This is a genomic window from Streptomyces sp. NPDC048353 (assembly GCF_055587165.1).
Window position 1 is genome coordinate 112,437 of the sequence record NZ_JBVJGU010000011.1, and the last position, 57,671, is coordinate 170,107.

The following is a 57,671-nucleotide window of genomic DNA, read 5'->3' on the forward strand; positions in this document are numbered from 1 at the left end:
CGCCTCCGTGCCGGGCGCCTCCGCCGTGTCCCCCGGGCGAGCCCGCTCGATCACGTACGACGCGGGCAGCGCGGTCTCCAGGGACAGGACGGCGAGGTCGCCGGAGTTGGTCGCCGCGTTGTAGGACGGGTTGACCCAGGTGCCGGAGATCCTGACCTCGTGCCCGTCGCGGCCCCGCAGGGAGCTCCGCCCCGCGATCACCTTGAAGTCGGCGAGCTCCGACGGCTTGCCCCCGAGGACGTCCCTGCCGAGGCAGTGGGCCGCCGTGAGGACCCGGGTGGGCGCCACGACGACTCCCCCGCAGAACTGCCCGGCGCGTGTTCCTCCGAACCGGTCACGGCTGGAGAGCGCCACGACCCACGGCGCGTCGGCGATCCGGGTGAGCTGGCCGCCGACCACGACGCTGTCGGCGGTCGCCGGGGCGGCGAGGGCGAACGGCCCCGCGGTTGCCACGGTCAGACCCAGGGCCGCGGCCACTGCTCGGACGATGGAGCGACGCATAGAGCCTCCTGACTCTCCGGTGATGCCCGTTCACTCAGAGTCGGTCACGCGCGCCCGTCCCGCACCCGCGCACACGCCGAAGGGCCCGGCCCCCTTTTCGGGAACCGGGCCCTTCGGCCGTCTGCCGCCGTGTCCCGCCGGGGCGGGACGCGGGGGGAGGCGGTGACTAGTCGAGGTAGTCGCGCAGGACCTGCGAGCGCGACGGGTGGCGCAGCTTCGACATCGTCTTGGACTCGATCTGGCGGATGCGCTCACGCGTCACGCCGTAGACCTTGCCGATCTCGTCCAGCGTCTTCGGCTGGCCGTCGGTGAGGCCGAAGCGCATGGAGACCACGCCGGCCTCGCGCTCGGAGAGCGTGTCGAGGACGGAGTGCAGCTGCTCCTGGAGGAGCGTGAAGCTGACCGCGTCGGCCGGGACGACCGCCTCGGAGTCCTCGATCAGGTCGCCGAACTCGCTGTCGCCGTCCTCACCCAGCGGGGTGTGGAGGGAGATCGGCTCACGGCCGTACTTCTGGACCTCGATGACCTTCTCGGGGGTCATGTCGAGTTCCTTGGCCAGCTCCTCCGGGGTGGGCTCGCGGCCCAGGTCCTGGAGCATCTGGCGCTGCACGCGCGCGAGCTTGTTGATGACCTCGACCATGTGCACCGGGATACGGATGGTGCGGGCCTGGTCGGCCATCGCGCGGGTGATCGCCTGACGGATCCACCAGGTGGCGTACGTGGAGAACTTGTAGCCCTTGGTGTAGTCGAACTTCTCGACGGCGCGGATCAGACCCAGGTTGCCCTCCTGGATCAGGTCCAGGAAGAGCATGCCTCGGCCGGTGTAGCGCTTGGCCAGCGAGACCACGAGGCGGAGGTTGGCCTCCAGCAGGTGGTTCTTGGCGCGGCGGCCGTCCTCGGCGATGATCTCCAGCTCGCGCTTGAGCTTGGGCGCCAGCTTGTCGGAGTTCGCCAGCTTGTCCTCGGCGAACAGACCGGCCTCGATGCGCTTGGCGAGCTCGACCTCCTGCTCGGCGTTGAGCAGCGGGACCTTGCCGATCTGCTTCAGGTAGTCCTTGACCGGGTCCGCGGTGGCACCGGCGACGGCGACCTGCTGGGCCGGAGCGTCGTCCTCGTCCTCGTCGGACAGGACGAAGCCCTTGTTCTCGCCCTCGGCCTCTTCGTCCTCGCCCTTGCCGGGCGCGACGTCCTCGAGGAGCTCCTCGCCCTCGACGACCTCGTCGGCGTCCTTCTTGGCGGTGGTCTTCTTGGCCGCCGTCTTCTTGGCGGCGGTCTTCTTCGCCACCGTCTTCTTGGCGGTGGTCTTCTTCGCGGCCGCCTTCTTGGCCGGCGTGCCGGCCTCGTCGGCCGGGTCCGCGCCCTCTGCCGCCGGCGCCGCCGCGGCCGCGACGGACTTCGTCACGGTCGTCTTGGCGGTGACGGTCTTGGTGGCGGTGCGCTTGGCCGGGCTCTTCGCTGCGACGCTCTTGCGGGCGCGCTTCGGCGACTCCGCTGCACTGACCATCAGCGTCACACCCTCTTCCTCGAGGATCTGGTTGAGGCTGCGCAGAACATTCTTCCACTGGGTTGGCGGAATCTGGTCAGCCTCGAAGGCCCGACGCACGTCATCGCCGGCGATCTGCCCATCAGCCTTTCCCCGCTCGATGAGCGCCATCACAGACTCGGACTCGGCGATCTCCGGCGGGAGCGTACGGGATGTGCTGGCCGACACGAACAACCTCTCGGAACGATGGAAAACGGCTTCCGGCCCCGCCCGTGATCGGGCCGGAGCCGACGACCGTCAGCGGGGAATGTGCCGACGGCGCGGGCTGGACCGGGGAACTGCACAGCGCCTCGTGCGGCGGCTGTATTCCTTCCTCGGCTGTCACCTCTTAGGTCATCGCACGGCTCCGAGGAGTGTTACGCCCAATCCGCGTGGCCCGAGTCACACCCCATGAGCGACGAAACGGCCGGAAGGAGTACAGATCGTACGTTTGTGCCGCCAGGCCCCCGCGATCCCCGGAGATCGGCCGTGATCCCCGGGGTCCGCGCGAGTCGGGCGACACGCGATGCGCACGTCCCCGTACTCCTGGCCACGGCCCGCGCGCGTCAGTGCTCGCGCGGCGCGGGCACCACACGCTCCACCTCGGGGTGGACCGTCAGGAGCTGGCGCATGGCGGTCTCGGCGGCGTAGGCGTCTCCGGCGGCGAGGGCGTCGACGATGCGCGCGTGGTGGACGATGCAGTTCTCGCCGGGACGGTCACAGCCGGTGGCCGGGCCGCCGGAGACCTGGAGCGCTGCGGCGACGATGCCGGAGAGGTGCTCCAGCATCCGGTTGCCGGCGAGCTGGATCAGCAGCGAGTGGAACTCGGTGTCGGCGCGCGAGTAGGTGATGCCGTCGCCCTGGGCGTAGGCGTGGCTCATGATCTCGACCATGTCGGCGAGCCGCTGCTGAACGTCCTCGCGGCCGTGTCCGGCGGCGAGGCGGGCGGCCAGGGGCTCGATCGTCCACCGCAGCTCGTTCAGCTCGCGGCGCTGGTCGTCGCGCTGCGGGCCGAAGGCGCGCCATTCGATGATGTCGGGGTCCAGCAGGTTCCAGTCGCTGACCGGCCGGACCCGGGTGCCGACGTTGGGGCGGGCGCTGACCAGACCCTTCGCCTCCAGGACGCGCAGCGACTCGCGCACGACGGTCCGGGAGACCTCGAAGCGCTGGCCGATCTCCTCGGGGACCAGCGGCCGGTCGGCGCCGAGGTCACCGGAGACGATCATCTGGCCGAGCTGCTGGACGAGTTGGCCGTGCAGGCCGCGTCCGCGACTGCCGGCGGTGCGCCTGCCGACCCGGCCCAGATCATTCTCCACCCCCTCCCAGGCAGGCGGGCCGACACGATCGGCGCCGGGGGCCTCCGCGTAGGGGTAACGGTCGAGATCGCCCGGGGCGCCGAGGCCGGAGTCGACGGAACGGGCGGCGGTCATCATGGTGTGCGCAAGGGTACTCACGCATCCTTTGTCGGCGTTGCTCCCGAGACCCTTGAGGTCTTTGGTGAAAAGCACACGAAAGGGTGATCGGCACCCCCTACACAATTGACGATTAATCGGACATTCTTAGGCATTTCAAAGGTAGTTGCCTACGACCCGGACGTTCTCGGTCCGCATGCGATCACCAACGCGCCTTACGGCGAAGCCCGGTGAACAGATAGGCGCAGAGCAGGCCGGTCAACGCCAGGGTCATCGCCACCCCCACGGGCTGGGCGAGCACCCTGATCCCGCCCATGAGCCAGTGGTCGGCCGCGGAAGGCCACGCCGCTACCGCGTACGCGCGGAGCCGGGCCGGAAGGCCCGCGATCGAACGCCCGGAGGGCCCGGCGATCGCGTTGTTCAGCAGGGGTACGAGCACGATCGGCACCGACAGCACCGCCGCCACCCCGGCCGCGGCGACCCGGAAGACACCCGCCCCCAGGACGCCCGCCCAGGCGCAGCCGGCGATCAGACCGAGCCAACTGGCACACAAGGTCGGCCAGTTCTCCGGTACGGGAATCAAGTCGCCGCCGTAGACCAGACGCAGGGCCTCCAGGTCGACCACCACCACGAGGACGGCGAGAAGGACCGCGACGACGGCCGCCACCGCGAGCTTGGCGAGCAGCAGACCCAGGCGCCGGGGAACGGTGCCGCGGCCGGTGGTGAGGGCGGGGTAGCGGTACTCGTCCGCGAAGGAGAAGGCGCCGAGCAACCCCGCCCCGAGCGCCGCCGGGGGTAGCGGGGAGAGGGCGGGCCAGCCCGCGATCGCGGTGGGGACCGGGGTTCCTCCCCCGCGGGCGAGGAGGACCGCGATCAGGACGGAGGCGGCGAGGGTCGCGACGGCCACCAGCGGGGTGCTCGGAACGCCGAGGAGGCGGCGGATCTCGTACCGCAGGGGGCGTAGCGGCGCCCGTGGCGGCCGGCGGGCCGCCAGGGCCTGCTCCGGGCCCCTCCGGGCAGCGGCGCCGTCGGTTCCGGCCGCGGTCGCGACGGCGGGGTCGGGGGGCGGTTCCGGATCGCGGCGGGCGGGCGGGCGCTCACCGCCGGGGTTCGTCTCGCCCACCTCGTCGGCGAGGCGGTGGATGAGCACACCGTGCCGGAAGGCGGTCTCTCCGATGGTGGCGCAGTCGCTGCCGTAGACGGAGAGGCTGTTGCCGTTCTCGGCGACCACCTCCACGGAGCGGCGGGCGGCCCGCGCCTCCTGCGTGACGAGTACGGCGAGCCGTGCGGCGTGCGGGGTTCGGACGGCGACGCGCGGCCGCAGTCGGGTACGGGCGAACTCGGCGACGTCCTGGTCGGCGAGGAGGCGGCCCGACGCCAGGCTGACGACCCGGTCGGCATGGCGCGCCGCCTCCCTGGCGTCCGCCGTGGTGAAGAGAACGGTCCCGCCGTCCTGGGCGTGGGCGCGCAGGAGTTCGTACAGCCAGGCGTTCTCCCGCGCGGACAGCCCCGCTCCCGGTTCGTCGAGCAGCAGCGCGTGCGGGTCCCCCAACAGGGCGGCCGCGAGCCCGAGTCGGCGGTCCATGCCCCGGGAGAGGGCACCGACGCGCTGGTCGTGGAGCCCGGCGAGTCCGACGGTGTGGAGCATCTCGTCCGCCCTGGCCCCTGGAACGCCGGTGGCCGCGCAGAGCATCCGGAGCTGGCTGCGCAGGGTGCGCGAGGGGTGGCCGGCGACATCGCCGAGCAGGACGCCGACCTCCCCCGGCGGGTGGGCGATGCGGTGGAGGGGCCGGCCGCGGAAGTAGGTGACACCGCGCCCCGGCTCGAGTTCGAGCATCAGCCGCAGGGCGGTGGTCTTCCCCGAACCGGCCGGACCGTGCAGGGCGGTGACGAGGCCCGGCCGGGCGTCGAAGGTGAGGTCGTCCACGGCGGGCGCAAGGTCGCGGCGGGGGGTGCTGGTGAGTCCGATGGCCTGGAGCATCGCTTCTCTCGCGGTAGGTGACACCGCTCCGCGGCAGGGCGGCTACCGAAGCAAGATAACGCTACATTTCGGACTTTCGGTGCAGGGTTGGGCTCGGGGTCGTCGCGCAGCGCACCCGGACCGCGGAAGGCGCCCGGTCGGACGTCGGGCCTCGGGCCTCGGGTCGTCAGACCTCGGGGCGCAGCATGGGCGGGTTGAGCAGGGTCGCGCCACCCGCCCTGAACAGCTGCGCGGGCCGCCCTCCCTGACGCGTGGTCGTGCCGCCGGCCGGGACCAGGAAGCCGGGCGTGCCGGTCACCTTGCGGTGGAAGTTACGTGGGTCCAGGGCGACCCCCCACACCGCTTCGTACACCCTCCTCAGCTCGCCGACGGTGAACTCCGGCGGGCAGAACGCGGTGGCCAGCGAGGAGTACTCGATCTTGGAGCGGGCCCTTTCCACCCCGTCGGCGAGGATCCTGGCGTGATCGAAGGCGAGCGGCCCCGCCTTCTCCTCCGCGTGCTCCCCGTCACCGTCCCGGCCGAGCAGCTCCTCGACCGGGGACCAGCGGGCGCTGTTGGCGTCGCCACCGGCACGCGGAGCGGGGAGGTCGGGGGCGAGCGCCAGATGGGCGACGCTGACCACCCTCATCCGCGGGTCGCGCTCCGGGTCCCCGTAGGTCGCCAGCTGTTCGAGGTGGGCGCCGTTGCCAAGTGCGGGCGGCGGCGCGGCGGGGTCGTGGGCGCAGAGGCCGGTCTCCTCGACCAGTTCCCGTGCGGCGGCCGCACCGAGGTCCTCGTCCGCCCGAACGAACCCACCGGGCAGCGCCCACCGGCCCTGGAACGGCTGTTCTCCCCGTCGCACGACCAAGGCGCACAGGGCGGGGCCCCGCACCGTGAGCACGACCAGATCGACGGTGACGGCGAAGGGCGGAAAGGCCGACGGGTCGTAGGGAGACATGCCGCGATCATAGTCGTCTCCCTGACGATAAACACTCCCCTCGGGTGGATCACCGATGACTTCTTCTCCCTCCCGCGGTGCTTCCGGCACGTTCGCGATCCGCATCCCGGTCAGCCTCCGAGCTGGAGGCCGTCGGCGGCCTCCTCGACCATGCCGAGCCCGAGTCGGCTGACCCGGGCGGCGAACGGTTCCCCCGCCACGAGCAGCCCGGACAGCCGCAGGGCGCCCAGCGGGGCCGACCGTACCGGGTGGAGGGCGACCGTCCCGCCCGGCGCGTCCGGCCTGATGCCGACGAGCGTCGTCAGGACCAGGACGCCGGCCGCGGCCGCCACCGCCGCGGGCCGGCAGGCGGCCGGGTGCGGCACGGGGGCGCCCCCGGCCGTGCGCTGCGCTCCGGCGTACATCTCCGGCAGCCGGTAGCCGAAGTACTCGGCCGCGTCGAGGAGTCCGCGCAGCAGGGACTCCGCCTCCTTGTCGTGGCCCGCCGCGGCGAGCCCCGCCACGGCCACCGCCGTCTCGTGCACCCGTACCGCGCCGGTCCGGTGCCCGAAGGGGTTGTGACCCGGTTCCTTGGCCCCGAGGCCGCGCAGCCCCCAGCCGGAGTCCAGCAGGGGCGCTCCGAGCAAGCGGGCCAGCTGCTCGGTGTCCGTCCTGTCGAGCAGCCCGGGGGCATGCCGGCCGCCGCCGAGGAGGCCGGTGTCCAGGAGGTGCGCCGCCCAGCCGCCCAGCTGGTGCCACGACCGGCCGTCCGGTGCGCGGGCCACGGCGGGTCTGCCGCCCGAGCGGTCGGACACCCAGAACTCCTTGCGGAACCGTCGGCGCAGCCCGTCCGCCCAGTCCCGCCACGCCTCCGCGCCGGGCCGGCCGTAGGCATCGAGCAGGTCTGCGCCGAGGACGGCGGCCCGGTGGGCATGGGCCTGGGTCTCGGCCCGCCACGGCCCGGCGGGCCCCGGGTCCGGGACGAAGCCGTGCGGGTCCGCGGCTTCCCGGAGCCATCCCAGACAGCGTTCCGCGGTGGGCAGCAGCTCGGCGAGCTCCTGCTCGGGCAGCCCCCAGCGTCGGGCCTCGGCCAGGACCACCGGAAAGGCGAGCGTCGCCTCGGTCCCGGTACAGCGGGGCGGGAGGAAGGGGCCGGCGTCCCGGAGAGGGCCGGGGATCCACCCCGCCTCGGCTCCCGACCCACCGCTCTGGGTGCGGGCCAGGGCTCGGAGGGTCGAGAAGGCCAGCCGGGTGCCGAGCGGCAGCGCCATGCGCGCCGCCCAAAGGCTCTCGACGCCGACGGGGCCACAGCGCCAGGGCACGCCGGCCGCGAGATGGACGTCGGCGGGCCGTGCGGGATCGCGCTGCAGCAGCGCCCTGAGATCGTCGACGGCGGTGTGCAGCAGCTCTCCCGCGCGCGGGTCGTCCCCCTCCGCCCGGGCCTCGGCGAGGACATGCCCTCCAGGACGCGCGGCGGGCGATCCCCCGCCGCCGAGCGTCCGTCCGCCGCCCGAGGGCGTGGCGTCGAACGGGGGGCCGCCGAAGGTGGCGGCGCTTGGTCCGGAGCCCCCGGGCCCGGGGACACTGGAGAGCCTCGGTGCCCGGTCGCCGCGGACGCGGAGTTCGATCGTGCGGGCGGCTCCCGGTGGCAGCTCGACGTCCCAGCGGAGGATTCCGGCCGCGGCCAGCGCGTCCATCGGCGGCGGGTCGGCGGTGACGGCCGCGCTCCGTCCGTCGGCTGCCGTCCAGCGCATCCCCGTGCCGTGGACGCTCGCGGAGAGCTCGGGACCGGGCCGGCCGGCCGCGACCCCCGCCAGGTCCGCGAGATCCGTCCCCAGAGCGATCTCCACCGGGAGTCGCAGCGGTCTGCCGGCGGAGCTGCGCAGGGTGATCCGCTCGGTTCCGTCCGCGCCTCGTGAACGTTCGACGAGGAGTCCGGGGTCAGGTCCGGTGTCTCCGGGTGTCCGCACGACGCCGAGGAACCCGGCGCGGTCGGCGGCGGCCAGTCGCCCCTGGAGCGCGAGGGGTTCGCGGCCGGCCACCCGCAGGACGCAGCGGGAGAGGAGCCGCCGTCCGGCGAGATAGACCCCTTCGAGGCCGTGGCCGGTGAGCTGGCCGTGTGCGGCGCAGACGACCAGGGCGGGCAGGGCGACGCAGAGGAGAGCGTCGTGGACGGAGGGCAGTTCACCCGGCCGCGCGAGGCCCGGGTGGGTGATCCCGGCGGGTGGGTGGCCGGTCGTGTGAGCGGCGGGGGGCGGGTGCCCGGACGGGGGTCCGGAGGCCGGGACGGGGCTAGGGGCCATGGGTCGTGTGCTGCGCTCTCTGTGCGATCCGGACAGCCGCTGGGGTGACGGCGGCACGGGCCGTACGGCTCCGCCACAGAGCTGAACGCCGCCGCGGGCGGGCGAGTCACGGCCGTCACCGCCCGCTCCTCGTGGCGGGACGCCTTCCGCGGCGGACCGCGCCGCCCTTCAGGGGCTTGGCCGGCAGCCGGGCGGGCGGGGCGCCGGCGGTCCGCCTCGTCTTCCCGACCGCCCGAGGCCGCGGCCTGGGGCGGGTGCGCGGCCGGGCCTCACCGGTCCGCCCGTGCGTCGTCCCGGCACCCTCGCCCGCGCTCTCCCCGCCTTCCCGGCCCGGGGTCTCCGCAGTGGTCCTCGCCTGCCGCTCCTCGCGCAGGCAGCTGCGCAGCGACTCGGGGTCGAGCCCCTCGTTGCAGGCCTGGTGCAGCAGACGGGCGAAGACGTACTCGGGGTCGGCCTCCAGCGCCAGGCCGAGCGCGACGCGGGCGGCCGGCTCGTCGCCCGTGGACCAGGCCGTCCAGCCCGCGAGGGTGAGCGGCGCGGCCGCGTGCTCCGAATAGGGGGCGACGCAGCGCCTGGACAGGGCCCGCCAGAGCCGCACGGCGGCGGTGCCCTCCGGGCCTTCCATCCATTCGGCGGCCTGGTCCCGGGTCTCCCGGTCCTGCAGGCCGAGGATCAGCTCGGCGGCTTCGTCGCAGGTGATGAGGGCGTCGTCGGCGGCGTCCAGCTCCGCCGCTCCCCTGGCCCAGGTCCGGCCCGTGAGCGTTTCGCCCGCGAGCCTGACGGTCGTCGTCCGCGCCTGCGGCGGCGGGCAGACGGGCTCCGCCGCCTCCGCCGTACCGTCCTCGATCGGTGCGCCGAACCGCCGCAGGAGCTGTCGGACGAGGGCGTTCGTGGTCTCCCTGACCTCCTTCTTTCCGCCCGTGCGGTCCTCGAGGAGCTTCGGCACGAGCCGCGCGGCGGCGGCGTTCAGCGCCTGCCGCTGCTCCTCGTCGGCGGAGGGCGCGCTGCCGCCCAGCGCGCCGCCGCCCGGGAGGCCGCCCACGGCTTCCCTCGGCTTGAGCCGGGCCTGCATCTCCCGAAGCGTTCCGCGGACCTGGATTCCGGCGTAGGCGGCGGCCGCGGCCATCACCGACGTGCCGGTCAGCGCGAGGGGGGTGCCGTCCGGCGGGCAGCAGCGGGCGTCCGGGCAGCAGTAGGAGAAGTACAGACCGTCGGAAATGCAGAGGGCCTCGCCGACCGGGATGTCGAGCTCCCCGCAGGCCGTGCGCAGGCGGTGTGCGAAGGGCCGCAGTCGCTCCACCACCTGGCGGGCCGTCTCCCCGGGCTCGGGGTCCTGGCAGAGGAAGACCACGATGCTCTCGGGGCGCGAACCGCCCCGGCCGCAGCCCTCGACCAGGCACTCCGCGAGGTGCTCGGCCGTCGAGGGCCACTCCGCCGGTGTCTTCGGAATGCCGAGCCTGACCCGGCCGCCGAAGCGTCCGCGCTCCCCGTGCAGTCCGACGAGAACGACCGAATCGGTCGGATGGAAGCCGAGCATGAAGGGCAGGGCGTCGGCCAGTTCAGCCGGGCTGCGCAGCGTGATCTGCTGCGATCCGGAGGGCGTGCTGTCGGATGCGTGTGGGTTCGTGTTCATGGTCACGACGGTCCCGCGACCACCCTCGATCGCGAAAGCCCTGTGTATAACTCTCGCGGCGGCGCCGCCGGAGTTGTCCACAGGTCTCGCGGCTCGTTCGCGGTTTGTCGTACCCATCGGGTTGCATGGGGGCATGACCAACGCAGACCGCCTCGAAGACCGCGTGGCCCTCCGTGCCACCGCCGATGCCGTACTCGCCCGTCTCGTCGGCGACCCGACGGGTCAGGCGAGGCTGCGGGAGGACCAGTGGCGCGCCATCGAGGCGCTCGTCGCCGACCGGCGGCGGGCGCTGGTCGTGCAGCGGACCGGCTGGGGCAAGTCGGCGGTGTACTTCGTGGCGACGTCGCTGCTGCGCGAGCTCGGCAGCGGGCCCACCGTGATCGTGTCGCCCCTGCTCGCGCTGATGCGCAATCAGGTCGAGGCCGCTGCCCGGGCGGGTATCCGCGCCCGCACGATCAACTCGTCGAACCCCGAGGAGTGGGAGACGGTCCAGCAGGAGGTGGCGGCGGGCGAGGTCGACGTGCTGCTCGTCAGCCCCGAACGGCTCAACAACCCCGACTTCCGTGACGAGGTGCTCCCCCGGCTCGCCGCGGCGACGGGCCTCCTCGTCGTCGACGAGGCGCACTGCATCTCCGACTGGGGTCACGACTTCCGCCCCGACTACCGCCGTCTGCGCACGATGCTGGCAGATCTGCCCGCCGGCGTGCCGGTGCTCGCCACCACGGCGACGGCCAACGCCCGGGTGACGGCCGATGTGGCCGAGCAGCTCGGTACGGGTGCCGGGACGGACGCGCTGGTGCTGCGGGGGCCCCTGGACCGGGAGAGCCTCAGCCTCGGTGTGGTCCGGCTGCCCGACGCCGCGCATCGGCTGGCCTGGCTGGCCGATCACCTGCACGAACTGCCCGGTTCCGGAATCATCTACACCCTGACCGTCGCGGCCGCCGAGGAGGTGACGGCCCATCTGCGCACCTGCGGCTACACGGTGTCCTCGTACACGGGCCGCACGGAGAACGCCGACCGGCAGCAGGCGGAGGAGGACCTGCTCGCCAACCGGGTGAAGGCGCTGGTGGCGACCTCGGCGCTGGGGATGGGGTTCGACAAGCCGGACCTCGGCTTCGTGGTGCACCTCGGATCACCGTCCTCCCCCATCGCGTACTACCAGCAGGTGGGCCGCGCCGGGCGTGGGGTCGCGCACGCGGAGGTGCTCCTGCTGCCGGGCAAGGAGGACGAGGCGATCTGGCAGTACTTCGCTTCGGTCGCCTTCCCGCCTGAGGAGCAGGTGCGCCGCACGCTCGACGTGCTGGCGGCGGCGGAGCGCCCGCTGTCGCTGCCTGCGCTGGAGCCGCTGGTGGAGCTGCGGCGGACCCGGCTGGAGACGATGCTCAAGGTTCTGGACGTGGACGGCGCGGTGCACCGGGTGAAGGGCGGCTGGACCAGCACCGGCCGGCCGTGGGTCTACGACTCCGAGCGGTACGCCTGGGTGGCGCGCCAGCGGTCGGCGGAGCAGCAGGCGATGCGCGAGTACGCGTCGACGACGGGCTGCCGGATGGAGTTCCTTCGGCGTCAGTTGGACGACGAGGAGGCGGCGCCGTGCGGGCGCTGTGACAACTGCTCGGGGTCCCGGTTCGACCCCAAGGTGACCGACGCCGCGCTCGACGCGGCCAAGGGCGAGCTGGGGCGTCCGGGGGTGGACGTCGAGCCTCGCAAGATGTGGCCGACGGGGCTGACGGCGGTCGGTGTCGACCTGAAGGGGCGGATTCCGGCGGGCGAGCAGTCGTTCGGCGGCCGGGCGCTGGGCCGGCTCTCCGACATCGGCTGGGGCAACCGGCTGCGTCCGTTGCTGTCGGAGCAGGCCCCGGACGGCGAGGTTCCGGACGATGTCGTCCAGGCGGTGGTGCGGGTGCTGGCCGATTGGGCGAAGGGGCCGGGGGGTTGGGCGTCCGGAGCGCCTGACGCTCCGTCGCGTCCCGCCGGTGTGGTCACCGTCGCCTCGCGGAGCAGGCCGCGCCTGGTGGGCTCGCTCGGGCAGCGCATCGCGGAGATCGGCAGGATGCCACTGCTCGGTTCGGTCGAGTACGTGCCGGAGGCCGAGGACCTGCGGATCTCGCGAACGAACAGTGCTCAGCGGGTGATCGGGCTCCATCAGGCCCTGACGGTTCCGCCGGCGCTGGCCGAGCGGCTGGCCTCGGCGTCCGGGCCGGTTCTGCTGGTGGACGACCTCTCGGACAGCGGCTGGACCCTGGCGGTGGCGGCGCGGCAGCTGCGCCGTGCGGGAGCGGAGGGGGTGTTCCCGCTCGTGCTCGCCGTCCAGGGGTGAACGGGGAGTGAACAGTGGGTGGCTGGGCAGGGATATGAGTGTCATACCGGCCGATTCCAGTCAGCGGTCTCAATTGCTCGTTGCCGCCCGCGCAGCGGCCCGCAAGAATTGGAAATACGCCCCGCACAGCAGTTACGCGGTCCGGAAGGACTGTGCTGCGGCGCGCCCTCACTCCACTTCGCCCGCTCGACGGGCGCGTATCCGAAGGGAGGACCGTGACCTTCGGATTCGCTCCGTCCGCAGCCACCTCGATCAGCTCGTCGTCCGAGTCCGCCAGCCGCCTCGCTCGGATGCTCGAACCATCGGAGTGGGCGGCCGCCGGAATTCCGCTTCTGCGCAACCCGCGTGAGGTCGTCAGCGGGCTGCACGCCCGCCACCGGCCTTCACCGTCGACGGCCGTCATCGCGGTCCTGGACCATGAGGAACGGCTCGCCGCCAGCGCCTCGTTCGCCCGCCGGGCCATACCCGCGGACGGCTGGGAGTTCCGGAACGCGCTCCTCGCCCATCTGCGCCGGGTCATCCCGCACGACCTCCGGCGCAGGTCCCCGGTGCGGACCGCCGTCTTGCTCTACTGCCGGGACGGGGACGAGCGTTGGACGGAGGAGGACGGCGCCTGGATGTGGGGGCTGCGGGACGCCTGCACCTTGCACGGACTGCGCTGCGGGGCGTACATCACCCTGACCCGCGGGGGCTGGCAGGTGCTGGGCGAGGGCCGAGGCGGGCGGCAGCCCGGTTCGGAGTCCCGCCCGACCGAGCTCGGAGACGTCGGCTCCGAGCTCGGGGCCCTCTCGCCGCGCACGGCGAGTGGAGCGGCCGAGCCGCTGCGCCGCACGGCCGCCCGCTGAACGACGTCCGCACCGGGACACGACCGTGACCCGGCCGCCCTCAGGGGCGGCCGGGTCGGGACGGCGGACGAGTGGTGCGGCTCAGACGCCCGCGCCGAGCGCGGCGTCGATACCGGCGGGGTCACCGCAGACGATGAGCAGCGCGGTCGCGCGGCCCTTCGCCAGGGGCAGGGCGCGGGCGGTGGCGTCGGCTGCGCCGCCGTTGACCGCCACGACCACGACGGGGCGGGCCGAGGCCCGCTCCACGGCGGAGGCGTCCGCGAAGAACACGTCGTCGTGGGCGTCTTGCTGGGTCCAGTAGGCGGCGTCGCCGAAGGACAGCTCGTGCGCCGCCCACGGGTGCTGCTCACCGGTGGTGAGGACGAGGACGTCGCCGGGGGCGCGGCCGGTCTCCAGGAGGAGGTCCACGGCTTCCTCGGCGGCGTCGAGCGCGCCGTCGGGCGAAGCGGGGATCACCTGGATCTGCGGGCCGGACCGCTGCTCGGAACGATTCTCCGAACGGGGCGACGGGGACGGGCCGGCACCGGGGTGCGGGCGCTGTACCGGCGGTCCGGGCCTGGCCGGTCCGGGGCCGGGACGCCCGGGACGCGGCGAGGCCGCTGAACGCGGACCGGGTACGGGACGGGGGGTCGGCGCGGGGTGTCCGGCGGCCGTAGCGGCGCGGGGACCCTGGGCACTCTCGTGAATCTGAGGCTCCTCGGGGATGAGAGGCATGAGTGGATGTCTATCAAACGCCGGTGCGCGAGTCATCGGCGGGTGGGCACACAGGTGCGCCCCGGCTGCTGAGGGCGGCTCTGCGGGAGAGTCATGGAGAGTTCAGGAGCCGGAAGTTCAGAAGTCGAAGCCGAGTTGGCCCCCGCTTTCCAGTGCGGCCGCCTCGGCGGAGATGCGGACCTTCTTCAGGTGCTGCCACCGCGGCAGCGCGTCGAGATACGCCCACGAGAGGCGGTGGTACGGCGTCGGTCCGCGGTCCGCCAAGGCGGCCTTGTGGACCGGCGAGGGGTAGCCCGCGTTGGCGCCGAAGTCGAAGCCGGAGCACTCCACCGCGCCGGTGCCGAGTTCGGCCATCATCGCGTCGCGCCGGACCTTGGCGATGACCGAGGCGGCCGCCACGGCGATGCAGGACTGGTCGCCCTTGATCACCGTACGGACCTTCCAGGGGGTGCCCAGATAGTCGTGCTTGCCGTCGAGGATCACCGCGTCCGGTCGCACGGGCAGGGCGTCGAGGGCCCGCACGGCGGCGAGCCGGAGCGCGGCGGTCATGCCGAGGTCGTCGATCTCCTCCGGGGAGGCGTGCCCCAGCGCATAGGCGGTGACCCACTTCTCCAGCTCCGCGGCGAGGGCCGTGCGGCGCTTGGGAGTGATCAGCTTGGAGTCGGTGAGCCCCTCGGGAGGCCGGCGCAGGCCCGTGACGGCCGCGCACACCGTGACGGGTCCGGCCCACGCTCCGCGTCCGACTTCGTCGACCCCGGCGACGACCTTGGCGCCGGTGGTGGCTCGGAGCGATCGCTCGACGGTGTGGGTGGGTGGTTCATACGGCATGGCGCCAGACAGGTTACGCCGATAGGGGCCGCCCGCGATACCCGGTTTCCCGTCGGCCGTCCCGACCCGGCCCGAAACGCCCCTCCGCCGTGGCGGGGAGGAGGGGCGAGGCCGGCCGTCCGGCCGCGGTTCCGGGCAGCTCGGCCGGGCGGACGGGGGCGACGAAAGAGGCGTGACGGGCTCAGGGAGCGCTGTACGGATCGTCGTCCGCGTAGGGGTCGTACTCCCCTTCACGGCTGGGCATCCGGCACGCTTCCGCCGATCGGGTGACCGCGCGCTCCGCCAGGATGTCGCGGGCCCTCGTCTGCGACCAGCTGGTGGCGTACCAACCGCCGTCGGCCTCGCGGAGCCGGGCGTCGATCGCATGCAGCGCGCAGGAACGCTGGGGCTCGGGCAACCGGTCGAGAGCGGGCACCGCGTCCGCCGAGAGCCCTTGGAGGTAATTCAGGTCGATGTCGCCGAATTCGGCATACCGCTCGACGTTGCGTTCGGCGACCAGCGCGTCGGGGGAGACCAGGCCGAAGACGAGGACCGCGGTGGCGGCACTGGCGGCCAGCGCCCGGGGCAGCAGGCGGGCGCCGAAGATACCGGCGGCCATGATCAGGAGGATGACCACGCCCAACCAGATCTCCATGGCCGCGACGGAGATCCGGAGGCGGGTGAGGCCGTAGGCGTCGACGTACAGATCCATCCTGCGCAGCGCGGAGACGACCACGACCAGGGTCAGCGCGCACAGGGTGCCGAGCACGGCACGGACGAGCGTCCGGTCGCGGGCATTCGAGCGCGGCGCCCAGCGCAGGGCGAGGCCGATCACGGCGAGGGTGAGCAGGGTGGCCGTGAGCAGCTGCCAGAAGCCCTGGCGGGCGTACTGGGAGTAGTCAGGATCCGGTTCGCTGAGGAACTGGCCGTACCCGCCGAGGAGGACGGTGAGTTGGACCGCGTTGAAGGCCGCGAAGAGCAGGTTGAGAACGATCAGCGGCAGCGCCCACTCCAGCCGGCCGCGGGCCCGGCCCGGCGCGAAGACCACCCGGTCCCAGCGCAGGGGCGCGGCGGCGGTGCGGGCGAGGGAGATGGCACCGAACAGGCCGAGCAGCAGAAAGGAGAACCGCCAGGGCGCCTGGGAGACCGAGATGTCGGGGATCAGCGAGCCGAGCAGATCGGCGAAGGCGGCGTCGGCGCCGGCGAAGAGCGCGCCGAAGACGACGAGCAGCAGAACCGCCACCCCGACGGTGCGCAGGACCGGTCCGGCCCGCCCGCGGGTACCGTCGGCGCGCTCCCGCAGCCCGCGCCAGACCCAGAGGAAGCCCGGGCCGAGGGAGTCGAGCAGACCGGCGGGGCCGAAGAGCACACTGGGCCAGCCCCGGCCGCCGTGCAGCGCGAGGGCGGTCAACACCAGCGCCGACACGATCGCCAGAAAGGTCGGCCAGCCCGCGTCGAGCAGCGCGGGTACGGCGAGGAGGGCGAAACCTCCGACGGCCCAGACCAGGGTCCACGGGCGGGGTCGCCGGCCGGCGGCGCGGGCGGCGAAGGAGGCGGCGAGGACGGCGGGCACTGCCACGATCATCAGGTTCAAGCCGATGCCGTCACCGAGCAGCAGGGCGCTGAGCAGGGCGGTGACGGCGATCGCCCCGAGCGTCGGGAGGGTCACTCCCGCCGGCGGGTCGGGGCGCAGCCGGTCGAACCGGCTCTCCCGCACGGGCACCGGCACCCGCCAGTCGGGGTGCGGAGGCCGCGCCCCCGCCCGGCCCGTCGCCCGCGGCTGCGCCGCACCGACCGGTGCGCCCCCACCGGAGGACCGCTGCGCGGGTCGCTGTACGGAGGGGCCTGCACCGGCGGGCGGCTGTTGCGGCTGCGGTACGGCCGGGTCAGTACCGGAGGACGGCTGTGCGGGCCGCGGTACGGCTGGGCCGGCACCGGCGGGTGGCTGCGGGCGGCGCTGCGCGGAGGCGGCGGGCGCCGCGGCCTCGCTCGTGCGGGGCGGCTCCGGCTCCACACGGTGCGGCGGGGAGACCCCCGGCCCGGCTTCCATGCCGCGGGGCGGCTCCGGTTCGGCCGGTGTTCCGCTCTGCGGTGCTTGCTCGGGCGTGTCGGACACGGGACCCCCTCCCGACCCGGCCCGCTCACGGCCAGGAGGCGGAAGTCTGCGGTCCGGGTGTCTCGTCTGCGCATGCTCTTGTCATGATCAGCGCTTTGAAGTGGCCGACTCTAACCGCGCTCCGGCCGCTCGCCCCTGGCGGGACGGCGCTGTGGCAGGACCGTGACACTCGCCCGTGGACAAGCGGGACGTACCGGCCCGCCCTCCGGCCGGGGCGACCGGGTCAGGGGTGGGCGCCGGCCGGAAGCCAGTCCGGCAGCGCCTCCGTCTGTTCCAGCCATGCGGCGGGCGGCGCCCCCGCCGTCCCGGAGGCGACCACTCCACCGGCGATCGCGCAGGTGGTGTCGACGTCGCCGCCGACCTGCGCGGTCGTCCAGAACATCCGCTCGTAGTCCCCGAGGGCTCGGGCGGCGGACCAGAGCGCGAAGGGCACGGTGTCGTGGGCGCTGGTGCGGCGTCCGCTGCCGAGGACGGCCGCCACCGTGCCCGCGTCGCCGTAGTCGAGCATGTCGCGGGCTCGGCGCAGGCCGGCGCCGACGGCACTGCGCGGCACGAGGGCGACGACTCCGTCGAGCAGGTCGGTAGGTGTCGGCGGGCCGGCGGGGTCCGCGACGAGCGCCGCGGCGGCGGCCACGGCCATGGCGCCGACGACGGCCTCGCGGTGCTGGTGGGTGGTGTAGGCGGAGATCTCGGCCTGGTGGGTCGCCTGCTCCGGGTCGTCGGCGTACCAGGCTCCGAGGGGGGCGATCCGCATGGCGGCGCCGTTGCCCCACGAGCCCTGTCCCTTGAAGAGCGCGGAGGCGAGCTCGCGCCAGTCGCCGCCCTCCCTGATGAGCCGGAGCATCCGGTTGACCGCGGGGCCGTAGCCCCGGTCGAAGTCGTGGTGCTCGGCGAACGACTGGGCGAGCGCGTCCTGGTCGATACGGCCGTGCAGGGCGAGCACGGCCAGGACCGAGCAGGCCATCTCGGTGTCGTCGGTCCACTGCCAGGGCCCGGCCGGGACCTCGCGTCGTTTCAGCAGGGGGTAGTTGACGGGGACGAAGTACTGGGAGCCCAGGGCGTCTCCCACGGACAGCCCACGGAGGCTGGCCAGGGCGCGGTCGAAGCGCCGGTCGAGAGAGAAGTCAGCGGTCATCGCTCTGCCACTCTATCCGGTGGGGCCGTACGGTTCCGGGGTACGCCAGCGTTCGAAGGGCCGGTCCAGGGTGTACCGGCCGTCCTCGCCGAGCAGCAGCATCCTCGACTCGCCGTTGCCCGGGTTGGCCAGCGACTCGAAGTCGGCGACCGTCCAGTGGAACCAGCGCATGCAGAACAGCCGCATGGTCAGTCCGTGCGTGACGAGCAGGACGTTCGGCGGGTGGTCCGGCGCCTCGAAGCTGCGGTAGAGGCTTTCCAGGAACGCGCCGACCCGGTCGTACACGTCGGCTCCGGACTCGCCCTGGGCGAAGCGGTAGAAGAAGTGGCCGTAGGCGTCGCGGTAGGCCTTCTGGAGGCGCACGTCCTCCCGGTCCTGCCAGTTCCCCCAGTCCTGCTCCCGCAGCCGCGGCTCCTCGCGCACCCGGACCTGCCGGGGGTCGAGCCGGAAAGCCTGGAAGGTGTCGTGGGTCCGGCGGTACGGCGAGACGTAGACGCTGATCCGCTCCTCCCCGAACAGGGCCCGGAGCCGTTCCCCGGTCTCCTCGGCCTGGCGCAGACCGGTGTCCGTGAGCCTGAGCGCATGGTCGGGCTCACGTTCGTACACGGTGTCGTCGGCATTGCCCTCCGACTCTCCGTGCCGTACGAGAACGATGCGCCGCGGTCGTGCCATGCCCCGACCCTAGAGGGGCCGGTCCGGCGGGGCTCAGTCGGCCAGGTGTCCGGAGTCCATCCGGCGTATCCGCCCCGTGAAGCGTTCGCGCAGCCGTCGGTCGTGGGAGACGACGACCAGCGCTCCGGTCCACCGCTCCAGCGCCTCCTCCAGCTCTTCGACGAGGCCGAGGGCCAGGTGGTTGGCCGGTTCGTCAAGGAGCAGCAGGTCGGCGGGGCGGGCCAGCAGTCGGGCGAGGGCCAGGCGCCGGCGCTGCCCGGCGGAGAGGCTGCCGACGGCGACCCGGAGCTCCGCCCGGCGGAACAGTCCGTACGTCAGCAACAGCTCCTCGCGCTCGTCCTCGGTGAGGGCGAGCCCTCGCCCGAAGGCGTCGAGCAGCCGCTCCGACGGGCGGTCGACCGGTATCTCCTGGGCCAGGAAGCCGATCCGTCCCGTGCGGCGGACCTCTCCGGAATCCGGGGCGACCAGGCCCGCGAGGACGCGCAGCAGGGTGGACTTGCCCGCGCCGTTGCCGCCGTGGACCAGCAGCTTCTCGCCGGCCCTGATGGTCAGGGCGTCGACGGTCAGCCGGTCGGCGACCCGGACACCGGCCAGAGTCACCAGGTCCCCTTTGGCTTCGCCGGCGACCGGTCGCGCGGCGAAGGCCAGGGGGCGCGGGGGCCGGGGAACGGGTTCGGCGTGCAGTCGACGCAGCCGCTCCTGCGCGTTCCGCACCCGCCCGGCAACCGATGCCTGGACCCGCCCACCGGCCCGGTCGTACGCCATCTTGTTGTTGTCCTTGATGGAGCGGCCGGCGGCGACACCGTGAGCGGTGGTCGCGGCGAAGACCTCCAGCCGTGCGGTCTCCTCCCGCCACTCTTCGTACGCCTGCTCCCAGCGCCGCCGGGCGGCGGCCCGCTCGGCGCGGAATCCGGCGTACCCGTCGCCGTACCGGACGACGGTGCGGCGGTCGGCATCGACCTCCAGGACGACGGTGGCCACCCGCTCCAGGAAGGTCCGGTCGTGGGAGACGGCGACGACCGTGCCGCGGTAGGCGAGGAGGGCCTCCTCCAGCCAGTCGAGCGCCTGTGTGTCGAGGTGGTTGGTCGGCTCGTCCAAGAGGAGGACCTCGGGCGCGGCGGCGATAGCGCAGGCGATGCCGAGGCGGGCCTGCTCGCCGCCGGAGAGGCTGCCGAGCGTCCGCTCCCGTCCCGTGCCCGCGAGGCCGAGTCCGTGCATCGCCTTGTCGACACGGGCGTCCGCCTCATAGCCGCCGCGCAGCTCGTACGCGGTGAGCAGGTCGCCGTACTCGGCGAGTACGCGGCCGCCCGCCGTGGCGAGCTCTCCTTCGAGCAGGCGGAGCCGGCGCCCCATGGCGCGGAGGTCGGCGAGAGCGTCGTCGATCGCTTCGGCGACGGTGCTCGTGGGTGGCAGCCTGGGCGTCTGCGCGAGCATGCCCGTGCCGCCGTCGGCCAGTGAGACGACCTCGCCCTCGTCGGGGGCGTCGAGTCCGCCCAGTATCCGGAGCAGCGTGGATTTGCCGGCGCCGTTCTCGCCGACCACGCCGATCCGCTCACCGGGGCGCACAGTGAGGGAGACGTGGTCGAGGAGCAGACGGTCACCTCGGGAGACGGTCACATCGCGGAGGGAGAGCTGAGTGGGCAAGGCGCCTCCATAGGCGTGGACGGCTCGGGCAGTTCGGATAAGGAGGGCGGCTCCGACCCACCCCCCACCTAAAAGCAACTCTGGTTGCGTTACGTCGAGTGTGGCACACTCGAACTCACTAACGCAACGGGAGTAGCAATTGAGCGATGAGATGGTGGGCGGTGCGACGCCCGCGCCCGGCAGCCGACGCCCCGGCGGCCGTACCGCGAGAACCCGGGCGGCGGTTCGCGACGCCGTACTGACCGGCCTGTCCGAGCACGGCTATCCGGCCCTCACCGTCGAGTACGTGGCGGAGCACTCCGGGGTGCACAAGACGACGCTCTACCGCCGCTGGGGCGACCTTGAGGGGCTTGTCGCGGACGCCCTGGACCTGGCGGGCGAGGACGACTGGACGCCGCCGGACACCGGCAGTCTCGGCGGTGACCTGCGCGCCCTGGCCCGGGAGGTGGCGGACTCGTTCGCCGACCCGGCGGCCGCCTCCGCGCCGACCGCGTTCGTCGCCGCCGCCTTCCAGTCGGAGCGGGCCGCCGACGCGCTGCGCGCCTTCTACGCCGAGCGCTTCGGCCGCTGCGAGAGCGTCGTCGCGCGGGCCGTGGCCCGCGGAGAGGCGCCCGCGGGGACCGACGCCGGCGCGGTCGTCCGGGCCGTCTCGGCACCGCTGTTCCTGCGCTTGTTCGTGACGCGCGAGCCGGTCGACCGGGCTGTCGCGGACCAGGCGGCCCGATCGGCACTGGCGGCGGTCACGGCCGGAGCGTTTGCCGCCGAGTGAGGGCAGTAGGGCGCCGCTCGCGGCACACGGACGCATCGCCGACCGGCCGGACCACTCGGATCACTCCGGTCGACGCGCCGCCAACCGCTCAAGTCGATCCCGCCGCCCCACCGTCGACCGTGCGGCCCGCGGACCGCTCCAGACCGCTGCGACCGCTCAGACCGTCCAGGACGGCTCGAGCTGCACCACGTCCCCCGCCAGCGCCGCCACGTCGGTCTCCGTCTGGGCGCGCAGCCCGAGTCGCTCGACGCGTTCGGCGCGGTACTTCCCGTGCTCCGCCGCGGAGCGCCACAGCGACAGCACGAGGAATTCGTTCCCCGGCGCCTCGCCGAAGACCCCGCGCAGCATCCCGGGGGAACCGGCCATCGCCGGGTTCCACACCTTCTCCTGCATCAGTGCGAAGTGCTCCACCCTGCCGTCGTGGATGCGGCAGTGGGCGACCCGTGCCACGTCCGCGTCGGTGAAGCGCGGCTCGAAGCCGGTCTTCACGTCGAAACGGTGGTCGAAGAGTTTGACCTGGGCGTTCCTGAACGTGCCGGTCTGCGCGGCCGCGAGACGGTCGTGGGACCTGGCCATGAAGGAGTCGTAGAACGCCCGGCTCTCCCAGAACGCGAAGACGTGGGCGACACCGGGCCTCCCCCGGCTCCATCCCCCGCCCTGCCCTCGGAAGCCCGGCTCACCCAGCAGCCCCGCCCATTTCCGCTGCCCCCGCTCGAACCCTCGACGGTCCACCACGGTGCAGCGAATCCACTTGACCAGCACCGCGCCATCCTAGGGGGCCGAACGGGCCCGCGGTCAGAGTACGGAGGAGTGCATGCGCACCAGTCCGGCCGGAGCGAATGATCACCGTGCAGAGCCTCGCCACCGACCGCCGTTGGCGGCGGGGGCCCCGTCCCGCCAGGTCGCCGCCCTCGCGCGGCGCGCATGACACCATGAACAAGGTGCCCGCGACCACGGGCAGTTGACCGGATCGGCAAGGCGACGCGTACGCGAGCGCGGAGAGGGGATTCACGGTGAGCGGTCTCAACAAGGGGGTCGGCAAGGTCGAGGTGACGCTCAAATGGGATCCCGCCCCGATCGGCGCCCCGGCGCACGACCTGGACCTGATCGCGGGCGTCTACACGGCGGACGATCCGTTCGGCACGCCCGACTACCTGGTGCACTTCGACAGCCGCTCCCCCGACGGCACGATCACGCTCAACCGTGACAGCCGTACGGGGCAGGGCTTCGGCTACGACGAGGCGATGACCCTCGAACTGGAGCGCCTCGCGCCCCGCTACGCGCGCGTGGTGGTGGGCGTGGCCATACAGCAGGGCGGCGGGCGCCTGACGTTCGGCGACATCGCCAACACGGGCGTACGGGTCCGCGAGGGTTACACGGACCTGGCCGAGCACGACTTCGCGACGGTGGCCGACGCCACCGCGGCGATCATCGTGGAGTTCAGCCGCGACGGAGGCACCGACTGGTCGTACCACTCGACCCCGCGCGGCTTCGACACCGACCCGGAGACCTTCACGGCCCTGATGGGCGCCCGCCACCCCTGACCCGCTCCGTGCCCACCGACGCCATGCCGACGTGACGACACCCGAGCCCGGCGCTACAGACCCGGGCTCGCGTGTCGTCGCTCGCGATCGCGGAAGGCACGCAGCCTCAGCTGAGGCGCCCCGTGCTCGGCGAGCCACTCCATCCGGTGGTCGCCCGACGCGAGACCGGCGCGGGCGGTCGCGGTCCACTCCTCCCGGTCGAGCACCGAGAGGTACGTCGCCCGGATCGCCGCCCACTGTTCCGGGTCACACCCCCCGGCCTCGGGAGACTTCTCGGTCAGGTACGCGGCGAGCAACGCGACCGTGCAGTAGCGCGCGAGGGATGGACGGAGCGAACCCACATGCCGGCCATAAGCCTCCAGGACGGCTCGCGCATGGGGGTAGCAGTCGAGGGTGAGCCCCATCCCGCCAGAGCCACTCATCACGTAGAGCAGCCGACCGGTGTGGTCGACCATCTCCCGATCGGTGCCGAGGTCCGCAAGCGACTCGTGGAGTCGGCCGGCGGTGGCGACCTGACCGGCGAAGTACCCGTTGAGGCCGTCGCCGTCGCACGCTCTGCGAAGCAACCATGGGCGGGCCACTGGGTCGTCGAGTCTGCAAAGGGCTTCGACGACATAGACCCGTCCCCAGCCGGTGACGCGCTCGCCGAGCCAGAGCAGCGCCTCGACTCCTCCTGGCCGACTCTCCAGACCATGGGCCGCCAGTGGCCCGAATTGCAGGGAGAGAAGCCCGATCGTGCGCATCAGAGGGATGTCCTCGGCCGTTCCTACGGCCGCCAGCAAGGCAAGCCCCACGGTGACGGCGCAACGATCAGTGCCGTAGCGGACCAACCAGCGGCCCGTTCGAAGGACGCGCTCCCTGTCCGCTCGCTCAGCCGCGGCGGCGATGTGCTCGTTGTAGTGGATCGGGATGTAGACGTCGTGGAAGGCGTCGGCCACCGCGCGCGGGGAGCTGGAGGATCGCGCGAAGTGCGCGTCCAGGAGGCGCGCCGCATCCCGGCCGGCCGAGCGCCGGTCCTCAGGTGCCTCGGGGCCACGCCGGCCCCGATGCGACGTGTCGTCGGGGTAGGGCTCTCCCCGGTGTGGAAGCGGTTGTTCCGGAGCGAGCCGGTGCAGCCGGAGCGCATGCTCGAACAGAGGTGTCGGTGATACGGGCACTCCTGCCCGGGTCGTCTCGCTCATCGGCGGACGGAGGACTCGATTCTCTTGATCATGCCCTGAGCATGCCATCGCGTCGCTCGCCGCGACAACGCCTTTCGGCCGGAGACGACGGAGAGGGAGCCGCCCGGAAGGCGGCTCCCTCTCTCATGCGCGGGTCGAACGACCCCCGCGAGGAACACCCGTCATCCGACGCGACGTGGATCCCGCGTCGCGTCGGATGCCGTTCCGTTCGTCGTCAGCTGCAGCCGCTGGTCGAGCCGCAGCCCTCGCAGATGTAGCAGGAGCCCGCCCGCTGCATCTTCGTACCGCACGAGAAGCAGAGCGGCGCGTCCGCGCTGATGCCCAGCTGCATCTCGACGAGCTCCGCCGAGGTGTGCGCCTGCTTGGGGGCCGGGGCCTCCGCCTGGGCGGTCGGGGCGGCGACGGCCTTCAGGGTCTCGGTCTGGCGCGGGGCGGACTGGGCCAGGCCCTCGACGTCGACCTCGTCGTCGGTCGGCTCGTAGGAGCCGGTCTCCAGGTGCCGCTGACGCTCCTCGGCCGAGTGGATGCCGAGCGCGGAGCGGGTCTCGAAGGGCAGGAAGTCCAGCGCCAGGCGGCGGAAGATGTAGTCGACGATCGACTGCGCCATCCGCACGTCCGGGTCGTCCGTCATGCCGGCCGGCTCGAAGCGCATGTTGGTGAACTTCGAGACGTAGGTCTCCAGCGGCACGCCGTACTGCAGACCGACGGAGACGGCGATGGAGAAGGCGTCCATCATGCCGGCGAGGGTCGAACCCTGCTTGGACATCTTCAGGAAGACCTCGCCGAGACCGTCGTCCGGGTAGGAGTTGGCGGTCATGTAGCCCTCGGCGCCACCGACCGTGAAGGAGGTGGTGATCCCCGGACGGCCCTTGGGGAGGCGCTTGCGGACCGGACGGTACTCGACGACCTTCTCGACGGCCTCGCGGATCGTCGCCTCGGACTTCGCGGTGACCTCGGCCTTCTCCGCCTCCTTCTTCTTGGCGGAGAGCGGCTGGCCGACCTTGCAGTTGTCGCGGTAGATGGCGAGCGCCTTGACGCCCATCTTCCACGCCTCGAAGTAGACCTCCTCGACGTCCTCGACCGTCGCCGTCTCCGGCAGGTTCACGGTCTTGGACAGCGCGCCGGAGATCCACGGCTGGATGGCGGCCATCATGCGGACGTGGCCCATCGCGGAGATGGAACGCTCGCCCATGGCGCAGTCGAAGACCTCGTAGTGCGCGGTCTTCAGGCCGGGGGCGTCGATCACATTGCCGTGCTCGGCGATGTGGGCGACGATCGCCTCGATCTGCTCCTCCTGGTAGCCCAGGCGGCGCAGGGCCTGCGGGACGGTGCCGTTGACGATCTGCATCGAGCCGCCGCCGACGAGCTTCTTGAACTTGACCAGGGCGAGGTCGGGCTCGAGGCCGGTGGTGTCGCAGGACATCGCGAGACCGATGGTGCCGGTGGGGGCGATGACCGAGGCCTGGGCGTTGCGGAAGCCGTTCTTGGCGCCGAGGCGGATCACGTCCTGCCAGGCTTCCGTGGCGGCGGCCCAGACCGGCGAGTCGAGGTCGTCCATGCGGATGGCCGTGGTGTTGGCGTCGGCGTGCTGCTTCATGACGCGCTGGTGCGGCTCGGCGTTGCGGGCGTAGCCGTCGTACGGACCGACGACCGCGGCCAGCTCGGCGGAGCGCTTGTACGACGTGCCCGTCATCAGCGAGGTGATGGCGCCGGCCAGGGCGCGGCCGCCGTCGGAGTCGTACGCGTGGCCCGTGGCCATCAGGAGGGCGCCGAGGTTGGCGTAGCCGATGCCCAGCTGGCGGAAGGCGCGGGTGTTCTCGCCGATCTTCTGGGTGGGGAAGTCGGCGAAGCAGATGGAGATGTCCATCGCCGTGATGACCAGCTCGACGACCTTGGCGAAGCGCTCGGACTCGAAGGACTGGTTGCCCTTGCCGTCGTCCTTGAGGAACTTCATGAGGTTCAGCGAGGCGAGGTTGCAGGACGTGTTGTCCAGGTGCATGTACTCGCTGCACGGGTTCGAGCCGTTGATGCGGCCGGACTCCGGGCACGTGTGCCAGCGGTTGATCGTGTCGTCGTACTGGATGCCCGGGTCGGCGCAGGCCCAGGCGGCCTCGGCCATCTTGCGGAACAGCTCCTTGGCCTCGACCTCCTCGATGACCTCGCCGGTCATGCGGGACGTCAGGCCGAACTTCCCGCCGGCCTCGACGGCCTTCATGAAGGTGTCGTTGACGCGGACCGAGTTGTTGGCGTTCTGGTACTGGACGGACGTGATGTCGTCGCCGCCCAGGTCCATGTCGAAGCCCGCGTCGCGCAGGGCGCGGATCTTCTCCTCTTCCTTGACCTTGGTCTGGATGAAGTCCTCGATGTCGGGGTGGTCGACGTCGAGGATGACCATCTTGGCGGCGCGGCGGGTGGCGCCACCCGACTTGATCGTTCCTGCGGAGGCGTCGGCGCCGCGCATGAAGGAGACCGGGCCGGAGGCGTTGCCGCCGGAGGAGAGGAGCTCCTTGGAGGAGCGGATGCGGGAGAGGTTCAGGCCGGCGCCGGAGCCGCCCTTGAAGATCATGCCCTCTTCCTTGTACCAGTCGAGGATCGACTCCATGGAGTCGTCGACGGACAGGATGAAGCAGGCGGAGACCTGCTGGGGCTGCGGGGTGCCGACGTTGAACCAGACCGGCGAGTTGAAGCTGAAGACCTGGTGCAGGAGGGCGTAGGCCAGCTCGTGCTCGAAGATCTCGGCGTCGGCGGGCGAGGCGAAGTAGCCGTGCTCCCCGCCGGCCTTCGTGTAGGTCTTCACGATCCGGTCGATGAGCTGCTTCAGACCGGTCTCGCGCTGCGGGGTGCCGACGGCCCCGCGGAAGTACTTGCTGGTGACGATGTTGACCGCGTTCACCGACCAGAAGTCGGGGAACTCGACGCCACGCTGCTCGAAGTTGACCGAGCCGTCGCGCCAGTTGGTCATGACGACGTCACGACGCTCCCAGACCACCTCGTCGTACGGATGCACGCCAGGGGTGGTGTGGATGCGCTCGATACGCAGGCCCTTGGCGACCTTGGTTCCCTTGGCGCGGGATCCTCGTGCCGAGCCGCTCGCCGTCTCTGTCATGCCGCCTCCCATATACGGGCAAAACACGCTGAAGTGCCCAGATAGTCCCAGGGCACCGTCTTCTTGTCTGCTGCCACGAGCACCACCGAGGGCGCTCCTGACACGTCTTTTCGGCCGCTCGGCGACCGGTCTCGCCGGACCTCGGGTCCGGCCCGCCGGTCAGTCGGCGGCGGTGGCGGGAACGGGGACCTCGGGGGTCGCTCCGGTCCCGCTCTCCACTGCGGGAGGCCGCTGCCCGCGGAGTTCCGCGATGGCAGCCTCGAAGTCGTCCAGGCTGTCGAAAGCCTTGTATACGGATGCAAAGCGCAGGTACGCGACGAGGTCGAGCTCCTGCAACGGGCCGAGGATGGCCAGCCCCACGTCATGGGTGGTCAGCTCGGCGCTTCCGGTGGCGCGCACCGCCTCCTCGACCCGCTGGCCGAGCTTGGCGAGGGCGTCCTCCGTCACGGGCCGCCCCTGGCACGCCTTGCGCACGCCGGAGATGACCTTCGTACGGCTGAAGGGCTCGGTCACGCCCGACCGCTTGATCACCATCAGCGAGGCGGTCTCCACCGTCGTGAAACGGCGGGAGCAGTCGGGACACTGGCGGCGGCGTCGGATCGACGTCCCGTCGTCGGTGGTGCGACTGTCGACGACACGGCTGTCGGGGTGCCTGCAGAAAGGGCAATGCATGGTTCCGACCCTCCCTCACGGCACGACTGAAAAGCCCCACCGGGCCCGCCAGGGCCCCTCGAAGCGACCACCAGCATAGGCGATGCGTGCACCCCCGGCAGACCCGGGGACCACAACTTCTGGGTGGCTGATGCAATCCAACCACTAGATCTGGTGGCGAAGCGCTTTTCCGCCCCTTCGCGCGTGTCGCGCGGCGCGGCGCGCGGACAGTCGTCCGGGGCCGGGTCAGAGGGTACGGGAAGCGCGCGGTGCCGCCGATTCCGGGGCCCCCGATGCGACACTGACGGAGGGCCCCGCCGCCCCGCGGACCGACGCGGAAGGCTACCGTGGCGACCGCATTCCGACTGGAGTCCGAACCGGCATATACACCCACCCGCGTGAACGCGTAAGGCAATCCGCGAATTTTCACTCGAACGTGTGTTTGGCGCAACCTTTCGAAAGCCACTACCGTTGTGCCAGCCAGGGAGACCATTCGAGAGGGGCCGACGACGTGACCACCACCGCAGACAGTGCCACCATCACCGCCCAGGACCGCTCCCAGGGCCGACTCGAGCCGGTGCATGCCATGAACGACACAGTCATGAACGGGGACGGGGAGCCTGGCCGGCCCGCGCGTTCGCTGCCGGGACGACCTCCGGGGATCAGGGCGGACAGCTCCGGCCTCACCGACCGGCAGCGGAGGGTCATCGAGGTCATCCGCGACTCGGTCCAGCGGCGGGGTTACCCCCCGTCGATGCGCGAGATCGGCCAGGCGGTGGGCCTCTCCAGCACCTCCTCCGTGGCGCACCAGCTGATGGCCCTCGAGCGCAAGGGCTTCCTCCGCCGCGACCCGCACCGCCCCCGGGCCTACGAGGTGCGCGGCTCCGACCAGCCCAGCACCCAGCCCACCGACACCAGCGGCAAGCCCGCCGCGTCGTACGTCCCCCTGGTCGGCCGGATCGCCGCCGGCGGCCCCATCCTCGCCGAGGAGTCGGTCGAGGACGTCTTCCCCCTCCCCCGGCAGCTGGTCGGCGACGGCGAGCTGTTCGTCCTCAAGGTCGTGGGCGACTCCATGATCGAGGCGGCGATCTGCGACGGCGACTGGGTCACCGTGCGCCGCCAGCCGGTCGCGGAGAACGGCGACATCGTCGCCGCCATGCTGGACGGCGAGGCGACCGTGAAGCGCTTCAAGCGCGAGGACGGCCACGTCTGGCTGCTGCCGCACAACGCGGCATACCAGCCGATCCCCGGCGACGAGGCCACCATCCTCGGCAAGGTCGTGGCGGTCCTGCGGCGCGTGTGACACGACGCGCCGGCTCTGACCGGGCCCCGGGACCCACTGCGCCGGTCCCGGGGCCCTGCCGTGTCCTCACACGGACTGCGCCCTTCCGGCGACCGCCACCCGCAGTCCGACCCCACTGCGATCGCCAGGCCCGCGCCACGCACCACCCTGCACACGGCGCCGGTCCTGCGGCCCCCGGGGCGCGACGGCCCCGGCGCGCCCGCGGGGATCGCTCAGACGCCCGCCGCCTTGGAAACCGCGTCGATCGCCGCCAGCGACTTCCGCACCTGGTTACGGTCCGTCGTGTACCAGAAGTCGGGCAGTGACGCCTTCAGATAGCTGCCGTACCGAGCCGTGGCCAACCGCGGATCGAGAACGGCGACGACACCCCGGTCGCCCGTGGCGCGCACGAGACGGCCGGCGCCCTGCGCCATCAGCAGCGCCGCGTGGGTGGCCGCGACGGCCATGAAGCCGTTGCCCCCCGCCTCCTCGACCGCCTTCTGGCGCGCGCTCATCAGCGGGTCGTCCGGACGCGGGAAGGGGATCTTGTCCATGACGACGAGCTGGCAGCTGGCGCCCGGGACATCCACCCCCTGCCACAGCGAGAGCGTGCCGAAGAGACAAGTCTTCGGGTCGGCCGAGAAGTTCTTGATCAGCTCGCCGAGGGTGTCCTCGCCCTGGAGCAGGATCGGGAGCTCGGGGATGCGCGTGCGCAGCTCCTCCGCGGCCAGCTGGGCCGCCCGCATCGAGGAGAACAGACCGAGGGTGCGCCCGCCGGCCGCCTGCATCAGCTCCGTGAGCTCGTCCAGCATGTCGCCGCGATCACCGTCGCGCGCGGGCCGGGCCAGATGCTTCGCGACGTAGAGGATGCCCTGCTTGGGATAGTCGAACGGCGAGCCGACGTCGATGCCCTTCCACACCGGGATGTCGTCGCCCTCCGTGCCCTCCGGAGCGAGTCCCAGAGAGGCCCCCACACCGTTGAAGTCGCCGCCCAGCTTGAGGGTGGCCGAGGTGAGCACGACGGACCGGTCCGCGAAGAGCTTCTCGCGCAGCAGGCCGGAGACGGAGAGCGGGGCGACCCGCACCGAGGCGCCGAACCGGTCGTGCCGCTCGTACCAGACGACGTCGTACTCGCTGCCCTGGACGATCCGCTCGGCGACGCCGTGGATGCTCTCCACCGACGCCATCGCCTGCTTGCGGACGGCGTCCTCGTCCTGGACCGACTTGTCCCGGGTCGACCCCAGGGCGGTGATCACCGCGCGGGCCGCGTCCCGCAGCGCCATCAGCGCGTACGACAGATCCTCCGGGATCTCCTCGAGCCGGCCCGGAAGGGCCAGCTCCATGACCCGCTCGAAGCCCTCGGCCGCGGTCTGCAGCTGATCGGCGGTCTTCTCGTCGACCAGCCTCGCGCTCCGCCGGACCGCTCGGTTGACCTGGCCCGGGGTGAGCTCGCCCGTGGCGACGCCGGTGACCCGGGAGACCAGCTCGTGCGCCTCGTCCACGATCAGCACCTCGTGCTGGGGAAGGACGGGGGCGCCCTCGATCGCGTCGATCGCCAGGAGGGCGTGGTTCGTGACGACGACATCGGCGAGCTTGGCCCGCTCGCGGGCCGCCTCGGCGAAGCACTCCGCGCCGTACGCGCACTTGCTCGCCCCGAGGCACTCGCGGGACGAGACCGACACCTGGGCCCACGCCCGGTCGGAGACGCCGGGGGTGAGGGCGTCCCGGTCGCCCGTCTCGGTCTCGTCCGACCAGTCCCGCAGGCGCAGCAGGTCCTGGCCGAGCTTGCTCGTGGGCGCCGCGGCCTCGAAGGGGTCGAAGAGCCCGTCCTCTTCCTCCTGCGGCACGCCTTCGTGGAGGCGGTGCAGGCAGAGATAGTTCGACCGCCCCTTGAGCATGGCGAACTCGGGGCGCCGCCGCAGCTGCGGGTGGAGGGCGTCGACCGTGCGCGGGAGGTCACGCTCGACCAGCTGGCGCTGGAGCGCCAGCGTGGCCGTGGCCACCACCACCCGCTCTCCGTGCGCCAGGGCCGGCACCAGATAGCCGAGGGACTTGCCCGTGCCGGTGCCGGCCTGGACGAGGAGGTGGGAGCTGTCGTCGATGGCCTCGGCGACGGCTTCGGCCATGGACACCTGGCCAGGCCGTTCCACACCGCCGACGGCGGAGACTGCGGCGTGGAGGAGTTCGGGGAGGGATGGCTTCGTCATAGCGCTTCCACCCTACGGCGCGGCACTGACACTCGGGATCACGCGAGCGGATTCGGGACGGTGCCGTGGACGGCCGCGTGCGGCCGGACCGGGCGGTCACGGTAGCCGTCCAGGTGCAGACGGTTGCGGTTGAGACAGAGCCGCTCGATCCGTGGCCTGAGGAGATCGAACAGCTCGAACCGTTCCTTCAGCTCCGGGAAGCGCGCCTGGTGGCGAAGGATCTCCGCCCGCACCATGGCCCAGAAATCGGTTTCCGGCACGCGGAGTTGCTCCTCGCACAGCGGCGCCAGATAGCGGAAGACGCCGACGAAGAGACCTGAATGGATGAACTGCGTGAGGAAGCCCGGCTCCTCCGTGAGCAGGACGTTGCGGACGTCCTCGGGCATGGTGTCGTGCTCCGGCAGCGGCAGGGCGCTGACGTTCACGTCGTCGACGAAGTCCTTGATCGCCAGGCGCACGGGGACGTCGTGGTCGTCGTAGACCACGATGGCGTTCTCGCCGTGCGGGGAGAAGACCGTGCCGTACTGGTAGAGGAAGTGCAGCAGCGGCGGCAGCAGGGCGGCGAAGAGGTGCTGGAGCCAGACCGCGGGGCGGAGCCCGGAGCGCTCGACCAGCTCGGCGACGAAGGCGCGCCCGTCCGGATCGGTGTGCAGCAGGGCGGCGAGGGTGCGGGCGCGCTCGCCCGGGGGCAGCCGCAGCGGTTCGCGCCAGATCGCGCCGAGGAGTTCCTTGTACTGGTACGGCACCTCGGGCAGCCGGTCGTAGAGGGGGTGCTCCACGGTGACGGAGGCGACCTCGCCGAGGAGGATCACTCCGCACTCGTCGCGGAGGAAGGGGTCGGCGTCGCGCAGTCCGTGGACCCAGGAGGTGACGGCCGGGGCGGCGAGGGTCCGCTCGGTCGGGAGGCCCCGCCAGACGAGGGTGTTGAGGACGGAGAGCGGCAGTTTGACGGTGTGCCGGTCGGGACGGCTGGTGTTGAGGAACGTACGGACGGACTGCTGCGGCAGGCGCAGGTCGCCGTCGGAGGGGAGCGGGACGATGGCTCCGGAGGCGACGGCGGGGGCGTAGAGCGGGAGCAGGGTCTCGTCCCACTGCCAGGGGTGGACGGGCAGCAGGAGGTACGTGTCGGGGTCGAGGCCCCGGCCGCGCAGCTCGGCGCGGAAGGCGTCGCGTACCGGGGGGTCGAGCTCGCCCGCGTAGAGCCGGTCGGGGGTGCCGAGACCGGGGACCCCGCGGTAGGAGGCGAGCTCGGTGCTGACCGCGATCCAGGGGAGGCGGGTGGCGCGGCGGGCTTCAGGGGCCCAGTGGGCGGCGTCGGCCGCGGAGAAACCGATGCGGCCCTTGTTGAGGACGAGCCAGGGGTGACCGGTCTGGTGGCCTTCGAGTTCGGCGTAGCCGAGGTCCGCGAGCCGGGCCGCGGGGAGCGCGGTGTGGTGGAGGCGGGCGTCCGCGACGAGCGTGGTGGTCAGCTCCCGGATGAGGTGGCCGAGGGTCGCGCCGTCGATGCCGAGGAGCCGGTGGGCCCGGACCAGGAAGTCGAGGGGGTCGGTCAGCGGCCGGCCGTCGAGGGTGATCGACTCGGGTGCGACGCGCCAGCTTCCGTACGCGCCACGGCCGGCGGAGAAGGCGAGGACCGACCCGTCGTCGAGGCGGAGGGTGTGGGACAGGACGCCGGTGGTGCCGTGGGAGCCGAGGGCGGGGGTGGTGCCGTCGGGGTCGTACGCGGGGACGGGTTCGATGATCTCCTCGTACGCGAACTCGCCGAGGGTCTTGGCGAGGAGGCGGGAGCAGACCAGGTCCCACGCGGCGGCGTTCAGCTCGGGGGGTGAGAGCGGTGCGGAGTCATGGGTGGCAGGGGACGACGGCACGGGGACTCCTCGGGGTGGTGACCGCTGTGGGTGAGCGGTGTATGGACGGCAGAGGGGGGTTCACAGGACGTCTCGGAGGGCGCGGTCGCGGATCATGAGGGCGGCTCGTTTGTCGGGGAGCTCGATCTCCGCGGAGAAGCGGAAGCCGGCGCTCAGGAAGGCGGAGACGGACGGGGTGTTGCGTACGTCGGGTTCGGCGATGACGCGGGTGCACCGGGGCCGGTGGTCCAGGACGAGGTCGGCGACGGCGCGCAGCAGGGTGGTGCCGATGCCGTGCCCGCGGTCGGCGACGCCGCCGATGAGCAAGTGGATGCCGGTGTCGTGGGGGCGGGCGGGGTAGTAGCGGGCGAGCGGGTCGAGATCGGCGCGGTAGATCTCGAAGTAGCTCATGGGGGTGGTGCCGAGGACCCCGAGGCAGGGCACGGTGCGGCCGTCGCCGTCGAGTTGGCCGCGGAGGTGGTCGGCGGTCACGGTCTCGGGTCCCGCCAGCTCCCAAAAGGCGGCCACGGCCGGATCGTTCATCCAGCGGCTGATGAGCGGCACGTCCCGTTCGATCCGTACGGGTACGAGCCGGAACGGGCCGGCGGGGGTGGTGGCGGGCTTCCAGGCGGGGACGTCGTCGAGCAGGTCGCCGCGGGTGGTCACCGCGGTCTCGCCGCCGACCGCGAAGGGGGCGAGGAGTTCCTCGGGCAGGCGCATGTCCAGGGTGTCGTCGCAGCCCGGGTCGGCGTCGGGGGCGTACAGGGCGTCGGCATCGGGCGGGGCGGCGGGATCGGACACCGTGCAGGACGTGACGTCGGGATCGGTCCGGTCGACGGCGGAGGCGGTGGTCGCGTCGGTGGGGGACACGGTGACGTTCTCCTCTCGGCAGTACGGCGAAGGGGTGTGGTCGTCGGTCGGCGATGAAGTGCGGCTGCCGCCGGGGGCTTTCAGCTGCGGAGCGGGTTGGTGATGGTGACGTACACGGACTGGGTGTCGACGGGGCCGACGAGTTCGTCCAGGCCGTGGAGGCGGGTCAGGAGGTTGGCCTTGCAGCGCAGGGTCGCGGCCTCCAGGAGCCGGTGCGGCAGCGGCGAGCCCAGGCTGGTCGCGGAGGCCAGGAACTGCCGGAAGCCGGCCAGCAGGACCCGTTCGTCGGCGAGGCGCTGGGAGCCGAAGGCCCCGATGAGCCCGAGGACGTTGTTGATGCCGAGGTAGTAGGCGAAACGCTCGTCGGTGACCTGGTCGGAGACGAAGGTGTCGCTGGCGAGGCCGATGCCGGGCAGCCGGCCGGTGAGCTCGTCGCGGTGGGACTCGCGGAAGTAGTAGCCCTGGTTGTCGCGGTAGCGGCCGCCGACGGGCCAGCCTTCGGGGTCGAGGAGGACGAGCGTGTTCTGCTGGTGGGCTTCCAGGGCGACTCCTGCGGCGCCGTCGAGCCAGAGCACGGGGCGGACGACCTGGTCGAGATAGCGCAGGAACCACTCGGCGGCGACCGCCGTGGTGGGGCGGCCGGTGCGGCCGGCGAGACGGGTGACGATGTCGGCGAGGCGGGACCGCATCCGGCTCGTGCCGGGCCAGGGGCGCGGGGCGGTGAGGGCGGCGATGCAGACGGCGTCGTCGCCTGCGGCGAAGGGGTTGTGGCGCACCATGACGTCGAGGCCTGGGACGGGGGTGCCGTCGAGGGCGTCGACCGCGAGCCAGGCGGGGTCGCGGACGATGTCGAAGCCGGGGTGGGCGGCCTGCCACTGGTCGACCAGGCCGGTGCGCAGGAGCCGGTGGACCTCGACGCCCCGGTGGAGTTCCTTGCGGAGGTTCTCCCGACGGGAGTTGGTGATGCGGACGCCGAGGGAGAGCTTGAGCATCGTCCGGGCGCCGGGGCGGTGCACGGTGCGGACGGAGGAGGTGGGGTGCCAGGCGCCGCCGTGGGGACCGAGGTCGTGCAGGAGGCCGGCGTCGAGGAGGGCGGCGACGGCGGGCCGGTGGAGCAGTTCGCGGGCCTGCCAGGGGTGGAGCGGCAGCGGCACGGTGCCCGGGGGCGGCGCGAGGCCTTCGGCGAGGCCGGTGGCGAGCTGTTCGGCGGTGACCGGCCGGCCCTGTTCGGTCCAGGCGGAGTCGGAGGCGAGGACGGCGCGGTCGACGGCCATCCAGTGGAGGGGGAAGGAGCCGTACAACTCCGGGGAGTAGAGGCGGATCTCCGCCTCGGAGAGTCCTTCCCGGCTCTTCGAGGTCGGGTGGAGCGGGTGGCCGAGGAGCAGGGACTGTTCGGCGCTGAGGAAGAGGTCGGCGTCGAGGCCGGGGCGCGGCCGGCGGCGGCGGTCGGCGATGAAGTCGGCGGTGCGGCGGGCGGAGTCGGCGACGCGGCCGACGAGGTCGGTGCCTTCGGAGCGGCCGGTCTCGCGGCTGAGCAGGGCGGCGACGGTCACGGCGTCGACCGCGGGGGCGGTGGCGGCGAGGCCTTCGAGGGCGGGGGCGCCGAAGCGGTGCCAGCCGGTGGGCGACCAGTAGCGGACGGGGACGAGGAGGGCGGTGCCGCTGGCGTCGAGGGGGACGCGGAGGGTGCCGGCGTCGGGGGCGGGGAGGTTCTTCTCGCGCACCCAGCAGCGCAGCAGGTTCTCGATGGTCGCGGTGTCCGCGGCCCGCTGCGGATCGGGGTGGTCGAGGGGGTCGAGAGGGGCGTCGGCGTGGCTGTCGCCGTGGTCGTCACGCCGGCCGGCGCCCTCGCCGTCGCGGTGCTCGTCACAGGCCGTGGCCGAGGCCCCGGGCGCCGCGGCCTGGTGCGGCGCGGGCCGGGGGTCGTACGGACCGGAGTGCTGGCGGGGGACGGTGGCCGGCTCGACGGTGAGCGGGCCGCGCGCGGCGCTGCCGGAGTCGGACGCTTCGGAGGCGGGAGTGGCGTTCACGGGGGCTTCCTTGTGAGGGTGTCCGGTGTTCGGTCCGGGATCAGTGGGAGGGTCCGGTCGCGGCCCGGCGGTGCACGGAGGGGGTACGCACGGTCCGGGGGTGCGCGGCGGGGACGGGCGGGCCCGGACGGTGGGCGCGTTCGGCCGCGGCCAGGGCGTCGGCGAAGCGGTCGAGGACGGCCTCGGCCTGTTCGTCGGTGAGGGTGAGCGGCGGCAGCAGGCGGACGACTCCGGCGTGACGGCCGCCGAGTTCGACGATGAGCCCGCGGTCGAGGCATTCCCGCTGGACGGCCGCGGCGAGGGCGGGGGCGGCCGGCGGTGCGAGGACGTCGGGGGACGGGCCGTCCTCGGCGGCCGGCCGCGCCGTCGCGTCGGCGTACGGATCGACCAGCTCGACGCCGATCATGAGGCCCCGGCCGCGGACGTCGCCGACGCAGGGGTGGTCGGCGGCGAGCCCCTGGAGCCGGCCGAGCATCCGTGCGCCGAGGGTGGCCGCGCGATCGGCGAGCTTGTTCTCCCGTACGTACGCGAGGGTGGCGGCACCGGCGGCCATGGCGAGCTGGTTGCCCCGGAAGGTGCCGGCGTGGGCGCCGGGCTCCCAGGCGTCGAGCTCGGATCGGTAGACGATCACGGCGAGGGGGAGGGAGCCGCCGATGGCCTTGGAGAGGACCATCACGTCGGGCACGACACCGCTGTGCTCGACGGCCCAGAAGGTCCCGGTGCGGCCGACGCCCGTCTGGACCTCGTCGGCGATGAGGGGGATGGACCGGGCGGCGGTGATCGCGCGCATCCGGCGCATCCAGGCGTCGGGGGCGGGGATGACACCGCCCTCGCCCTGCACGGGTTCGAGGATCATCCCGGCGGGGGTGGTGACGCCGCTCTTGGGGTCGTCGAGGAGGTTCTCCGTCCAGCGGGCGGCCAGCTCGGCGCCCCGGTCGCCGCCGACGCCGAAGGGGCAGCGGTAGTCCTGGGGGTAGGGCAGCCGGGTGACGCGTACGTCCGTGGCGCCGCCGGAGGCGTCGAGGGCTCCGGCGGTCATGCCGTGGTAGGCGCCGGTGAAGCTGAAGAGCCCGCCGCGGCCGGTGGCCGTCCGGACGAGTTTGAGGGCGGCCTCGACGGCGTCCGTGCCGGCCGGCCCGCAGAACTGGATGCGGGCGTCGTCGGCGAGTCCGGGCGGGAGGGTGGCGAACAGCTCGGTGGTGAAGGCGTCCTTGACCGGGGTGGCGAGGTCGAGGACGTGGAGCGGGGCGCCCGAGTCGAGGACCTTGCGGACGGCTTCGAGGACCACCGGGTGGTTGTGGCCCAGGGCCAGGGTGCCCGCGCCGGAGAGGCAGTCGAGGTAGCGGCGGCCGTCGGCGCCCTCGATGGTCAGCCCGCGCGCCCGGACGGGCACGATCGGCAGCGAGCGGGCGTAGGTGCGCGCCGCGGACTCGCGCAGCGACTGGCGGCGCAGGATGCCCTCGTGGGCGCCGGTTTCGCCGGTGGGCCGCTCTCCCGAGGCCCGCTCCCCCGCGCGTTCCCGTGCGGGCCGCTCCCCCGGGGTCCGTCCCTCGGGGATCCGCGCCGCGGGGGCCCGCTCCCCCGGGGTCCGCTCGCCCGCCGTTGTCTGCGCGGCCGTGGGTACGGCCGGAGCTGATTCGGTCACGGCCACGCTCGGTGTCCTCCCGCTGTAACAGTTGCGTTGCACATCGGTACGTCGCTCGACCGCGCGTACGACGGCCGTGAACGCTTCCTGGGGGTCCCCCGTACGTACCAACGACGCGGGGTCCCGGGGATCACGGGCCAATTCCAAGATCCTTGACGGGGCCGGATCACAGCCCGGCAACGGCTGTACGGGGTTCGGAACCGCGGACCTGCCGCACGCCGTCCCCACCGGCACCGGCATCATGGGGGCCGCGCCCCGGCGGCGGTCGACGGCGCCGGAGCGGTTCACCACGGTTCACACACGCACAAGTTGACGTAGTCCCAGGGGGATCTCGAGATGCGATCTATTCGTCCGCTGCTGGCCTCGGCAGCCGCCGTCGCGGCGTTGACGCTGACGGTGACGGCCTGCGGGCCGACCGAGGAGAACGCGGGCGACAAGCCCAGCGCTTCCGCGACCCCGTCCGCCGGCGGGAAGGTCACGATTCCGGAGGACCTCAAGGACCGCCTCAAGGAGCGCGGGATAGACCTGGACAAGTGGCGGAACGGCGAGTGGAAGAACTGGGACCGCGACAAATGGCTGCGTGAGGCCCAGGACTACGTCAACCCGATCATCGAGGACCTCTGGAACCCGGACCGGATGCGGGAGGCCGAGCGCCCCGACAAGCCGGTCGAGGAGGAGGACATCTCGGGTGACGAGGGGGTCACCGACCCGACGCCCGACCCGGTCAGGGCGAAGGCCGTGGGGACGCCGTACCACTCCAATGCCCCCGAGGCGGGCAAGGTCTTCTTCGACGGCCCGCAGGGCTCGATGGTGTGCTCGGCCACGGTCGTGCAGGACCCGGCGCACCCGGGGAAGTCCAACATGGTCTGGACGGCGGGCCACTGCGTGCACGCCGGCAAGAAGGGCGGCTGGTACCGCAACATCGCCTTCGTGCCCTCGTACAACGACAGCGGCAAGCCGACCTCCCAGCTGGAGAACGCGACCCGTGAGGACGTCGCCCCGTACGGCGTGTGGTGGGGCGAGTGGGCGCAGACGTCCGAGCAGTGGATCGCCCAGGGCGCGGCGACCGGTGGTCAGGGCGCGCCGTACGACTTCGCGGTGATCCATGTGACACCGGAGAAGGGCGGCACGGGCAAGTCGCTGGAGGAGACGGTCGGTTCGGCGCTTCCGGTGGAGTTCAACGCCCCGGCCGCGCCGAAGATCGCGGGCATGACGGCGACCGGTTACCCGGCCGGTGCCCCCTTCGACGGCCAGAAGATGTACCAGTGCCAGGACAAGCCGGGCCGCCTGTCGGTGAAGGCGGACCAGCCCACGATGTACCGCATCGGCTGCACGATGACCGGCGGTTCGTCCGGTGGCGGCTGGGTCGCCCCGGGCAAGGACGGCAAGCCGGCGCTGGTCTCCAACACCTCGATCGGCCCGGTGACGGCCGGCTGGCTGGCCGGACCGCGGCTGGGCGCCGAGGCCAAGGGCGTCTACGACGAGGTCAGCAAGAAGTACGCGGGCCGCTAGAAGCAAGCGGCAGGGGTCGGCGTCCCGGAGGCGCCGGCCGCCCGCTCACGGGGCCGTGAGGCCCGATCGGTACGGGTTCGGAGGCGGGCCCCCACGGGGTCCCGCCTCCTTCGTGCGGGCATACTGTGCACCGCTAGTGACGCGTCCATGGCAACCCCTTCGGGGTGTCCGTGGCGCGGGAAACATCCCAGGGGGATTTCGACTCATGCGTTCGACGAAACTTCTGCCGGCCTTCGCCGGCCTGGCCGTGGCGCTCTCGCTGACGGCCACCGGCTGCGGTCCGACCGAGACGCCGGCGGCCGACAAGCCCGCCGCCGCGACCACCGCCACCGCCGAGCCCACCGCGGGTGGGAGCGGCAGCGCACTTCCCAAGGACCTGGCCGACAAGCTCAAGAAGCACGGCGTCGACCCGGACAAGTGGAAGGACGGCGAGTGGAAGAACTGGGACAAGGACACCTGGCTCCGTGAAGCCGAGGACTTCGTCAACCCGGTGATCGAGGGGCTGTGGAACCCCGAGCGCATGAAGTCGGCGAAGAGCCCCGACCCCACGATCACCGCCACGGCGGGCGCCGGCGGCAGCGACCCGGTGCCGCGGCCGGTCCAGGCGCAGCGCGAGAAGACGCCGTACCACCGCAACGCGGCGCCGGTCGGGAAGATCTTCTTCGACTCGCCGCAGGGCCACATGGTCTGTTCCGGCACCGTCGTGAAGGACCCGCGCCGGCCCGGGAAGTCCAACCTCGTGTGGACGGCCGGCCACTGCGTGCACGCGGGTCAGAAGGGCGGCTGGTACCGCAACATCGCGTTCGTCCCGGCCTACAACGACCTGGGCAAGTCGGCGACCTCGCTGAACAACGCGCGGTCGCACGAGGTCGCTCCCTACGGCCAGTACTGGGCCGACTGGGTCGTCACCTCGGGTGCGTGGATCAACCGCGGCGGCACGAACGCGGCCTGGCCGTACGACTACGCCGTGATGCACGTGCAGCCGGAGCGGGGCGGGAAGTCGCTGGAGGAGACGGTGGGCGTCGCCCTGCCGATCGACTTCTCGGCACCGACCGCGGCCCAGGCCGGCTCGATGGGCGCCTGGGGCTACCCGGCCGCTCCGCCGTACAACGGTCTGATCATGCACAAGTGCCTGGACCGGCCGAGCCGGCTCAGCACGGCGCCCGCCACGCCCACGATGTACCGCATCGGCTGCACGATGACCGGCGGCTCCTCGGGCGGCGGCTGGATCCGTACGATGCCGAACGGCAAGGTGGCGTTGGTGTCGAACACCTCGATCGGCCCGGTCGGCGGCAACGGCTGGCTGGCCGGACCGCAGCTCGGCAGCGGCGCTAAGGACGCGCACGAGATGGTGAGCAAGAAGTTCGCCCGCTGATCCGCGGGCACGTCACGCGGAAGGCCCCGCCCCCCTTGTCTGAGGGGGCGGGGCCTTCTCGCGTGGAGCGCCTTGGGTGTCCGGTCAGTGCGCGGCCGGGACGTACGGCATCAGGAACGCCGCCAGCTCCTCGTGCACACGCGCCTTGAGCAGCGTGCCCTCCGGCGTGTGCTCCTCGGAGAGCACCTCGCCCTCGGCGTGCGCCCGCGAGACGAGACCGCCCTCGGTGTACGGCACGAGCGCCTCGATCTCGACCTGCGGCCGGGGCAGTTCGGCGTCGATGAGCGCGAGCAGCTCGTCGATGCCCTCGCCCGTGCGCGCCGAGACGGCGATCGCGTGCCGCTCGGCCCGCATGAGCCGCTGCAGCACGAGCGGGTCGGCCGCGTCCGCCTTGTTGACGACCACGACCTCCGGCACGTTCACCGCGCCGACGTCACGGAACACCTCGCGGACGGCGGCCAGCTGCTCCTCCGGGGCGGGGTGGGAACCGTCCACGACGTGGAGGATCAGGTCGGAGTCGCCGACCTCCTCCATGGTGGAGCGGAACGCCTCGACCAGGTGGTGCGGCAGGTGCCGGACGAACCCGACGGTGTCGGCCAGGGTGTACACCCGGCCGCTGGGCGTCTCGGCCCGGCGGACGGTCGGGTCGAGGGTGGCGAACAGCGCGTTCTCCACCAGCACGCCCGCACCGGTCAGCCGGTTGAGCAGGGAGGACTTGCCGGCGTTGGTGTATCCGGCGATGGCGACCGACGGCACCTTGTTACGGCGCCGCTCCTGCCGCTTGATGTCGCGGCCGGTCTTCATCTCCGCGATCTCCCGGCGCATCTTCGCCATCTTCTCGCGGATCCGACGCCGGTCGGTCTCGATCTTGGTCTCACCGGGACCACGGGTGGCCATGCCGCCACCGCCGCCGCCACCCATCTGACGGGACAGCGACTGGCCCCAGCCTCGCAGTCGCGGCAGCATGTACTGCATCTGCGCGAGCGCGACCTGCGCCTTGCCTTCTCGGGACTTGGCGTGCTGGGCGAAGATGTCGAGGATCAGCGCGGTCCGGTCGACCACCTTCACCTTGACGACGTCTTCGAGGGCGATGAGCTGTCCGGGGCTGAGCTCGCCATCGCAGACGACGGTGTCCGCGCCGGATTCGACAACGATGTCCCGCAGCTCGCGTGCCTTGCCCGAGCCGATGAAGGTGGCCGGGTCCGGCTTGTCACGGCGCTGGATCACGCCGTCGAGCACCAGCGCGCCCGCCGTCTCGGCGAGGGCGGCCAGCTCCGCGAGGGAGTTCTCCGCGTCCTGGACGGTCCCCGAGGTCCATACGCCGACCAGCACGACGCGCTCCAGGCGCAGCTGTCGGTACTCGACCTCGGTGACGTCCTCGAGCTCGGTGGAGAGGCCCGCCACGCGCCGCAGAGCCGCGCGCTCGGAGCGGTCGAACTGGTCGCCGTCCCGCTCTCCGTCGATCTCGTGGCTCCAGGCGACGTCCTCTTCCATCAGGGCATCGGCCCGAAGGCTCTCGGTGCGGCTCGTCTCGGCGAAGCTCTGCTCGTCCTGGGAAGGGGAAGAAGAGGAGGTCATTGGATCCTTTACGTCGATGGAAACTCGTTGCGTCGGTCTCAACACGCGGCGGCACGGAAAGATTCCCGGGCGGCCCCGTCGCCGACCCCACGATGGTGTCACGCCCGGGGGCGGCGCGTCATCCCGGTTTCCCGGGGTTCGGCGCCGCTGCCGGACACGGGGAGCATCGTCCTGGTATCGGAGCGTTCGGCCGTCGTGGGGCGCCGGGTGCTTCAGCCCGCGGTGGCGGCCTTCGCCGGCTGGGGGGCGCGGCTGGTCCAGTCCGGGTGCCCGGGCATGGGCGGGGTCTTCTTCGCATAGAGCCAGCCGGCGAAGAACCCGGTGAGGTCGCGGCCGGCGACGCGGGACGCCAGCGCGGTGAAGTCGGCGGTGCTCGCGGTGGCGTCCCGGTGCTCGCTCACCCAGCGCCGCTGGACCACCTGGAACGCCTCCTCGCCGATCTCCTGCCGCAGCGCGTACAGGACCAGGGAGCTCCCGTCGTACACGACGGGACGGAAGAGGCTGATCTTCTGCCCGGGTGAGGGCGGCGCGGGGGCGGCCGGGGGGCCGCCGGCCGCCCGCCATCCGTCGGAGGCGGCGTAGGCGGCCTTCATCCGGCGCTCCAGGGGCTGCTTGCGCACCTGGTCGGCGTAGAGCGCCTCGTACCAGCTGGCGTGCCCCTCGTTCAGCCACAGGTCGGACCAGGAGCGGGGTGAGACGCTGTTGCCGAACCAGTGGTGGGCCAGCTCGTGGACCATGATCGAGTCGACGTACCAGTCGGGGTAGCCGGGCTCGGCGAACAGCCGGCGCTCGAAGAGGGAGAGGGTCTGCGTCTCCAGTTCGAAGCCGGTGTCGGCGTCGGCGACGAGCAGGCCGTACGTCTCGAAGGGGTAGGGGCCGACCTGGGCCTCCATCCACTCCAGGTGGCCGGGGGTCCGCTTCAGCCAGGGCTCCATGAGTTCCCGGTCGGCGGTGCGCACCACGTCCCGCAGGGGCAGGCCGTGCGGGCCCGTGCGGTGGACGACGGTGGTGTCGCCGATCGAGACCTGGGCGAGTTCGGTCGCCATGGGGTGGGCGGTGCGGTAGGTCCAGGTGGTGGTGGCGCCGTGCTCGGTCCGGCCGGTGGGCAGTCCGTTGGCGACGGCGGTGAGGGCCCGTGGGGCGGTGATGCGGAAGGTGAAGTACGCCTTGTCGGCGGGGTGGTCGTTGGAGGGGAAGACGCGGTGGGCGGCGTCGGCCTGGTTGGCCATGGCGAGGCCGTCGCCGGTGCGGACCCAGCCGCCCGTGTCGGCGGGTCCCGACGGGTCGCTGGTGTGGGAGACCTCGATCTCCAGCGGGTCGCCGTCCTCGACGGGCCCGGCCGGGGTGATCACCAGGTCCTCGCCGCTGGTGGCGAAGTCGGCCGGTGCGCCGTCGACGGTGACGGAGGAGACGCGGCCGTGGGTGAAGTCGAGGTTGACGCGCTCCAGGTCCGCGGTGGCGACCGCCTCGATGCGGGTCACGGCGGCGAGGGGCTCGGTGTTGCTGCCTCCGTAGCGGAGGTGGATGTCGTACGAGCGGACGTCGTACCCCGGGTTTCCGAGGTGGGGGAAGAGCGGGTCCCCGATGCCGAGCGGTGCGGGCGCGGGCAGCGCGGCGGCGACGAGTCCGGCCGAGGCGGCGACCAGGACGGCGGAGCGGAGCCACCGCGCGCGTGGGGAGGTGGTTCGGGAGGTGAGCGGCATGAGCTACGGCTACCAGTGCACCGGCTCCGGGCCGGGGCGGCGCGCTCGCCCGCCACCCGAAGGAGTCAGCGCCGGGCTGACGGTGCCGTCCGCGCGCCGCGTGTGCCGGGTGTGGCGGGTGGGGGTGCGGACTTCGCGTGGGGCGGAGGTTCAGAGGTCGGGTGAGGCGGGGTGCTGGGCGCGGCTGACGTCGTACACGCCCGGCACGTCCCGCATGGCCCGCATGAGGGCGGTCAGCCCGGCGGCGTCGGGGAGTTGGAGGGTGTAGGTGTGCCGGACCCGCTGTTCGGTGGGGGGTTCGACGGTGGCGGAGACGACCGCGACGCCCGCGGCGGCGATGGCCTCGGTGAGGTCGGCGAGGAGCCGGGGGCGGCCGAAGGCCTCGGCGACGAGGGTGACGCGGCAGGCGTCGGTGTCGCCCCAGTGGACGGTGACGGGTGCGCGGCCGACGCGCCGCATGGTGTCGGCGGCGGCGCAGCCGGTGCGGTGGACGGTGACGGTTCCACCGCGTACGAGGAAGCCGGTGATCTCGTCGGGGGGTACGGGCGTGCAGCAGCCGGCCGGCCGTACGGCGCCGGCCGTGGTGCCGGGCAGGTCGGCGAGGAGCCGGGTGCCGGAGCTCCGGTCGGCGGCGTGCGAGGCGGCCGGCCGGGGGTCGGCGGCCGGGGCGGTCGCGGTGTCGGGATGGGCCTGGAGCCACCCGGTGATCGCGATGCGGGCGGCGGGGGTACGGGCGTGGTCGAGCCACTCCGGGGAGGGGCCGGAGGCGGTGTCGTGGGCGAGCAGCAGCTGGACGGTGTCGCCGTCGTTCAGCACCGTGCCGAGCGTCGCCAGGCGGCCGTTGACACGGGCGCCGAGACAGGAGTGGGCGGCTTCGCCGTACTGGGCGTAGGCGGCGTCGACGCAGCTCGCCCCGGCGGGGAGGCCGAGGGTGCCGCCGTCGGCGCGGAAGACGGTGATCTCCCGGTCCTCGGCGAGGTCGGCGCGCAGCGAGGTCCAGAAGGTGTCGGGGTCGGGGGTCGCCTCCTGCCAGTCGAGGAGGCGGGAGAGCCAGCCGGGGCGGGTGGGGTCGGCGCGCTCGCCGTCCTCGGCGGTCTCGCCTCCGTCGGCGCTCGCGGGGGGTGTGTACGGATTGCCCAGGGCGACGACTCCGGCCTCGGCGACCTTGTGCATCTGGTGGGTGCGGATGAGGACTTCGGCGACGGCTCCGTCCGGGGCGGCGACGGCGGTGTGGAGCGACTGGTACAGGTTGAACTTGGGGGCGGCGATGAAGTCCTTGAACTCGGAGATCACCGGGGTGAAGCAGGTGTGGAGTTCGCCGAGGACGGCGTAGCAGTCGGCGTCCTCGCCGACCAGGACGAGGAGCCGGCCGAAGTCGCTGCCGCGCAGGTCGCCGCGCTTGAGGCGGACACGGTGGACGGAGACGAAGTGCCGGGGGCGGACGAGGACTTCGGCGGTGATGCCGGCGTCGCGCAGGAGGGTGGTGACGTGGTCGGCGATGGTGGCGAGCGCGTCGCCTGCGCCGGTGTTCTCGGCGATGAGGGCGCGGGTGTTCTCGTACTCCTCGGGGTGGAGGATGGCGAAGACCAGGTCTTCCAGTTCGGTCTTGAGGGCCTGGACGCCGAGCCGTTCGGCGAGCGGGATGAGGACGTCGCGGGTGACCTTGGCGATCCGGACCTGTTTCTCGGGGCGCATCACGCCGAGGGTCCGCATGTTGTGGAGCCGGTCGGCGAGTTTGATCGACATGACCCGGACGTCGTTGCCGGTGGCGACGAGCATCTTGCGGAAGGTCTCGGGTTCGGCGGCGGCGCCGTAGTCGACCTTCTCCAGTTTGGTCACGCCGTCGACGAGATAGGCGACTTCGTCGCCGAAGTGCTCCCTTACCTGATCGAGCGTCACTTCCGTGTCCTCGACGGTGTCGTGGAGGAGCGCTGCGGTCAAGGTCGTGGTCTCGGCGCCGAGTTCGGCGAGGATGAGGGTGACGGCGAGGGGGTGCGTGATGTACGGCTCGCCGCTCTTGCGGAACTGTCCCCGGTGCGAGGACTCGGCGAGGACGTAGGCGCGGCGCAGGACGGCCAGGTCGGCGTCGGGGTGGTGGGCGCGGTGGGCCTCGGCGACGTGGCCGATGGCGTCGGGGAGGCGGTCCCGGGTGCCGGGGCCGAGCAGCGCGGCGCGGCCCAGCCGGCGGAGGTCGATCCTCGCGCGGGCCCGTCTGCGGCCGGGAGCGTCTGGGCCGGTGGTCTCGGCTGCGCTCACGGGGTTGGCGGCCTCTGCACTCATGGGCACCTCCGGGGGCGTCGACCGGCGGTGGGCGGGCAAGGCGTGCCTGCCGGGCTTGCCGGTGCTTGATGCTACCGAGCCCACCACGCAGTGCAGTCCCGCTCTCGCCCAGCGTGAAACGGATCACCCATTCGAGCGACGGATCGGTCGTTGACTGTTTCGATTCCGCCCGTTTCGAGGCCGCTCGTCTCGCCCGCGCGGCGGCTGCCGTCCGTGTCCGGCCGGCGGCGGCGGCGGGGCGAGGTGGTCCGACCGTGCGGGTCAGGCCGTGTGGGGCGGGGTGAGCCAGGAGGGGTCGATCACGCCTTCGGCGACGATGACGGCCGGGCCGGTCATCTCGATCTCGCCGTCGGGGTGCTCGGTGATGATCAGCCGGCCGCCGAGGACGTCGATGGTGTACGTCACGGGCGTACCGCTCTCGGCCGGGTCGACGCCGTCCCGGCGGGCGGTGGCGACGGCGACGGCGCACGCGCCCGTGCCGCAGGAGCGGGTCTCGGCGGCGCCGCGCTCGTGGACCCGCATGGCGACGTGGCGGGGCCCGCGGTCGGCGACGAACTCGATGTTCACGCCTGCCGGGTAGACCTCGGCGGGGGTGTACGGCGGCTCGGTGAAGAGGGTGCCGGCGTGGTCGAGGCTCTCGACGAAGGCGACGGCGTGCGGGTTGCCCATGTTGACGTTCCGGGCGGGCCAGCTGCGGCTTTCGACGGTGACGGTGACGCCGTCCTCGGGGAGCAGGGCGCGGCCCATGGAGACGGTGACGGAGCCGTCCTTGTCGAGGTGGACCTTCTTGACGCCGCCCCGGGTGGCGACGGCGACCTCTCCGGCCGTGACGTGTCCGGCGTGCTCCAGATAGCGGGCGAAGACGCGCACGCCGTTGCCGCACATCTCGGCGACGGAGCCGTCGGCGTTGCGGTAGTCCATGAACCACTCGGCCTCGGCCGCCATGGACCTGGCCTCGGGGTGGGCGGCGCTGCGGACGACGTGCAGCAGTCCGTCGCCACCGATCCCGGCGCGGCGGTCGCACAGCCGGGCGACGACGTCGGCGGGCAGCTCGACGGCGTTGTCGGCGTCGGGAACGATCACGAAGTCGTTCTCGGTCCCGTGGCCCTTGAGGAAGGAGAGCGGCGAGGTCTGCGTGCTGGTCACGGCATCAACTGTACGGGTCGGGTACGACAGGGGCCGCCCGGGGCGGGGCGCGACACGGGGGCGGGGCCTGACGGGGGCGCCCTCCCGGGGCGGGCTCGCGGAGGCTCCCCGGGGGAGGGCGGCCGCAAGGGTTTCGTGGGCCGGCGGGGTGTGGCCCCCGGGCCGGGCGGAGGCATCCGTAGGGCGGTGGTGTGTCCGTGGGGCGGGTGGTGTCCTGGTTTAGCGGCGGCGTCGTAGCCGACGGCCTGGCTCAGCGCAGGCGGGCGACGCGCCAGACCGCCAGGGCGACCAGGAGCGCGCTGACGCAGACGTACAGGGCCATGACCCGCCAGTCCGGGCGCTCGCCCGAACCGCGGGAGGGCAGTCCCGGCCAGGTGTGGCCGACCTTGCGGGCGGCCATCATGCCCCAGCCCGCGGCGCAGCAGCTGATGAGCAGCCCGAGCATGGCGACGACGGCGCCGCCTTCGCCCGAGCCGAAGGCGAGCGGGAAGGCGAACATCAGGGAGCCGAGCGCGGCAAGGCCGACGATGGGGGCGAGCTGCCAGATCCGCAGGCGGCGCTGGGGCCGCAGCTCGACCTCGACCTCGTCGGCGTCCACCTCGACGGCGGTGCCCTGGGCGTCGTCGGGACCGTCCGGGGTCAAACCGGGCGCGTCACCCGGGGCTTCGCCCCGGATCGCGCCGTGCTGCTCTGTGTCGCGAGGGCCGGCCTCCATCGCCACGCGCCCTCCCCACTCGGACTCCACTTGGTCGATCGATGCTCGATGATGGCACGCTCCCGAGCACTGCAATGACGGGCATGGCGTCCCGATGCCATCACGTGATCAGGCTGTAACCGCTCGTTCGATCAACCTCAGCGCCTCCCCGGGGAGTTCCCCGCGGTGTTCCAGGGCCCCGCTCAGCCAGTGGACCCGCGGGTCGCGCCGGAACCACGAGTCCTGACGGCGCGCGAAGCGCTTGGTGGCGCGCACGGTCTCGGCGCGCGCCTCGTCTTCGGTGCACTCCCCCGCGAGCGCCGTGAGCACCTGCTGATAGCCGAGCGCACGGGCCGCCGTGCGCCCCTCGCGCAGTCCGAGCGCCTCCAGTGCGCGCACTTCCTCGACGAGCCCTGCCTCCCACATGCGGTCCACGCGCGCGGTGATCCGCTCGTCCAGTTCGGGACGCTCGACGTCCACGCCGATCTGGACCGTGTCGTAGACCGAGTCCGGGCCGGGCAGATTGGCCGTGAAGGGCTTGCCCGTGATCTCGATGACTTCGAGCGCCCGGACGATCCGGCGGCCGTTGCTCGGCAGGATCGCGCGGCCGGCTTCGGGGTCGGCCGCCGCCAGCCGGGCGTGCAGGACGCCGGAGCCCCGTTCCTCCAGTTCGGCCTCCAGGCGGGCTCGTACGGCCGGGTCCGTACCGGGGAACTCGAGGGCGTCGACGGCGCCCCGGACGTACAGTCCGGAGCCCCCCACCAGGACGGGGGTGCGGCCGGCGGCGAGCAGCCGGTCGATCTCGGCGCGGGCGAGGCGCTGGTACTCGGCGACGCTGGCCGCCTCGGTCACGTCCCAGATGTCGAGGAGGTGGTGCGGGACTCCGCCGCGCTCCTCGAGCGTCAGCTTGGCGGTACCGATATCCATCCCTCGGTAGAGCTGCATGGAGTCGGCGTTGACGACCTCGCCGCCGAGCTGCTGGGCGAGGAAAACGCCCAGATCGGACTTTCCGGCCGCTGTGGGACCGACGACGGCGATGACCCGCGGGGCGGGAGCTGCACTTCTCACCGCCCCAGTCTCGCAAACCTCCGACCGGGTCCCCGAATGAGCGACGTGACGACCCGCATCCGGCTTCGTTGCCTGTTGCGAGGTTCCGACCGCCGGTTTCCGTGCCGGCCGCACCGGGTGGCGCAATGGGGCGCCCCGGGCGCCGCGGGGCTTCTCCCGCACGAGTACGCTATGGAGTGGAAATGGGCGTTTTTGCAATGTTTCGCCGTAAGGGCAAGGAAGCTGCCGAGGCGTCAACGCAGGAGACCGAGGCCGTCGCCGTGACGGATGACGCGGAGCCGGCGGAGAGCGCCTCCGACGTCCCCGCGGAGGCGGAGCCGGCGGAGAGCACCGAGGCCGCCGGGGTCGCCGAGGAGGCACCGGCCGCCGAGGCGGTCGAGGCGGTTGAGATTCCCAAGCAGCAGTCGGCCGAGGAGGCGGCGGACAACGAAGCCGGTGAGAGCGCCCGGAAGTAGCTCCTGGGAACAGGGCACGGCAGACGGTTTACCGGAGGGATGGTGACCCATGGGTCTCCTGGATTCGCTGAAGGCCAAGCTCGCCCCGGCCAAGGACAAGGTCTCCGACCTCGCGCAGCAGCACGGCGGGAAGATCGACCACGGTCTGGACAAGGCCGCGCGGCTGGTCGACGAGAAGACCAAGGGCAAGTACAGCTCCAAGATCGAGTCGGGCACGGGCAAGGCCAAGGACGCGCTGGACCGGATCGCCCACAAGGACGACGGCACCCCGGGTCCCGGCCCGGCTCCGGGCACGACTCCCGGGCCGGGAGCCGGTACGGGACCGGGCACGGCTCCAGGCCAGGGTCCGACCCCGCCGGCCGCCTGACGCCCGGCGTCGGCTGACCGTCTCTCCGTACGGCGGACGGCCGCGGAGCATCACGCTCCGCGGCCGTCCGCCGTCTGTCATCAGGGGTTCCCGTTCGCCCTGCGGGGCGTCACGACCAGGCCGCGACCATGTACCCCACGCCGTAGGGGGCGTCCTCGTAGAGCAGGCGGCCCGCCAGGCCCGCGCCCTCGGCGGCGCCCGCCAGGACCTGCCAGGAGGCCCGGCCCGCCGCCTTCAGCTCGTACGCGAGCTCCGCGTCCAGAGCGAGCAGGGCGGCCGGGTCCGCCGAGCCCAGCGCCCGGCCGACCTCCGCGTCGAAGGCGGCCGCGCGCTCGTCGAGATAGCCCGGGGCCTTGACGGACCGGCACGCGCTGCCGTCGCCCATCACCAGGAGCGCGACACGGTCGGCCGTCGCGGCCAGCTCACGGCCGGTGACCGCGCACCGCTCGCTCCCCAGCCGCTCGGCCACCCCCCGCCCCTCGACCGGCGCGTCGGCCCAGTCGGTGCGCTGGAGGAACCACGCCGCGACGGCGAGCGAGAGGGGGAGCGACGGCCGGGCGCCTCCGGGCCCCGGGGCGGGGCCGGTGCCCAGCCGCACGGACAGATCCACCCCGAAACCGGCGAAGGACCCCACCGAACCGGCCGGGTACGTTCCGTCGGCGTCCTCCCCCGCCGGACCGACGACGTACAGCCGGTCCGGCCGCGACGCGGCCAGCATCCCCAGCGCGTCGGCGCACGCCGCCCGCGCGGCGTCGAGCTCGGGAGCCGCCCCGGTCGCGACCTCGGGCACGAGCAGGGGCGGACAGGGGCAGACGGCTGCGGCGACAAGCATGATCCGCAGCCTACTGGGGAGGCAGGGGCGGTTCGGGGACGGGCGGGCCGGGGCCGTCCGTAGCGAGCGAGGCCCCCGGGCTGCCCGTAGGCCGCCCGGGGCTTGTCCCGGCAGGCCGGGGCAGACGCGCTGCCCCTGCCCCGCGAGCCGACGCGTCCCGCGCGGCAGGCCGCGCCGGGCGGCCCGCCGTCTGTGCGTCAGTGGCTGCCGCAGGCCGGGACCGAGGCCGCCGGCAGGGGTTCCGGGACGCCGATCTGCGGGAGGCCGAGGAGGACGCCCGCCGGCTTGGCCGCGGCGGCGGTGGTGCGCTTCTCCCAGGCGTCGCCGGAGCGGGTGCGGCGTACCGACGTCGTCGGGCCCTCGGCGAGCAGGTGGTGCGGCGCGGCGTAGGTGATCTCGACGGTCACCACGTCGCCCGGTCGCACGTCCTGGTCCGGCTTGGTGAAGTGGACCAGCCGGTTGTCGGGGGCGCGGCCGGAGAGGCGGTGCGTGGAGCCGTCCTTGCGGCCCTCGCCCTCGGCGACCATGACCTCCAGGGTCCGGCCGACCTGCTTCTTGTTCTCCTCCCAGGAGATCTCCTCCTGGAGCGCGACGAGGCGTTCGTAACGCGCCTGCACGACCTCCTTGGGGATCTGCCCCTCCATGTCGGCCGCGGGGGTGCCGGGCCGCTTGGAGTACTGGAAGGTGAAGGCGTTGGCGAACCGAGCCTCGCGGACGGTGTGCATCGTCTCCTCGAAGTCCTCCTCGGTCTCGCCGGGGAAGCCCACGATGATGTCGGTGGAGATGGCGGCGTGCGGAATCGCGGCGCGCACCTTCTCGATGATGCCGAGGAAACGCTCCTGCCGGTACGAGCGGCGCATCGCCTTCAGGACGGTGTCGGAGCCGGACTGCAGCGGCATGTGCAGCTGCGGCATGACGTTCGGGGTCTCGGCCATCGCCGCGATGACGTCGTCCGTGAAGTCGCGCGGGTGCGGCGAGGTGAAGCGGACCCGCTCCAGGCCGTCGATCTTCCCGCAGGCGCGCAGCAGCTTGGAGAACGCCTCGCGGTCGCCGATGTCGGAGCCGTACGCGTTGACGTTCTGGCCGAGCAGGGTGATCTCGGAGACACCCTCGCCGACCAGGGCCTCGATCTCGGCGAGGATGTCGCCGGGGCGGCGGTCCTTTTCCTTGCCGCGCAGCGCCGGGACGATGCAGAAGGTGCAGGTGTTGTTGCAGCCGACGGAGATCGAGACCCAGGCGGCGTACGCGGACTCGCGGCGGGTCGGCAGCGTGGAGGGGAAGGCCTCCAGCGATTCGGCGATCTCGATCTGCGCCTCCTCCTGGACGCGGGCGCGCTCCAGCAGGACCGGCAGCTTGCCGATGTTGTGCGTGCCGAAGACCACGTCGACCCAGGGGGCCTTCTTGACGATGGTGTCCCGGTCCTTCTGGGCGAGGCAGCCGCCGACGGCGATCTGCATGCCGGGACGCGTGGTCTTCATCGGGGCGAGCCGGCCGAGGTTGCCGTACAGCTTGTTGTCGGCGTTCTCGCGGACGGCGCAGGTGTTGAAGACGACGACGTCGGCGTCGCCGTCGGCGCCCTTGGGCGCGCGGACGTAGCCGGCGTCCTCCATCAGGCCGGAGAGCCGCTCGGAATCGTGGACGTTCATCTGGCACCCGTAGGTGCGGATCTCATAGGTCTTGGCTTCGCCCACGGCGCGGCTCCGGTCGATGTTGGTCACTTGTCTAGGGTAAAGGCCCCCGGGCGAGCGACTGTCCGGGCCGCTGTCGTGGCCTCGACGATGGCGGTGAGCTGCGCTCCGAGGGTGCCGGCGTCCGGGCGCAGGGCGCCGCTGAAGGCGGCGGAGCCGATCGTGAACGCGTCGGCGCCCGCCTCCGCGAGGGCGTGGATCCGGGCCGGGGTGGTGATGCTTCCGGCCACCACCAGCCGGCCGGCGGTCGCGGCGCGGGCCGCCCGGACGAGGTCGAGCGGGTCGGCGTCGACGGCGCGGAAGGCCAGCAGGTCGACGCCCGCGCAGCCCGCCGCCTCGGCGCGGCGGCAGTCCTCGGCGATGCGGGCGGGGTCGCCCGCCAGCCGGGTGGGGTGGCCGAGGGGCTCGCCCGCGAAGGGGAGGTAGCGGGTGCCGGTGCCGTCGAGGAGGGCCAGGGTCTCCTCGATCCAGACGCCGCCCATCAGCCAGTCGACGCCCAGGTCGACGGCGGTGCGTACGGAGGCGAGCGCCTCCGCGCGCGTGGTGGAGACCACTTCGAGATAGCTGGTGGCGCCCCTGTCCTTGATCCGCCGGTGGAGGCGGGCGAGCGTCGCGGGGTCGACGCCGACGTCCTTGAAACCGATGTGGTCGATGCCGGGGGCGGAGCCCCGGCCTGGGTCCTGGGCGTCCCCGGAGTCCGGGGCGCTCAGAGTGTCGAGGACGGCGAGGCAGTCCGTGACGGTCCGGTCGTCACGGGTGAGCATGAAGATGAAGTCCACGGGGGTCCTCCGGGTCGGCTGCCAGGTCGTCGGCCTGGTGCAGGGCGGTGAGCAGGCTCGTGTGGTCGGCGGTGCCGTGCCCCGCGAGGTCGAAGGCCGTCCCGTGGTCGACGCTGGTGCGCACGAACGGCAGGCCGATGGTGATGTTCACGCCGCGTTCGAGGCCGAGGTATTTGACCGGAATCAGCCCCTGATCGTGGTACTGCGCGACGACCGCGTCGAACTCCCCCGCCCGGGCCCGCATGAACACGGTGTCGGCCGGCCAGGGCCCGCTCGCGTCGATGCCCTCCGCCCGCGCGGCCCGGACGGCCGGCTCGATGACGTCGAGGTCCTCGCGCCCGAAGAGTCCGTTCTCGCCCGCGTGCGGGTTGAGCGCGGCCACGGCGATACGGGGGCGGCCGGGCCCGCCGGCCCGGAGCGTACGGTCGGTCAGCCGGATGATCTCCAGCTCGCGCGCGGTGGTCAGGGAGTCGAGGGCCGTGCGCAGCGACTGGTGGACGGTGACCAGGACGACCCGCAGCTCGTCGTTGGCCATCATCATCGCGTAGTCGCTGGTGCCCGAGAGCTCGGCGAGGATCTCCGTGTGCCCGGGGTAGTGCAGGCCGGCGAGCCGGAGCGCCTCCTTGTTGATGGGCGCGGTGGTCAAGGCCCGGACCTCGCCGCCGAGGGCGAGCGCGATGCCCCGGCGGACGTACCGGAAGGACGCCTCCCCGGCGCGGGCGTCGACGGTGCCGGGCGACAGATCCGGCGGAAGGGTCCCTTCCGCGAGGACGTCGATGACACCCGGGGTGTACGCGGCCTGCTCGACCGAGTCGATCGGCCGCACGGTCAGGTCGGTGCCGGTGGTGCGGCAGGCGCGGGTGAGAGTGGCGGGATCGCCGATGACGACGACCCGCGGGCGGCGGGCGGGGTCGGCGCAGGCCTTGACGGTGATCTCGGGGCCGATGCCGTTCGGATCGCCCATGGTGAGGGCCAGGGGTTTCACGCGTCGACGCTCCTCTCGGTGGCGGGGGCGCCTGCCCCGCCCGGCGCCGGGGCCGTACCTCCGCCGGTGGCGGGGGCGCCCGTGTCGGTGCCGGGGGCGGTGAGGAGGCGGCAGAGCCGGGTCAGCGTCCTGTCGTCCCCGAAGCCACCCGCCTTGATCAGGACGGGGACCGGCCGGGGGCCGATCAGGGTGCCGCGGGCGATCCCCGGCTCGGGCTCGTCGTACAGCTCGATGCCGGCGACCCCGAGCGCCTGGAGCACGGCCACCGCCGTCTCTCCTCCGGTCAGGACGAGCCCGTCGACCGCTCCGTCCGCCACCAGGCTTTCCGTCACGCGGGCCAGGTCGCGGGTGAGCGAGCCCGGGGCGGCGGCCGGGCGGTGCGCGTCGGGCGTGTGGACGACCCGTACCGCCGTGGTCGCCCGCCGCAGTGCCGCGACGGCGGCCGCGGTGTCGTCGGCCGGCACGGCGGTCACGTCCGGCCGTCCGCGCAGGAGGTCGAGCTGGCGCCGGCCGGCCGGGTGGGCGCTGCCGACGACCAGCAGCGGCCGCCCGGCAGCGGGCAGGGCCGCCCGCCCGTTCTCGTACGGGATCGGGGCCGGGGCCGGGGCCGGGGAGGCGGTGGCGGTGGCGGTGGCGGGGGTACGGGGGTGGCGGCGGGCCAGGGCGGCGGCGAGGCCCGGGGAGCCGACCCAGAGGACGTCCCGGACCTCGGGGACGGCGGCGACGATCCGGTCCAGGTCGCGGTCCGTGGCGGCCGAGCAGACGAGCAGGCCACCCCGGGCGACGAGCTCGGGCAGCCGCTCCACCTCGTCCGGGGCGAGGACGGTGGCTTCGGGGAGGAGGCGCGCGAGGTCCGACGTGGTGACCGGGTGTGCCGGGTCGCGTCCGAACGCGCTCTCGTGCACCGGTACGCCGTGCACGTGCTGGACGCCCCCGGTCGTGGTCCTGCCCTCGGCCGGGAAGGCGGGCGCGATCAGCACGGCTCGGCGGCGCGAACCGGCGTACGCCGCCCGCACCTCCGCCGCGACATGGCCGCGGAGCGTGGAATCGACCGTCTTGATCAGCAGGTCCGCTCCGGCGTACGCCTCGGACGCCCGGCGGGTACGGGCGACGGCCTCCCCCTCGTCGAGCAGTCGGCTGCCGAGGTCGACGGCGACCACACCGGGTGTGGCCTCGGCGGCCCGCGCCGGGACGGTGAGCAGGACCTGAGCGCGGTGGCCGCCCCGGCGGAAGGGGGCGGCGCCGTCCCCGGCGCTGGTGAGGTCGTCGGCGAGGACGGCGACGCTCGCCACGGGCGGCCCGGCCGATCCTTCCGGCTGCGGCGCCTCCTGCGGCCCGTGCGGCCCGTGCGGTCCTTGCGGCCCGTGCAGTCCTTGCGGTCCGTGCGGTGAGCGGGGTGCCATCCTGATCCGTCTCCCTCGGTTCGCCGGCTGCCAGCCGTTCGTGACGTCGTCCACAGTGGGCGGGCGGAGCCCCCGGGACAAGCGATTCCTTCTCACCCCACCTGTGAGTAGATTTCACACATGCGCTGGCCCGACCTTCCGCCGCCGAACACCCTGCTGCCGTTCGAGGCGACGGTGCGGCACGCGAGCATGACCCGGGCGGCCCAGGAGCTCCACGTCACGCACGGCGCGGTCAGCCGCCAGATCCGGAACCTGGAGAAGGCCCTCGGCACCTCCCTCTTCGAGCGCGGGACCCGATCGCTGCGCCCGACCCCGCAGGCGCGCCGCTTGGCGGCGGTCGTCCGGGACGCGCTCGACCAGATCGACACGGCGGCCCGGCAGGTCTCCGGCCGCGAGGAGGGCGGTCCGCTCGCCCTGTCCTGCGAGCCCACGCTCCTCATGCGCTGGCTCATCCCGCGCCTGCCGGACCTCGCCGTCCGGGCCCCGGGCCTCACCGTGCACCTGTCGGCGGGCGGCGGCCCCGTCTCCTTCGAGCGGGAGACCCTCGACCTCGCCCTGCGCCGGGACGATTTTCCGGTGCCCGCCGGGGTCAGCCGTACGCCCCTCTTCGAGGAGCGGATCGGCCCCGTGTGCAGCCCCGACCTGGCGCGGCGGCTCGGCGGGGTGGACGATCTCGCCGCCCTGACCCTGCTGCACACCAGTACCCGGCCGCAGGCCTGGGACGACTGGCGGCGGCTGACGGGCGCCCGTGTCGACGGCGTCTCGCAGCAGACCTTCGAGCACTTCTACCTGGCGCTGCAGGCGGCCGTCGCGGGGCTCGGTGTCGCGATCGGCCCGTACGCCCTGGTGCACGACGATCTCGTACGCGGTCAGCTGGTCGCCCCCTTCGGCCTGGTCGCCGACGGCACCCGCTACCAACTGCTCAGCCCCCGGCCGCCCGAGCGGGACGCCCGGGTCTCCCGGCTGCTCGACTGGCTCCGCGCGCAGTCGGCCGGGCTCCGGCCCCCGGGCGACAACTCTCCCGCACACCCCACCCTCGCCGACCCCGCTCCCTGAGCGCGCGCCGGCGTCACGCTCGGAGTGCCATGCGCCGCCGGGACTGCCGGGACGCGCCGCGCCCGCGGAGGTACGCCGAGACTCCCCCGAGGCGGCTGCCCAGCGTGACCGTGCCCGGCCGCCCCGCGACCCGTCTGGCCATCGCGGGGAGTCAGCTGGCAGGATCGCGCCATGCCCGCCGCCCTCTTCCGTGCCAGCCGCCGCCGCGCCGTCCAGCTCGTGACGGCGCTGCTGGTGGTCTGCGGAGTGCTCGTCTGGTGGCTGGTTCCTTTCGGTTCGCCCGCGCCGAGCGGCTCGGTGACCTTCAGTACGGGCGTGCCCACCGGCGTCTACCAGCAGTACGGCGAGCTCCTGAAGCAGGCCCTCGCCCGCGATCTGCCCGATGTCTCGATAGCGCTGCGGAACAGCGAGGGCTCCCAGCAGAACCTCGCCCGGCTCGCCTCCGGCGAGGCCGATTTCACGATCGCGACGGCCGACGCCGTGGCCCAGTACAAGCGGGACCGCAAGCCCGGCTTCGAGCGGCTGAGGGGCTCCGCCCGCCTCTACGACGACTACGTCCAGCTGGTGGTCCGCAAGGGTTCCGACATCCGCTCGGCCGAGGACCTGCGCGGCCTGCGGGTGGGCGTCGGCCAGGAGGGTTCCGGCGTGCGGCTGATCGCGGACCGGGTCCTCGCGGCCGCCGGGCTCACCCCGGACGTCGACATCAGGCCGGTCTCGGCCGGTATCGACACGATGCCGTCCCTGCTGGAGCGCGGGAAGCTGGACGCGTTCTTCTGGTCGGGCGGACTGCCCACCCACGCCGTCCAGACCCTCTCCCAACGCCTTCCGGTACGGCTCGTCCCGCTGGACGCCGCCCTGGTGGACAACCTCCACGACGTCGGGGGCTCGACCCGCCACTACCGCTCCGCGGCCATCCCCGCCGACGCGTACACCCTCGCCCAGGACGGGCAGCCGGTGGAGACGCTGGCCGTGGCGAACCTGCTCGTCACCACGGAGGACATCGACGCGGACCTGGTGGAGGGTTTCACGCGTACGGTGATCAGAAGCCGCGACCGGATCGGCGGCAAGGTCCACCCGGCCCAGCTGGTCGATCTGCGCAC

The 57,671-nt window shown here is 73.0% G+C and carries 44 protein-coding genes (2 of these 44 cut by a window edge); 11 read left to right on the forward strand and 33 right to left on the reverse strand.

Going from position 1 to position 57,671, the window contains the following annotated elements:
* From ACZ6RC_RS30865 to ACZ6RC_RS30895, 7 genes are all read right to left on the reverse strand, one after another.
* Positions 1–501, reverse strand: partial view of a serine protease gene (locus ACZ6RC_RS30865; RefSeq protein ID WP_391141416.1) — the 5' portion only. It extends 318 nt beyond the left edge of the window; the window shows 501 of its 819 coding nt (coding positions 1–501); it begins with the start codon at positions 499–501; its stop codon lies off the left edge, out of view.
* Between the two features lie 166 nt (positions 502–667).
* Positions 668–2,212, reverse strand: a complete 1,545-nt coding sequence (locus tag ACZ6RC_RS30870; RefSeq protein ID WP_391141414.1) for an RNA polymerase sigma factor — start codon at positions 2,210–2,212, stop codon at positions 668–670.
* A 377-nt stretch (positions 2,213–2,589) separates the two neighbouring features.
* Positions 2,590–3,477: a FadR/GntR family transcriptional regulator gene (locus tag ACZ6RC_RS30875; protein ID WP_391141412.1), complete on the reverse strand. Its 888-nt coding sequence runs from the start codon at positions 3,475–3,477 to the stop codon at positions 2,590–2,592.
* Between the two features lie 160 nt (positions 3,478–3,637).
* Entirely contained in the window at positions 3,638–5,416 is a 1,779-nt protein-coding gene (locus ACZ6RC_RS30880) for an ATP-binding cassette domain-containing protein (protein WP_469589454.1), read from the reverse strand.
* 166 nt (positions 5,417–5,582) lie between these two features.
* Positions 5,583–6,353, reverse strand: a complete 771-nt coding sequence (locus ACZ6RC_RS30885) for an NUDIX hydrolase (protein WP_469589457.1) — start codon at positions 6,351–6,353, stop codon at positions 5,583–5,585.
* 110 nt (positions 6,354–6,463) lie between these two features.
* Complete coding sequence (locus ACZ6RC_RS30890; protein ID WP_469589460.1) at positions 6,464–8,635, reverse strand: glycogen debranching N-terminal domain-containing protein; 2,172 nt, start codon at positions 8,633–8,635, stop codon at positions 6,464–6,466.
* Between the two features lie 115 nt (positions 8,636–8,750).
* Positions 8,751–10,268 carry a DUF4192 domain-containing protein gene (locus ACZ6RC_RS30895; protein ID WP_469589463.1) on the reverse strand — a complete coding sequence of 506 codons (1,518 nt, stop codon included), beginning with the start codon at positions 10,266–10,268 and terminating at the stop codon, positions 8,751–8,753.
* Positions 10,269–10,401: 133 nt separating this feature from the next.
* On the opposite strand from ACZ6RC_RS30895, the gene ACZ6RC_RS30900 reads away from it, so the two are divergent.
* On the forward strand, positions 10,402–12,585 hold the full coding sequence (locus ACZ6RC_RS30900; RefSeq protein ID WP_469589466.1) for a RecQ family ATP-dependent DNA helicase: 2,184 nt from the start codon (positions 10,402–10,404) through the stop codon (positions 12,583–12,585).
* A gap of 215 nt (positions 12,586–12,800) precedes the next feature.
* Positions 12,801–13,430, forward strand: coding sequence for a hypothetical protein (locus ACZ6RC_RS30905; protein WP_469589469.1), 630 nt, complete (start codon positions 12,801–12,803; stop codon positions 13,428–13,430).
* 81 nt (positions 13,431–13,511) lie between these two features.
* Here ACZ6RC_RS30905 and ACZ6RC_RS30910 read toward each other — a convergent pair whose 3' ends face one another.
* From ACZ6RC_RS30910 to ACZ6RC_RS30935, 6 genes are all read right to left on the reverse strand, one after another.
* Entirely contained in the window at positions 13,512–14,144 is a 633-nt protein-coding gene (locus ACZ6RC_RS30910; RefSeq protein ID WP_469589472.1) for a hypothetical protein, read from the reverse strand.
* 117 nt (positions 14,145–14,261) lie between these two features.
* Positions 14,262–14,972 carry a ribonuclease HII gene (locus tag ACZ6RC_RS30915; RefSeq protein WP_469589475.1) on the reverse strand — a complete coding sequence of 237 codons (711 nt, stop codon included), beginning with the start codon at positions 14,970–14,972 and terminating at the stop codon, positions 14,262–14,264.
* 181 nt (positions 14,973–15,153) lie between these two features.
* On the reverse strand, positions 15,154–17,001 hold the full coding sequence (locus ACZ6RC_RS30920; RefSeq protein ID WP_469589613.1) for a DUF4153 domain-containing protein: 1,848 nt from the start codon (positions 16,999–17,001) through the stop codon (positions 15,154–15,156).
* A gap of 289 nt (positions 17,002–17,290) precedes the next feature.
* Positions 17,291–18,202 (reverse strand): ADP-ribosylglycohydrolase family protein, encoded by a 912-nt coding sequence (locus ACZ6RC_RS30925; RefSeq protein WP_391141393.1) that lies wholly within the window; start codon positions 18,200–18,202, stop codon positions 17,291–17,293.
* Between the two features lie 12 nt (positions 18,203–18,214).
* Complete coding sequence (locus ACZ6RC_RS30930) at positions 18,215–18,874, reverse strand: histidine phosphatase family protein (RefSeq protein WP_453619319.1); 660 nt, start codon at positions 18,872–18,874, stop codon at positions 18,215–18,217.
* Positions 18,875–18,907: 33 nt separating this feature from the next.
* Positions 18,908–20,518 (reverse strand): ABC-F family ATP-binding cassette domain-containing protein, encoded by a 1,611-nt coding sequence (locus ACZ6RC_RS30935; RefSeq protein WP_469589479.1) that lies wholly within the window; start codon positions 20,516–20,518, stop codon positions 18,908–18,910.
* Positions 20,519–20,669: 151 nt separating this feature from the next.
* Between ACZ6RC_RS30935 and ACZ6RC_RS30940 the strand changes: the two genes are divergently transcribed.
* Positions 20,670–21,287, forward strand: a complete 618-nt coding sequence (locus ACZ6RC_RS30940) for a TetR/AcrR family transcriptional regulator (protein WP_469589618.1) — start codon at positions 20,670–20,672, stop codon at positions 21,285–21,287.
* A 156-nt stretch (positions 21,288–21,443) separates the two neighbouring features.
* On the opposite strand, the gene ACZ6RC_RS30945 is transcribed toward ACZ6RC_RS30940, so the two are convergent.
* Positions 21,444–22,049 carry a YdbC family protein gene (locus ACZ6RC_RS30945; RefSeq protein ID WP_469589482.1) on the reverse strand — a complete coding sequence of 202 codons (606 nt, stop codon included), beginning with the start codon at positions 22,047–22,049 and terminating at the stop codon, positions 21,444–21,446.
* A 251-nt stretch (positions 22,050–22,300) separates the two neighbouring features.
* On the opposite strand from ACZ6RC_RS30945, the gene ACZ6RC_RS30950 reads away from it, so the two are divergent.
* Positions 22,301–22,831 (forward strand): TerD family protein, encoded by a 531-nt coding sequence (locus ACZ6RC_RS30950; protein ID WP_391141385.1) that lies wholly within the window; start codon positions 22,301–22,303, stop codon positions 22,829–22,831.
* Between the two features lie 53 nt (positions 22,832–22,884).
* On the opposite strand, the gene ACZ6RC_RS30955 is transcribed toward ACZ6RC_RS30950, so the two are convergent.
* The 3 genes from ACZ6RC_RS30955 to nrdR all read right to left on the reverse strand — a co-directional run bounded on the left by ACZ6RC_RS30955 (position 22,885) and on the right by nrdR (position 27,790).
* Complete coding sequence (locus tag ACZ6RC_RS30955) at positions 22,885–24,012, reverse strand: hypothetical protein (RefSeq protein WP_469589485.1); 1,128 nt, start codon at positions 24,010–24,012, stop codon at positions 22,885–22,887.
* 214 nt (positions 24,013–24,226) lie between these two features.
* Positions 24,227–27,118: a vitamin B12-dependent ribonucleotide reductase gene (locus tag ACZ6RC_RS30960; protein ID WP_469589487.1), complete on the reverse strand. Its 2,892-nt coding sequence runs from the start codon at positions 27,116–27,118 to the stop codon at positions 24,227–24,229.
* A 159-nt stretch (positions 27,119–27,277) separates the two neighbouring features.
* A complete protein-coding gene (gene nrdR / locus ACZ6RC_RS30965; RefSeq protein ID WP_453619327.1) occupies positions 27,278–27,790 on the reverse strand; it encodes a transcriptional regulator NrdR in 513 nt (170 codons plus the stop codon).
* Positions 27,791–28,280: 490 nt separating this feature from the next.
* Between nrdR and lexA the strand changes: the two genes are divergently transcribed.
* Positions 28,281–29,072 (forward strand): transcriptional repressor LexA, encoded by a 792-nt coding sequence (gene lexA, locus ACZ6RC_RS30970; protein ID WP_365713772.1) that lies wholly within the window; start codon positions 28,281–28,283, stop codon positions 29,070–29,072.
* Positions 29,073–29,284: 212 nt separating this feature from the next.
* On the opposite strand, the gene ACZ6RC_RS30975 is transcribed toward lexA, so the two are convergent.
* The 5 genes from ACZ6RC_RS30975 to ACZ6RC_RS30995 all read right to left on the reverse strand — a co-directional run bounded on the left by ACZ6RC_RS30975 (position 29,285) and on the right by ACZ6RC_RS30995 (position 37,461).
* Positions 29,285–31,258, reverse strand: a complete 1,974-nt coding sequence (locus ACZ6RC_RS30975) for an ATP-dependent DNA helicase (RefSeq protein ID WP_391141375.1) — start codon at positions 31,256–31,258, stop codon at positions 29,285–29,287.
* Between the two features lie 38 nt (positions 31,259–31,296).
* Complete coding sequence (locus tag ACZ6RC_RS30980; protein WP_469589493.1) at positions 31,297–33,126, reverse strand: IucA/IucC family protein; 1,830 nt, start codon at positions 33,124–33,126, stop codon at positions 31,297–31,299.
* A 60-nt stretch (positions 33,127–33,186) separates the two neighbouring features.
* Positions 33,187–33,975: a GNAT family N-acetyltransferase gene (locus tag ACZ6RC_RS30985; RefSeq protein WP_469589496.1), complete on the reverse strand. Its 789-nt coding sequence runs from the start codon at positions 33,973–33,975 to the stop codon at positions 33,187–33,189.
* Between the two features lie 80 nt (positions 33,976–34,055).
* Entirely contained in the window at positions 34,056–36,005 is a 1,950-nt protein-coding gene (locus ACZ6RC_RS30990; protein WP_469589499.1) for an IucA/IucC family protein, read from the reverse strand.
* Positions 36,006–36,045: 40 nt separating this feature from the next.
* The gene (locus ACZ6RC_RS30995) at positions 36,046–37,461 is read right to left on the reverse strand and encodes a diaminobutyrate--2-oxoglutarate transaminase family protein (protein WP_469589621.1); all 1,416 of its coding nucleotides are present in this window, start codon (positions 37,459–37,461) and stop codon (positions 36,046–36,048) included.
* A gap of 525 nt (positions 37,462–37,986) precedes the next feature.
* Between ACZ6RC_RS30995 and ACZ6RC_RS31000 the strand changes: the two genes are divergently transcribed.
* The gene (locus ACZ6RC_RS31000; RefSeq protein WP_469589502.1) at positions 37,987–39,162 is read left to right on the forward strand and encodes a trypsin-like serine peptidase; all 1,176 of its coding nucleotides are present in this window, start codon (positions 37,987–37,989) and stop codon (positions 39,160–39,162) included.
* Positions 39,163–39,367: 205 nt separating this feature from the next.
* Positions 39,368–40,537, forward strand: coding sequence for a trypsin-like serine peptidase (locus ACZ6RC_RS31005; RefSeq protein WP_469589504.1), 1,170 nt, complete (start codon positions 39,368–39,370; stop codon positions 40,535–40,537).
* A gap of 84 nt (positions 40,538–40,621) precedes the next feature.
* Here the strand turns inward: ACZ6RC_RS31005 and hflX are convergent, their stop codons facing one another.
* From hflX to miaA, 6 genes are all read right to left on the reverse strand, one after another.
* Entirely contained in the window at positions 40,622–42,115 is a 1,494-nt protein-coding gene (gene hflX / locus ACZ6RC_RS31010) for a GTPase HflX (protein ID WP_391141361.1), read from the reverse strand.
* Between the two features lie 212 nt (positions 42,116–42,327).
* Positions 42,328–43,818 carry a M1 family metallopeptidase gene (locus tag ACZ6RC_RS31015; protein WP_469589510.1) on the reverse strand — a complete coding sequence of 497 codons (1,491 nt, stop codon included), beginning with the start codon at positions 43,816–43,818 and terminating at the stop codon, positions 42,328–42,330.
* A gap of 150 nt (positions 43,819–43,968) precedes the next feature.
* A complete protein-coding gene (locus ACZ6RC_RS31020) occupies positions 43,969–46,098 on the reverse strand; it encodes a RelA/SpoT family protein (RefSeq protein ID WP_469589514.1) in 2,130 nt (709 codons plus the stop codon).
* Between the two features lie 261 nt (positions 46,099–46,359).
* Entirely contained in the window at positions 46,360–47,244 is an 885-nt protein-coding gene (gene dapF / locus ACZ6RC_RS31025) for a diaminopimelate epimerase (protein WP_469589517.1), read from the reverse strand.
* Between the two features lie 250 nt (positions 47,245–47,494).
* Positions 47,495–47,959: a hypothetical protein gene (locus tag ACZ6RC_RS31030; RefSeq protein WP_469589624.1), complete on the reverse strand. Its 465-nt coding sequence runs from the start codon at positions 47,957–47,959 to the stop codon at positions 47,495–47,497.
* A gap of 108 nt (positions 47,960–48,067) precedes the next feature.
* On the reverse strand, positions 48,068–49,006 hold the full coding sequence (gene miaA, locus ACZ6RC_RS31035; RefSeq protein WP_453619343.1) for a tRNA (adenosine(37)-N6)-dimethylallyltransferase MiaA: 939 nt from the start codon (positions 49,004–49,006) through the stop codon (positions 48,068–48,070).
* 182 nt (positions 49,007–49,188) lie between these two features.
* Here miaA and ACZ6RC_RS31040 point away from each other — a divergent pair, with 182 nt between their 5' ends.
* Together ACZ6RC_RS31040 and ACZ6RC_RS31045 are read left to right on the forward strand one after the other, a co-directional pair.
* Positions 49,189–49,461, forward strand: a complete 273-nt coding sequence (locus ACZ6RC_RS31040) for a hypothetical protein (protein ID WP_453619345.1) — start codon at positions 49,189–49,191, stop codon at positions 49,459–49,461.
* Positions 49,462–49,510: 49 nt separating this feature from the next.
* Positions 49,511–49,828, forward strand: coding sequence for an antitoxin (locus tag ACZ6RC_RS31045; protein ID WP_391141343.1), 318 nt, complete (start codon positions 49,511–49,513; stop codon positions 49,826–49,828).
* 109 nt (positions 49,829–49,937) lie between these two features.
* Here the strand turns inward: ACZ6RC_RS31045 and ACZ6RC_RS31050 are convergent, their stop codons facing one another.
* The 5 genes from ACZ6RC_RS31050 to ACZ6RC_RS31070 form a co-directional block, all read right to left on the reverse strand.
* The gene (locus ACZ6RC_RS31050; RefSeq protein WP_469589521.1) at positions 49,938–50,660 is read right to left on the reverse strand and encodes a class III extradiol dioxygenase subunit B-like domain-containing protein; all 723 of its coding nucleotides are present in this window, start codon (positions 50,658–50,660) and stop codon (positions 49,938–49,940) included.
* A gap of 197 nt (positions 50,661–50,857) precedes the next feature.
* Positions 50,858–52,378, reverse strand: coding sequence for a tRNA (N6-isopentenyl adenosine(37)-C2)-methylthiotransferase MiaB (gene miaB / locus ACZ6RC_RS31055; protein WP_469589524.1), 1,521 nt, complete (start codon positions 52,376–52,378; stop codon positions 50,858–50,860).
* Positions 52,375–53,127, reverse strand: coding sequence for a HisA/HisF-related TIM barrel protein (locus tag ACZ6RC_RS31060; protein WP_469589528.1), 753 nt, complete (start codon positions 53,125–53,127; stop codon positions 52,375–52,377). Before ACZ6RC_RS31060 ends, miaB begins: the two co-directional genes overlap by 4 nt.
* Entirely contained in the window at positions 53,099–54,112 is a 1,014-nt protein-coding gene (pdxA, locus tag ACZ6RC_RS31065) for a 4-hydroxythreonine-4-phosphate dehydrogenase PdxA (protein ID WP_453619351.1), read from the reverse strand. The genes ACZ6RC_RS31060 and pdxA overlap by 29 nt, the downstream gene beginning before the upstream one ends.
* On the reverse strand, positions 54,109–55,404 hold the full coding sequence (locus ACZ6RC_RS31070; RefSeq protein WP_469589532.1) for a four-carbon acid sugar kinase family protein: 1,296 nt from the start codon (positions 55,402–55,404) through the stop codon (positions 54,109–54,111). Before ACZ6RC_RS31070 ends, pdxA begins: the two co-directional genes overlap by 4 nt.
* Positions 55,405–55,635: 231 nt before the next feature.
* Between ACZ6RC_RS31070 and ACZ6RC_RS31075 the strand changes: the two genes are divergently transcribed.
* Positions 55,636–56,571: a LysR substrate-binding domain-containing protein gene (locus ACZ6RC_RS31075; RefSeq protein WP_469589536.1), complete on the forward strand. Its 936-nt coding sequence runs from the start codon at positions 55,636–55,638 to the stop codon at positions 56,569–56,571.
* A gap of 171 nt (positions 56,572–56,742) precedes the next feature.
* Positions 56,743–57,671, forward strand: the 5' portion of a protein-coding gene (locus ACZ6RC_RS31080) for a TAXI family TRAP transporter solute-binding subunit (protein WP_391141324.1). The gene runs 70 nt beyond the window's last position; 929 of the gene's 999 nt are visible here — the first part of the coding sequence; it begins with the start codon at positions 56,743–56,745; the stop codon falls past the right edge of the window.

What these genes read in the sequence shown, in the direction of transcription:
- ACZ6RC_RS30880 (WP_469589454.1), bottom strand. Translation starts at nt 5,416, where the DNA reads ATGCTCCAGGCCATCGGACTCACCAGCACCCCCCGCCGCGACCTTGCG.
- ACZ6RC_RS30885 (WP_469589457.1), bottom strand. Translation starts at nt 6,353, where the DNA reads ATGTCTCCCTACGACCCGTCGGCCTTTCCGCCCTTCGCCGTCACCGTC.
- ACZ6RC_RS30890 (WP_469589460.1), bottom strand. Translation starts at nt 8,635, where the DNA reads ATGGCCCCTAGCCCCGTCCCGGCCTCCGGACCCCCGTCCGGGCACCCG.
- ACZ6RC_RS30895 (WP_469589463.1), bottom strand. Translation starts at nt 10,268, where the DNA reads ATGAACACGAACCCACACGCATCCGACAGCACGCCCTCCGGATCGCAG.
- ACZ6RC_RS30900 (WP_469589466.1), top strand. Translation starts at nt 10,402, where the DNA reads ATGACCAACGCAGACCGCCTCGAAGACCGCGTGGCCCTCCGTGCCACC.
- ACZ6RC_RS30910 (WP_469589472.1), bottom strand. Translation starts at nt 14,144, where the DNA reads ATGCCTCTCATCCCCGAGGAGCCTCAGATTCACGAGAGTGCCCAGGGT.
- ACZ6RC_RS30915 (WP_469589475.1), bottom strand. Translation starts at nt 14,972, where the DNA reads ATGCCGTATGAACCACCCACCCACACCGTCGAGCGATCGCTCCGAGCC.
- ACZ6RC_RS30920 (WP_469589613.1), bottom strand. Translation starts at nt 17,001, where the DNA reads ATGGAAGCCGGGCCGGGGGTCTCCCCGCCGCACCGTGTGGAGCCGGAG.
- ACZ6RC_RS30925 (WP_391141393.1), bottom strand. Translation starts at nt 18,202, where the DNA reads ATGACCGCTGACTTCTCTCTCGACCGGCGCTTCGACCGCGCCCTGGCC.
- ACZ6RC_RS30930 (WP_453619319.1), bottom strand. Translation starts at nt 18,874, where the DNA reads ATGGCACGACCGCGGCGCATCGTTCTCGTACGGCACGGAGAGTCGGAG.
- ACZ6RC_RS30940 (WP_469589618.1), top strand. Translation starts at nt 20,670, where the DNA reads ATGGTGGGCGGTGCGACGCCCGCGCCCGGCAGCCGACGCCCCGGCGGC.
- ACZ6RC_RS30955 (WP_469589485.1), bottom strand. Translation starts at nt 24,012, where the DNA reads ATGAGCGAGACGACCCGGGCAGGAGTGCCCGTATCACCGACACCTCTG.
- ACZ6RC_RS30960 (WP_469589487.1), bottom strand. Translation starts at nt 27,118, where the DNA reads ATGACAGAGACGGCGAGCGGCTCGGCACGAGGATCCCGCGCCAAGGGA.
- nrdR (WP_453619327.1), bottom strand. Translation starts at nt 27,790, where the DNA reads ATGCATTGCCCTTTCTGCAGGCACCCCGACAGCCGTGTCGTCGACAGT.
- ACZ6RC_RS30975 (WP_391141375.1), bottom strand. Translation starts at nt 31,258, where the DNA reads ATGACGAAGCCATCCCTCCCCGAACTCCTCCACGCCGCAGTCTCCGCC.
- ACZ6RC_RS31000 (WP_469589502.1), top strand. Translation starts at nt 37,987, where the DNA reads ATGCGATCTATTCGTCCGCTGCTGGCCTCGGCAGCCGCCGTCGCGGCG.
- ACZ6RC_RS31005 (WP_469589504.1), top strand. Translation starts at nt 39,368, where the DNA reads ATGCGTTCGACGAAACTTCTGCCGGCCTTCGCCGGCCTGGCCGTGGCG.
- hflX (WP_391141361.1), bottom strand. Translation starts at nt 42,115, where the DNA reads ATGACCTCCTCTTCTTCCCCTTCCCAGGACGAGCAGAGCTTCGCCGAG.
- ACZ6RC_RS31015 (WP_469589510.1), bottom strand. Translation starts at nt 43,818, where the DNA reads ATGCCGCTCACCTCCCGAACCACCTCCCCACGCGCGCGGTGGCTCCGC.
- ACZ6RC_RS31020 (WP_469589514.1), bottom strand. Translation starts at nt 46,098, where the DNA reads ATGAGTGCAGAGGCCGCCAACCCCGTGAGCGCAGCCGAGACCACCGGC.
- ACZ6RC_RS31030 (WP_469589624.1), bottom strand. Translation starts at nt 47,959, where the DNA reads ATGGAGGCCGGCCCTCGCGACACAGAGCAGCACGGCGCGATCCGGGGC.
- ACZ6RC_RS31040 (WP_453619345.1), top strand. Translation starts at nt 49,189, where the DNA reads ATGGGCGTTTTTGCAATGTTTCGCCGTAAGGGCAAGGAAGCTGCCGAG.
- ACZ6RC_RS31045 (WP_391141343.1), top strand. Translation starts at nt 49,511, where the DNA reads ATGGGTCTCCTGGATTCGCTGAAGGCCAAGCTCGCCCCGGCCAAGGAC.
- ACZ6RC_RS31050 (WP_469589521.1), bottom strand. Translation starts at nt 50,660, where the DNA reads ATGCTTGTCGCCGCAGCCGTCTGCCCCTGTCCGCCCCTGCTCGTGCCC.
- ACZ6RC_RS31075 (WP_469589536.1), top strand. Translation starts at nt 55,636, where the DNA reads ATGCGCTGGCCCGACCTTCCGCCGCCGAACACCCTGCTGCCGTTCGAG.